Source organism: Paenibacillus terrae (assembly GCF_005217525.1).
GTDB lineage: Bacteria > Bacillota > Bacilli > Paenibacillales > Paenibacillaceae > Paenibacillus > Paenibacillus terrae_C.
Genome location: NZ_PNXQ01000018.1, coordinates 150,595 through 208,265 on the forward strand (window position 1 = coordinate 150,595; position 57,671 = coordinate 208,265).

The 57,671-nt window shown below is 46.3% G+C and carries 51 protein-coding genes (2 of these 51 only partly in view); 10 read left to right on the top strand and 41 right to left on the bottom strand.

Annotated features, from left to right (window positions below):
- Positions 1-306, bottom strand: the 5' portion of a protein-coding gene (gene alaS / locus C1I60_RS24015; RefSeq protein ID WP_137064006.1) for an alanine--tRNA ligase. The gene continues 2,322 nt to the left of window position 1, outside the view; only the first 306 of its 2,628 coding nucleotides appear in the window; the start codon lies at positions 304-306; its stop codon lies off the left edge, out of view.
- Between the two features lie 138 nt (positions 307-444).
- On the opposite strand from alaS, the gene C1I60_RS26245 reads away from it, so the two are divergent.
- On the top strand, positions 445-576 hold the full coding sequence (locus C1I60_RS26245; RefSeq protein ID WP_289306544.1) for a hypothetical protein: 132 nt from the start codon (positions 445-447) through the stop codon (positions 574-576).
- Positions 577-647: 71 nt separating this feature from the next.
- On the opposite strand, the gene C1I60_RS24020 is transcribed toward C1I60_RS26245, so the two are convergent.
- Complete coding sequence (locus tag C1I60_RS24020; protein WP_137064007.1) at positions 648-1,715, bottom strand: AI-2E family transporter; 1,068 nt, start codon at positions 1,713-1,715, stop codon at positions 648-650.
- 209 nt (positions 1,716-1,924) lie between these two features.
- On the opposite strand from C1I60_RS24020, the gene C1I60_RS24025 reads away from it, so the two are divergent.
- Entirely contained in the window at positions 1,925-3,898 is a 1,974-nt protein-coding gene (locus C1I60_RS24025) for a methyl-accepting chemotaxis protein (RefSeq protein WP_137064008.1), read from the top strand.
- A 213-nt stretch (positions 3,899-4,111) separates the two neighbouring features.
- Here the strand turns inward: C1I60_RS24025 and C1I60_RS24030 are convergent, their stop codons facing one another.
- The 4 genes from C1I60_RS24030 to cymR all read right to left on the bottom strand — a co-directional run bounded on the left by C1I60_RS24030 (position 4,112) and on the right by cymR (position 6,572).
- Positions 4,112-4,324: a YrzR-like zinc ribbon domain gene (locus tag C1I60_RS24030; RefSeq protein ID WP_170970892.1), complete on the bottom strand. Its 213-nt coding sequence runs from the start codon at positions 4,322-4,324 to the stop codon at positions 4,112-4,114.
- Positions 4,325-4,334: 10 nt separating this feature from the next.
- Positions 4,335-4,856, bottom strand: coding sequence for a PRC-barrel domain-containing protein (locus tag C1I60_RS24035; RefSeq protein ID WP_137064010.1), 522 nt, complete (start codon positions 4,854-4,856; stop codon positions 4,335-4,337).
- Positions 4,857-4,989: 133 nt separating this feature from the next.
- A complete protein-coding gene (locus C1I60_RS24040) occupies positions 4,990-6,141 on the bottom strand; it encodes a cysteine desulfurase family protein (protein ID WP_137064011.1) in 1,152 nt (383 codons plus the stop codon).
- A gap of 11 nt (positions 6,142-6,152) precedes the next feature.
- Complete coding sequence (cymR, locus tag C1I60_RS24045) at positions 6,153-6,572, bottom strand: cysteine metabolism transcriptional regulator CymR (protein WP_014282941.1); 420 nt, start codon at positions 6,570-6,572, stop codon at positions 6,153-6,155.
- A 305-nt stretch (positions 6,573-6,877) separates the two neighbouring features.
- Between cymR and mnmA the strand changes: the two genes are divergently transcribed.
- Together mnmA and C1I60_RS25035 are read left to right on the top strand one after the other, a co-directional pair.
- Entirely contained in the window at positions 6,878-7,999 is a 1,122-nt protein-coding gene (gene mnmA / locus C1I60_RS24050; protein WP_170970893.1) for a tRNA 2-thiouridine(34) synthase MnmA, read from the top strand.
- Positions 8,000-8,432: 433 nt separating this feature from the next.
- Complete coding sequence (locus C1I60_RS25035; protein ID WP_212734504.1) at positions 8,433-8,573, top strand: hypothetical protein; 141 nt, start codon at positions 8,433-8,435, stop codon at positions 8,571-8,573.
- A 145-nt stretch (positions 8,574-8,718) separates the two neighbouring features.
- Here C1I60_RS25035 and C1I60_RS24055 read toward each other — a convergent pair whose 3' ends face one another.
- Both C1I60_RS24055 and C1I60_RS24060 read right to left on the bottom strand, forming a co-directional pair.
- Positions 8,719-8,940 carry a hypothetical protein gene (locus C1I60_RS24055; protein WP_137064013.1) on the bottom strand — a complete coding sequence of 74 codons (222 nt, stop codon included), beginning with the start codon at positions 8,938-8,940 and terminating at the stop codon, positions 8,719-8,721.
- Positions 8,941-8,951: 11 nt separating this feature from the next.
- Positions 8,952-10,028 (bottom strand): WXG100 family type VII secretion target, encoded by a 1,077-nt coding sequence (locus C1I60_RS24060; protein WP_137064014.1) that lies wholly within the window; start codon positions 10,026-10,028, stop codon positions 8,952-8,954.
- An 818-nt stretch (positions 10,029-10,846) separates the two neighbouring features.
- On the opposite strand from C1I60_RS24060, the gene C1I60_RS24065 reads away from it, so the two are divergent.
- On the top strand, positions 10,847-11,293 hold the full coding sequence (locus tag C1I60_RS24065; protein WP_137064015.1) for a YhfM domain-containing protein: 447 nt from the start codon (positions 10,847-10,849) through the stop codon (positions 11,291-11,293).
- A gap of 124 nt (positions 11,294-11,417) precedes the next feature.
- On the top strand, positions 11,418-12,755 hold the full coding sequence (locus C1I60_RS24070; protein ID WP_137064016.1) for an IS3 family transposase: 1,338 nt from the start codon (positions 11,418-11,420) through the stop codon (positions 12,753-12,755).
- 76 nt (positions 12,756-12,831) lie between these two features.
- Here C1I60_RS24070 and C1I60_RS24075 read toward each other — a convergent pair whose 3' ends face one another.
- Both C1I60_RS24075 and C1I60_RS24080 read right to left on the bottom strand, forming a co-directional pair.
- Positions 12,832-13,452, bottom strand: coding sequence for a hypothetical protein (locus C1I60_RS24075; RefSeq protein WP_137064017.1), 621 nt, complete (start codon positions 13,450-13,452; stop codon positions 12,832-12,834).
- 36 nt (positions 13,453-13,488) lie between these two features.
- On the bottom strand, positions 13,489-14,058 hold the full coding sequence (locus tag C1I60_RS24080; RefSeq protein WP_137064018.1) for a hypothetical protein: 570 nt from the start codon (positions 14,056-14,058) through the stop codon (positions 13,489-13,491).
- A gap of 418 nt (positions 14,059-14,476) precedes the next feature.
- On the opposite strand from C1I60_RS24080, the gene C1I60_RS26090 reads away from it, so the two are divergent.
- Positions 14,477-14,764: a hypothetical protein gene (locus tag C1I60_RS26090; RefSeq protein WP_353505578.1), complete on the top strand. Its 288-nt coding sequence runs from the start codon at positions 14,477-14,479 to the stop codon at positions 14,762-14,764.
- A 102-nt stretch (positions 14,765-14,866) separates the two neighbouring features.
- Positions 14,867-15,697, top strand: a complete 831-nt coding sequence (locus C1I60_RS24090) for a PPK2 family polyphosphate kinase (RefSeq protein WP_137064019.1) — start codon at positions 14,867-14,869, stop codon at positions 15,695-15,697.
- Positions 15,698-15,812: 115 nt separating this feature from the next.
- Here C1I60_RS24090 and crcB (C1I60_RS24095) read toward each other — a convergent pair whose 3' ends face one another.
- The 24 genes from crcB (C1I60_RS24095) to C1I60_RS24205 all read right to left on the bottom strand — a co-directional run bounded on the left by crcB (C1I60_RS24095) (position 15,813) and on the right by C1I60_RS24205 (position 45,445).
- Positions 15,813-16,169: a fluoride efflux transporter CrcB gene (gene crcB / locus C1I60_RS24095; RefSeq protein WP_137064020.1), complete on the bottom strand. Its 357-nt coding sequence runs from the start codon at positions 16,167-16,169 to the stop codon at positions 15,813-15,815.
- Entirely contained in the window at positions 16,166-16,567 is a 402-nt protein-coding gene (gene crcB / locus C1I60_RS24100; RefSeq protein WP_137064021.1) for a fluoride efflux transporter CrcB, read from the bottom strand. The genes crcB (C1I60_RS24095) and crcB (C1I60_RS24100) overlap by 4 nt, the downstream gene beginning before the upstream one ends.
- A gap of 103 nt (positions 16,568-16,670) precedes the next feature.
- Positions 16,671-17,981 carry a replication-associated recombination protein A gene (locus C1I60_RS24105; RefSeq protein WP_137064022.1) on the bottom strand — a complete coding sequence of 437 codons (1,311 nt, stop codon included), beginning with the start codon at positions 17,979-17,981 and terminating at the stop codon, positions 16,671-16,673.
- 344 nt (positions 17,982-18,325) lie between these two features.
- Complete coding sequence (locus C1I60_RS24110; RefSeq protein ID WP_137064023.1) at positions 18,326-20,467, bottom strand: HelD family protein; 2,142 nt, start codon at positions 20,465-20,467, stop codon at positions 18,326-18,328.
- A gap of 359 nt (positions 20,468-20,826) precedes the next feature.
- Positions 20,827-21,714 (bottom strand): triphosphoribosyl-dephospho-CoA synthase CitG, encoded by an 888-nt coding sequence (gene citG / locus C1I60_RS24115; RefSeq protein WP_137064024.1) that lies wholly within the window; start codon positions 21,712-21,714, stop codon positions 20,827-20,829.
- A 47-nt stretch (positions 21,715-21,761) separates the two neighbouring features.
- Positions 21,762-22,304, bottom strand: a complete 543-nt coding sequence (citX, locus tag C1I60_RS24120; RefSeq protein ID WP_137064025.1) for a citrate lyase holo-[acyl-carrier protein] synthase — start codon at positions 22,302-22,304, stop codon at positions 21,762-21,764.
- Between the two features lies 1 nt (position 22,305).
- Positions 22,306-23,337 (bottom strand): [citrate (pro-3S)-lyase] ligase, encoded by a 1,032-nt coding sequence (citC, locus tag C1I60_RS24125; RefSeq protein ID WP_252361863.1) that lies wholly within the window; start codon positions 23,335-23,337, stop codon positions 22,306-22,308.
- A gap of 129 nt (positions 23,338-23,466) precedes the next feature.
- Positions 23,467-24,639, bottom strand: a complete 1,173-nt coding sequence (locus C1I60_RS24130) for an NAD(P)-dependent malic enzyme (RefSeq protein ID WP_137064027.1) — start codon at positions 24,637-24,639, stop codon at positions 23,467-23,469.
- Positions 24,640-24,693: 54 nt separating this feature from the next.
- The gene (citF, locus tag C1I60_RS24135) at positions 24,694-26,253 is read right to left on the bottom strand and encodes a citrate lyase subunit alpha (protein ID WP_137064028.1); all 1,560 of its coding nucleotides are present in this window, start codon (positions 26,251-26,253) and stop codon (positions 24,694-24,696) included.
- A gap of 10 nt (positions 26,254-26,263) precedes the next feature.
- Entirely contained in the window at positions 26,264-27,145 is an 882-nt protein-coding gene (gene citE / locus C1I60_RS24140) for a citrate (pro-3S)-lyase subunit beta (RefSeq protein WP_137064029.1), read from the bottom strand.
- Complete coding sequence (gene citD / locus C1I60_RS24145; protein WP_025682173.1) at positions 27,146-27,439, bottom strand: citrate lyase acyl carrier protein; 294 nt, start codon at positions 27,437-27,439, stop codon at positions 27,146-27,148.
- Positions 27,440-27,484: 45 nt separating this feature from the next.
- Complete coding sequence (locus C1I60_RS24150) at positions 27,485-29,671, bottom strand: ATP-binding protein (protein ID WP_252361864.1); 2,187 nt, start codon at positions 29,669-29,671, stop codon at positions 27,485-27,487.
- 246 nt (positions 29,672-29,917) lie between these two features.
- On the bottom strand, positions 29,918-31,267 hold the full coding sequence (locus C1I60_RS24155) for a 2-hydroxycarboxylate transporter family protein (protein ID WP_137064031.1): 1,350 nt from the start codon (positions 31,265-31,267) through the stop codon (positions 29,918-29,920).
- Positions 31,268-31,939: 672 nt separating this feature from the next.
- The gene (locus tag C1I60_RS24160) at positions 31,940-32,620 is read right to left on the bottom strand and encodes a response regulator transcription factor (protein ID WP_252361865.1); all 681 of its coding nucleotides are present in this window, start codon (positions 32,618-32,620) and stop codon (positions 31,940-31,942) included.
- A gap of 637 nt (positions 32,621-33,257) precedes the next feature.
- On the bottom strand, positions 33,258-35,009 hold the full coding sequence (locus tag C1I60_RS24165) for an ABC transporter ATP-binding protein (protein ID WP_170970896.1): 1,752 nt from the start codon (positions 35,007-35,009) through the stop codon (positions 33,258-33,260).
- Between the two features lie 142 nt (positions 35,010-35,151).
- Positions 35,152-36,450: an NCS2 family permease gene (locus C1I60_RS24170; RefSeq protein WP_044648337.1), complete on the bottom strand. Its 1,299-nt coding sequence runs from the start codon at positions 36,448-36,450 to the stop codon at positions 35,152-35,154.
- A gap of 49 nt (positions 36,451-36,499) precedes the next feature.
- Complete coding sequence (locus tag C1I60_RS24175; RefSeq protein WP_137064034.1) at positions 36,500-37,249, bottom strand: tRNA threonylcarbamoyladenosine dehydratase; 750 nt, start codon at positions 37,247-37,249, stop codon at positions 36,500-36,502.
- Positions 37,250-37,405: 156 nt separating this feature from the next.
- Positions 37,406-39,184: an aspartate--tRNA ligase gene (gene aspS / locus C1I60_RS24180; protein WP_137064035.1), complete on the bottom strand. Its 1,779-nt coding sequence runs from the start codon at positions 39,182-39,184 to the stop codon at positions 37,406-37,408.
- Between the two features lie 154 nt (positions 39,185-39,338).
- A complete protein-coding gene (gene hisS, locus C1I60_RS24185; RefSeq protein WP_137064036.1) occupies positions 39,339-40,583 on the bottom strand; it encodes a histidine--tRNA ligase in 1,245 nt (414 codons plus the stop codon).
- Positions 40,584-41,250: 667 nt separating this feature from the next.
- Positions 41,251-41,703, bottom strand: a complete 453-nt coding sequence (locus tag C1I60_RS24190; RefSeq protein ID WP_137064037.1) for a hypothetical protein — start codon at positions 41,701-41,703, stop codon at positions 41,251-41,253.
- Between the two features lie 50 nt (positions 41,704-41,753).
- Complete coding sequence (locus C1I60_RS24195; RefSeq protein WP_137064038.1) at positions 41,754-42,260, bottom strand: type 1 glutamine amidotransferase domain-containing protein; 507 nt, start codon at positions 42,258-42,260, stop codon at positions 41,754-41,756.
- Positions 42,261-42,419: 159 nt separating this feature from the next.
- Positions 42,420-42,581, bottom strand: a complete 162-nt coding sequence (locus C1I60_RS24630) for a hypothetical protein (protein ID WP_170970894.1) — start codon at positions 42,579-42,581, stop codon at positions 42,420-42,422.
- A gap of 101 nt (positions 42,582-42,682) precedes the next feature.
- Positions 42,683-43,129 (bottom strand): D-aminoacyl-tRNA deacylase, encoded by a 447-nt coding sequence (gene dtd / locus C1I60_RS24200; RefSeq protein WP_137064039.1) that lies wholly within the window; start codon positions 43,127-43,129, stop codon positions 42,683-42,685.
- Positions 43,130-43,267: 138 nt separating this feature from the next.
- Positions 43,268-45,445: a RelA/SpoT family protein gene (locus tag C1I60_RS24205; protein WP_134913061.1), complete on the bottom strand. Its 2,178-nt coding sequence runs from the start codon at positions 45,443-45,445 to the stop codon at positions 43,268-43,270.
- 269 nt (positions 45,446-45,714) lie between these two features.
- Between C1I60_RS24205 and uraA the strand changes: the two genes are divergently transcribed.
- Complete coding sequence (gene uraA, locus C1I60_RS24210) at positions 45,715-47,025, top strand: uracil permease (RefSeq protein ID WP_137064040.1); 1,311 nt, start codon at positions 45,715-45,717, stop codon at positions 47,023-47,025.
- 140 nt (positions 47,026-47,165) lie between these two features.
- Here uraA and C1I60_RS24215 read toward each other — a convergent pair whose 3' ends face one another.
- The 7 genes from C1I60_RS24215 to C1I60_RS24245 all read right to left on the bottom strand — a co-directional run bounded on the left by C1I60_RS24215 (position 47,166) and on the right by C1I60_RS24245 (position 56,058).
- Positions 47,166-49,124 carry a methyl-accepting chemotaxis protein gene (locus tag C1I60_RS24215; protein WP_252361866.1) on the bottom strand — a complete coding sequence of 653 codons (1,959 nt, stop codon included), beginning with the start codon at positions 49,122-49,124 and terminating at the stop codon, positions 47,166-47,168.
- Between the two features lie 320 nt (positions 49,125-49,444).
- Positions 49,445-49,957 carry an adenine phosphoribosyltransferase gene (locus tag C1I60_RS24220; protein ID WP_137064042.1) on the bottom strand — a complete coding sequence of 171 codons (513 nt, stop codon included), beginning with the start codon at positions 49,955-49,957 and terminating at the stop codon, positions 49,445-49,447.
- 69 nt (positions 49,958-50,026) lie between these two features.
- The gene (gene recJ / locus C1I60_RS24225) at positions 50,027-52,423 is read right to left on the bottom strand and encodes a single-stranded-DNA-specific exonuclease RecJ (RefSeq protein ID WP_137064043.1); all 2,397 of its coding nucleotides are present in this window, start codon (positions 52,421-52,423) and stop codon (positions 50,027-50,029) included.
- A gap of 34 nt (positions 52,424-52,457) precedes the next feature.
- Entirely contained in the window at positions 52,458-53,414 is a 957-nt protein-coding gene (locus tag C1I60_RS24230; RefSeq protein WP_137064044.1) for a cation diffusion facilitator family transporter, read from the bottom strand.
- Positions 53,415-53,546: 132 nt separating this feature from the next.
- Positions 53,547-54,464 carry a protein translocase subunit SecF gene (gene secF, locus C1I60_RS24235; protein WP_137064045.1) on the bottom strand — a complete coding sequence of 306 codons (918 nt, stop codon included), beginning with the start codon at positions 54,462-54,464 and terminating at the stop codon, positions 53,547-53,549.
- The gene (gene secD, locus C1I60_RS24240) at positions 54,454-55,710 is read right to left on the bottom strand and encodes a protein translocase subunit SecD (protein ID WP_137064046.1); all 1,257 of its coding nucleotides are present in this window, start codon (positions 55,708-55,710) and stop codon (positions 54,454-54,456) included. Before secD ends, secF begins: the two co-directional genes overlap by 11 nt.
- Before the next feature lie 90 nt (positions 55,711-55,800).
- A complete protein-coding gene (locus C1I60_RS24245; protein WP_013311570.1) occupies positions 55,801-56,058 on the bottom strand; it encodes a post-transcriptional regulator in 258 nt (85 codons plus the stop codon).
- 307 nt (positions 56,059-56,365) lie between these two features.
- Between C1I60_RS24245 and spoVB the strand changes: the two genes are divergently transcribed.
- Positions 56,366-57,671, top strand: the 5' portion of a protein-coding gene (gene spoVB / locus C1I60_RS24250; protein ID WP_137064047.1) for a stage V sporulation protein B. The gene runs 269 nt beyond the window's last position; only the first 1,306 of its 1,575 coding nucleotides appear in the window; the start codon lies at positions 56,366-56,368; its stop codon lies beyond the right edge, outside the window.

Here is a 57,671-nt window from a genome sequence, read left to right on the forward strand (position 1 = left end):
AATAACTTCTTCCTTAAAATAGTCACCAATCGAAAAATTACCGAGCATTTCGAAAAAGGTGTGGTGGCGGCGTGTTTTGCCGACATTTTCAATGTCATTCGTGCGAATACATTTTTGCGAATTGGCAATACGCGGATTTTCAGGCTTCACACGTCCGTCAAAATAAGGCTTAAGCGGTGCCATCCCCGCATTAATCCACAGCAGGGAAGGATCTTTATGTGGAACAAGCGGTGCGCTTGGTTCAATCACATGTCCCTTGCTTTCAAAAAACTCCAGCCATTTGGAGCGGATTTCACTAGCTTTCATATAAGTAGCCTCCTAGTTATGGTGTCACTTGTTCTTGGCACAGGCCATAAAAACAGAAAAACGCCCCTGAACGGATCAGGGACGATTGTATCGCGGTACCACCCTGGTTATCGCCGTCCCCTCTGTACGAAATGCTACATGTGCAAGCTGCACACCCAACATCTGCTTAACGGACGAGCGATCGCCTTGTTTTCACTGGTAACGGGAGCATCCCGGCGGGTTCAGCCCGCACTCCGAAATGAGCTTTCCTTACTGGATAAACACATTTAAACACACTCAATTCAGTATATCCGTGTCATTTAGCCGTGTCAACGCGATTTCAGACGGGGATATGGACGAAATTAGATCGTTTTGCGCTTCACGTAATAAGCAAAAAAATGCTGAAGCGCCACCTTCAAGACAGCCATCACCGGAACCGCTAAAATTAACCCCGTTATTCCCGCTATTTCCCCGCCCACCAGCAGGGCGAAAATGATGGAAATGGGATGCAAATGCAAGGTTCGTCCAACCACCTGGGGAGAAATGACGTTACTTTCCAGCACTTGAATACAGGTGTTGACGACTACGACCATAAGTACCATTTTAAAGGAAACCGTAGAAGCCATAACGACCGCCGGAGCAGCTCCCAAAAACGGGCCTAAATACGGCACGATATTAAATACAGCCACCACTCCTGCCAGCAGCAGCGCATAAGGCATCCCAATCAGCATATAACCGATATAGGACATCACCCCGATAATGACGCACACCAACAGCTGTCCGCGTACATAGTTACCGAGCGCCTGATCAATTTCCTTGAGCACCGTTACAATGGCCTTGCGGCGGGATCGCGGGAGATAAGACACAATAGCCCGTTCGAACACATCGAAATCCTTTAAAATATAAAAAATGAGAAACGGCACAATGAATACATTGAACAACATATTGATCATCCCGCCGATGTTGTCCATAAAAGCAGCAATGCCTGTAGCCATCCGATTTTCGAGTTGGAAAAACCACTGATTCATTCCTGTGCGTACCCCTTGGGGTAAAATACTCCCGTCCATATTGGTCATTAATCCCTGTGCATGCATGGTCAGTTCAGGCAGATGCTCATTCAGTTCATCCAGTTGATCAATAAACATCGGAATCAGGTGCATCAGAATAACGACGAGGCTGCCCAAAAATACAGCATAAATGAGCAGGACGGCTACACTTCGAGGCACCTTGCGTCCACCCAGCATATTGACCACAGGATTAAGCACATAGGAAATAATCATCGCCACCGCAAATGGCGCAATAATCGTTTTTAGAAAATCATACAGATGCAAAAACAAAGGCCGTAGCAGCCAGATAAAATATAGAATGACAAGTCCCAGTAGCGTCCATATTCCGTATCGGAACAGCCTGCTTTTCGTTAATTGCTCCATACCGTGCCCCCTTACCGGACTAGCCTCTTTTAAGTATATGCCTGTACCTTTACTTTAATCCTTCCCATAACTGTAGAGACGCCTTAAATAATGACTATGAAGAAAGAATGAAAACAATTAAAAATGACTAACAAAGTCATTCTATCTGACGATATAAGTACAAAGAACTATTTTAGCTTTCACATTTCTGGATCATCGGGGGTCGTTACATGAACTTAAAAATGAAGCTTATTCTCCTTTTCACCTGTATTGTTATCGTTGCAGCCGGACCTTTGTCCGTCATTAGTATGACAAGCATTAAAAATCAGGCCAACCGTGACATACAAGAGCTTATGAACAGTAAAGCCTCCGAGACCGTCAACCAGCTCGACGGATGGACACGCGGAAACGCCAAAATTATCGAAACACTGGCTGCGGGATTACAATCCAGTGATATTCCCTCAGATGCCAAAATAGCTTCTCTAAAGGCGGCCTTTCAAAACTATAAGGATCAAAGTATCGCTAACATTTATGCAGGATTTGAGGATGGAACCTACTGGGATGGCTCCGGCTGGTCTGATGCGGGCTACGATCCTCGCACACGTCCGTGGTACAAGGATGCCAAAACCAAGGGGGAATTGTATTATTCCTCACCGTACGTTGATGCAGGAAGCCAGGACTTCACCATTTCCATTGCGAAGCCTCTTAAGAACTCCAATGGCTCTATCACTGGGGTGATCAGTGAGGATATTATGTTAAACGACATGACAAAAATTATTAAAAACATGAACCTGAACGGATTAGGCTATGCATTTTTGATTGACCAGAATGGAATCGTGGTCGCGCATCCGGACAGCAAGCTGGCTGGTAAAAATCTCAAGGATACGCCCGAGTTGGGTCCATCAACGGCGACCCTGCTCAGCGCCCCTTCGGGCAAAGCCGACTACAATTACAGTGGCAGTGATCGGCAGCTTTATTTTAAGAAAATGCCCAGCACGGGCTGGATTGTAGGCTTGTCTATTTCAAAGGATATTGCTTTTCAGGAGTATTACTCCATTCGTAATTATTTACTCATTATCGTTGCTATCATCTTTGTCGTTGCTATGGTACTGGCGATCTGGGCGGCGAACAGCTTTATCAAGCCGATTCGGAGGCTTCAAGCGAACGTCAAGCGGGTGGCTGAAGGGGATATGACAACACGTGTGGATATTAAGGGCAAAGATGAAATTGCCAGCTTGGGTACGGATTTTAATATCATGTCAGATAATCTCTCTCACTTGTTGCGCAAAGTGGCAGATACGGCTGGCGAGGTCAGCTCAGCTTCTCATGACATGCACCAGCATGCCAAGGATACCGGGACCATTGCATCACAAATCTCCAGTGCCGTTCAGGAGCTTGCTCAAGGAGCAAGTGATCAGGCCGAAGCTGTATATTCCGGCTCTGAAAAGCTGTCGCATATGACAGGCTCCATCAACCAGATCGGTGAAAGCGTCAAGCGAACCCAAACCGCCGTGCTGGAAACGGACTCTGCCGTGCTGGCTGGGTACGAAACAGCAGAGCGTCAAGCGAAGCTTGCAGCCGAGTCCAGACAAACCACAACCGCTGTAGGTAAAGCTGTAGAATCGCTCACGTTGAAAACACAGGATATTGAGCGGCTGGCCGGAGCCATTCATGATATCGCAGCCCAAACCAATCTGCTCGCGCTGAATGCTTCCATTGAAGCAGCCCGCGCTGGGGAACACGGACGAGGCTTTGCCGTCGTTGCCGGGGAAGTACGCAAGCTGGCTGAGCAAGCAGGAAGCTCCAGTGACAGCATTATGCACAAACTGGAGGAAATCAAGGTTGCGGGATTGCGGAGCGCAGAGGAAATGAAGAAGGCTCTGTCTGTAACAGTAGAACAGGAGCAAGCGGCTACCGCTACGAGAGAGGCGTTCGAGTCCATACGGGGAGCTTCTCAGCATATGCTTACTCAGATTGAGGACGTATCCGCTGCGGCTGATCATCTCCGTACCAACGCCGGACATATTTCAGATGTAATCTCCAGCGTTGTCGCAGTTTCCGAGCAAAGCGCAGCATCTACTGAGGAAGTGGCTTCATCCGTACAAGAACAAGGGCATTCCATGAACAATATTGCCGAGCTTTCCGCCAAACTGGACTCTCACGCAGACATACTGCTGGAAGAGGTTAGACGCTTTAAGCTATAAAGCATATCTGCTAAAAAATAAGTAAATAGCATTCCATCCATCTGGACAGGGATCTATATGAAAAAGAGGGTGACTCCCAGGCTATTATAGCCATCGGGAATCACCCTCTTCGTTACTCATCAAGCATGGTCCAATCAATTGACCGTTCAACTGCTGAACGATATAGTCACATCCCATATAGATTTACAGCCTGTCCTCGATTCAAGTTTAAGCTTAGGAAGAAGCGTGGATCTGCGGCAGGTCCTGCTGTACTATGTCATCTCCAAAGAACAGGTCGTCCAGTGAACTGAGCGTACCGTCCTCTTCCACTTGGTAGACGGACATTTTTTCACCATTCACTTGAAGTTCGATGAAGCATCCCCAACAATAAAATTGATGGGAGCCAATTTTGCCGATATCTTTGGAATTACAATTCGGACATCTCAATAAACTCACCCTATCCATTAAAAGAATATATGGCTTTTTCCAAACGCTGCTCGCTTAACGGGGGCACCATAATGGCATTCTCCCCGATGGACATTTCTTCGGTGCAGGGCAGCCATTTCCGCCCTTCTATAATATCCGATACAAAACCATCGCTGATTTCCAAGCCTATTATGTTATTGCCCATTTCCTGGTCAAAATAAACATCCGAAATGTGTCCGAGCATAAGCCCTTCATCTGTAAGCACGGATAAATCCTTCAGTTTACCGGGTCCAAGCAAATACGTATGTTGAATATCGTTGGCCTCCGTTTTACGGACAGCTTGCTGATTGCGAATCATAATCGCATCTTCGCCATAAGCGACAATGTCATCCCAAGCTACCATTTTCACTTGAGATGAAAAAAGGCCTTTGCCCTCCAACTCGATCCCTGTAATTTTCCAATCAGCCGTCACCATAAAATCTTGTATTTTACCAATCTGCTTCCCGTCCTCTACGTCGAAAACGGCAAGTCCGATCATATCCTGAAGCTTCATAATAGGGTACCTCCTCATTCTGCAATCCGAACGGAGGTGCGGTCCTTTCCTTCATGCGTGTCAGACCTTGGTTCCGTTCATGCAATGAAATGGAAAACCGCCCCTCCCTTCTTATTAAAGTGCGGAGAAAACCCTAGTACCTAGTACGTAGCCGCTTCCATATGGTTTCAATTTTCTTGGCTGTGTATTCCATTTCCTCCGTAGTATTACCCAAACCGAAGCTAAAGCGAATCGCTGAATTCAAAACATCTTCAGAAAGATCCATCGCCTGCAACACATGCGACAATTCCAAAGACCCGGAAGTACAAGCTGAACCGCTGGCCGCTGCAATTCCTTCCATATCCAGATTCATCAGCATGGTCTCCGTACCGATAGCCGGGAAGCTAATATTTAGCACATTCGGTAAAAAATGCTCAGGGTCGCCGTTGATTACAAAAGCGTCTGTACCCAAAGCGTTTTCCAGCTCTTTCAGCAGAGTTTGCCGAAGAGTCATATCGTGCGCCCAACGTTCCTCTATAGAGGTGCTGGCCAGAGTTGCTGCTTTAGCCAAACCTGCAATCCCGGCAATGTTTTCCGTACCGGCACGGCGTTTCTTCTCCTGAAGCCCCCCGTGCATCAAAGGTTGGATACGTATACCCTGACGGATATACAAAGCTCCAATACCTTGCGGGCCGTTAATCTTATGACCGGATACACTGAGTAAATCAACTGGAAGGCTCTGGCAGTCTATCTGTGTATGACCGTAAGCTTGTACCGCATCTACATGGAATACGATGCCATGTTCTCTCGCAAGCTGCCCCACCTCATGGATCGGCTGAATTACTCCTACCTCATTGTTGACATACATCATACTGATCAAAAAAGTATTCGGCCGAATCGCGGCCTCTATATCCGCTGGATTGACGCACCCAAAGCTATTGACTGGCACATAGGTCACTTCGTAACCCGCTTTTTCGAGTTCAGTGCAAGCATGAAGCACCGCATGATGCTCAATGGCCGTCGTAATGATATGGCCGGAAGTGCGGCCATCTGCCGTAGCCGTCCCGAACAGGGCCAGATTATCGCTTTCTGTCCCTCCGCTTGTAAATATGATTTCTTCGGGCTTGCAGCCCAAAGAGGCCGCAACGGCATCCCGCGCAGCGCTGACGGTGCGCTTGGCATCCCGGCCAAAGGCATGAACGCTTGAAGCGTTACCGAATTGGCCGGTCATGATGTCCATCATAGTCTGCGCAACCTCAGGATGCATAGGAGTCGATGCGGCATGATCCAGATAAATTCTGTTCATGTCGTTTCACCTCAAATGTAAAACATGTAGTTATCCAATTCATCATGTTCCTGGTATGTGATCAAGTCCTTGAGTGTAGTGGAATCCAGTACTTCTGCAATACTGTCACGAATCCGCAGCCATAGCTGACGCTTCGCCGGATCATCCTCTTCAGTGAAATCTACTGGAGAAATCGGACCCTCCAAAACACGAATAATGTCTCCTGCCGTTACCCCTGCCGGTTCACCCGCCAGAATATAACCGCCGTAAGCACCACGGATACTTTTTACCAAACCTGCATTGCGCAAAGGCGCAATAAGCTGCTCCAGATAATGCTCGGAGAGCTGATTTTTCTCGGCTATACTTTTCAAAGACGTCGGACCTTCGCCAAACCTGGCTGCAAGTTCCATCATAATCGTCAGGCCGTAGCGGCCTTTTGTTGATATTTTCAATTGTGCCACCTCACTTATAGTAACAATTCCGTTAAACACGCGGAATAACTGGTGCTATAAACCTCTCTATTCCGATCTTAACCCTCAGCTTATGTTAACATATTAGGGCAGGTAAAGGGAAATATTACGGTAACAATCTTTAAAAAAAGTTGTTTTCAGGCGATTTGGAACGGCTTTGGCCCATTTTATAGAACTTTCTCCCATCGTTCTCCGTGTCGTTGGATCGTCCAGCCATCGTAACTTATTATCGTTTATGTTACAATAGGAGGGTTCTACAACAATATTGAAAGAATTGGGTGATGACCATGGCTAAAGCCAATCATGAAACCCGTGTCGTCGTCGGCATGTCCGGGGGCGTCGACTCATCCGTTACCGCGCTGCTGCTAAAGGAGCAGGGCTATGACGTAATCGGCATCTTCATGAAAAACTGGGATGACACGGATGAATTTGGCCGTTGTACGGCTGAGGAGGATGCGGAGGATGTACGCCGTGTCTGTGAGCAGATCGACATTCCTTACTATACCGTCAATTTTGAAAAAGAATACTTTGATAAAGTATTCTCGTATTTTCTTGATGAATATAAGGCTGGACGTACTCCAAACCCGGATGTCATGTGCAACCGTGAAATTAAATTTGGCGAATTTCTTAATAAAGCGCTGGATTTGGGCGCGGATTATGTTGCTACAGGACATTACGCCCGGGTTGTAGAAGAAGACGGCCGTTTTACCTTGTTGCGGGGCGTGGACAGCAACAAGGATCAGACCTATTTCCTGAATGCATTGAGCCAAAAGCAGTTGTCACGGGCTATGTTCCCTATCGGTCATTTGCCGAAACCGGAAGTCCGCAAAATTGCGGAAGCCGCAGGATTGTATACGGCCAAGAAGAAGGACAGCACAGGCGTATGCTTCATCGGCGAGCGTAATTTCAAGGAGTTTTTGAGCGGGTATCTGCCTGCTAAAGGCGGAGACATGGTCGATATCGCTACAGGTGAAGTCAAAGGGCGCCACGATGGTCTGATGTACTATACACTCGGCCAACGGCAAGGCTTGGGTATTGGCGGCTCCGGTTCAGGCGAACCATGGTTCGTAGCCGACAAGGATCTGGAGCGGAACATTTTGTATGTGGTACAGGGTGACCGTCACCATAGCTTGTATTCCACCAGCCTGATCGCAACCGATGTGAACTGGATAGCAGGCACGGAAACACGTCCTTTCGGCGAATTCCGTTGTACAGCCAAGTTCCGTTATCGCCAGCCTGATCAGCAAGTGACTTTACAATGGCTTGGGGATGGAACCGTACATGTCGTATTCGACGTACATCAAAAGGCCATTACCCCCGGACAAGCTGTCGTATTTTACGATGGTGAACGTTGCCTGGGTGGCGGAACCATTGACAAGGTTGAAAAGCTCCAGCCTGAAACGGTTTAAATCAATATACGTTTGACCTGGCATAAATGCTTAAATAAAGGGCGTCCCTCCTAATTATGGAGAGGCGCCTTTTTTATGAAAAAATGCTCTTTTTTCCATTTGGGCATATTATGTAGACAAGAATTTTATGAAACTTTTATATCATCCATTAAGTTTTGAATCCTTCGTACTGTGCTGCATCTATTTCTATATCCATTCGCTCAAGCATGTTTTTCAAACCAATATGGATGACAAAATATAAATACATACAAAAATACACTACGCAAAAGAAAATGGACTATTTGCGTAGTGTCCCAGCGATAACTAAAAATCAATTACGAAAGTATTTCGTTCCTTGACTAGATTCCTTTCACGAAAACATCATAGTTGGTATATTGCCCATTAGAAAATACAGTAATTGTAGCTTGTCCTGGTTTTAATCCTTTAACAGTCGATGGAAGTGTTACAGCGATTGGACTCTGTGCGTTTCTTGGGCAAATGGTCTCATTTTGGTCCTATATTTATTGTTGATATTTGGGGTAATATGTCTGAACAGGAGAAAGAAGTTGAACATGCAAATGTGGTTAGAGAGTAAAACATAAGGAAATTTTTTAAATTGGACGCATCTTCGTTTGAAGCAAGGTATGCAAATCTCATCCCTCTTTATTCAGATAGGCTAACTATGTAAAAAAAGCCCACTCCCGTTTTTATTGTTAAGGAGTAAGCTTAAATTGTACTTTTCAAATCTCTATACTATCCCACAACTCTAAAATAGTCTTATCATCAATCTTCCCATTAACAAACAGCTCTCTTGCTGATTCAAACGATTGCGAAAAACTGTCTCTTTCACGAGTAAGGAAGTACTCTTCTTCATTCTGGCTAATCCAATAGCTATCGTTTTTATAGTAGAACTGAAACTCTTCCCCCATTTCAAAACGTTCCACCAATTCATTGTATTCCAAAACAATCCCTCCTACTTCTTGTTAACTCTTTTAAATGTCCCATCTTCTTTCCATTCAAAAACATGTTCATGAGGCCACTCTGGATGCTGCTTTGAATTTCCATGATTGGTATAGTCTACATCGCGTGTAGCTCTTCCATTTTCATCATAATATCTTCTTGTTTTTATCTCACCTGTATTTTTATCCAGAATATCAATAGATGAGTTAGGTTCACCTTTAGCCGGATGTGGATTCGTTGTCGTACTTGTATGATTAGATGAAGGAGTAACATCTATCGACTTTCCCTTGTTGGAAGTAAGTGTTTGTTTAGATGAACCCCCACCTTCTCCTTTTGTCATCTGCCACAATTCCGCTGAGCTTTTTCCGATCCCACTAGCTCCTTTGAATGCGGTTGTACCTCCATGTGCCGCTAAAGCTGCTGATCCAATCAATCCCGGTACGCCAACGATGCTCCCTACGCCTGAAGCTGAAACAACGGCTGATAATGTTTCTCCACCTGCTCCAACCACCACCTCAGCAACACCCTGTAATGTAGTAGCTACATGACCTAGAATTTCACCTGCTTTAGCTGCCATGGGATGGTCATAGTCACGATCTTTATCGGGCAACATTCCCAAGGTTAAATCCTCCTGAATCGCACCTTTTGCTCCCTGAGCAGTATCCCATAAAATTTCACCTTGCAACTTGCTAGCTTCCATCTGAGCTTCAGCCTTGGTGATCTCAGCCTGTCCGATCTGTTCAAAAATTTTATGTAGCCAACCTTCACTGCTGGATGCCGTTTTAATAGGTACACCATTTCCCGGCACATCCAGTACGACTTCCTCACCATCTACCTGTGTGAAACTTTTTGAAATAAAAATGAGTTCCTGCGCTACCGTCGATAATCGTTCAAGCGTCACACTCATGGATTGTTGTGATCTTTGAAAGTCTTGGAAGAATCGCTGACTTGTCAAGCCTTCCCATCCACCTTGGACGAACATCATTTGCCGATTCAGTTGATCACACATGTGTCCCATTTGCTGTTTGCCTTGCAAAAATTGGTCAGCCACTTGCATCAGTTTGTCAGGTGGAACCAATATTCTACCCATTTGATCACGTCCATTTTAATTTAGATGGAAATAATCTTATCAGAAGGAGATGTTTAGGGACATCCAACTATCATCCTGAAATTCCCTTTTAAATTATATGACAAATGGACTGATATAAATAGATTTACTATGTCTAAAGTAGTGTGTATCGCTGTTAGATGATGCCTAAGTTAGGATATAGCAGTCGTCGCTTTCAAATCTTGTTCTTCAAGCATATGCTGTAATTCAGGAATGAGTATTAGGAGTTTTTTATAGCTTCTAAGTTGCTGAGTATTAATATTCAACTTTTGGGGAATACTGCTACTGCTAATATGGGTCACGTAGACATGACAAAGAAACCTAGACAGGATTTATTTAGGCTGCATACATATACATGTGCATTATTTTATCCTACTTGTTTCTGCTGTTCTCATTCTTTAACTCTACGATAGAATGTCCTGTTTTTCATGACTAGTTCCTCCATTGCCTCCACAGCCTTGATTACTCCAGATTTCCATTTGTCATATACCATAGCAAAGTCAGGCGTGATCTACTGCATAGGACGACCAAATTTCACCCCTGCTGCTTTGACTACCTCTATTCCTTCAGCGACTATCAAACAAAGGTTTCATTATCCAAAATCACCCTCACGAATCATTAACCGTATTGCCTGATAGCGAGGTAGGTCAAAATTCTTCCCACTTAACTTGATATTTCATGAAACAAAACACATTATTATCTATTTTTATACATTAAAACAAAATTATTCTTCAAACTGAAACATTCCACCAATTCGGGTCGTCTATAGAGTAAATTTCAGAAAGGGGATTTGTTCTATTATGCGGAAGAATGGAATTTTGTTTTTGATGATCGTGTTGTTGTTAATAACAGCTTGTAGCTCTAACGCTGAAAAAATAGTTATTTCTCAAAGTGGGAAGGGGCAGGAGAAAATAATAGTCTACAAACTACAGAAGGACGCCACACTGCAACAACAAACAAAAAAAGATGTAATTGCTACATTTAATGATACTTCGGACACTATGATATTTATCAATGCAATTAAGGAATCAGAAAAGATATCAGGTATAGCTAATACGGATTCTCCAAATTACGAAGTTACATTCCAAAAAGATGGAACAAAAGATTCTTATTATTTATGGATTAACAATAACGATCCAACCAGCAATGCTATGTATGTGAATAAGGACGATACTCATACTGCGTATAAGATATCAGTCAACTCCACAAATTCGATAAATAAATTACTTGAGAGAATTAAAGATTAACTAAAAAGGTCTGTTCTTTTGTTTATGAACTGTGACCTGTAAGATAGACACTTTGAAAAAAGTGCCCTCTTACGGGTCTTTTGTGTTTTAATCAGATTAGAAAAAGTTTGCGAGGGTGCAGATCATGGGGAAAATTAGAAGGTCTTTTACAGAACAAGAGATTCAAGTTTTAGAGTCGAATCCATCCGTACTTCGTGTCTCGGAGAAAAATATCACCTATTCATCTGCCTTTAAAATGGATGCTGTACGAGCGAATCAAGCTGGGGCGACACCCATTGAGATTTTCTCTTTAGCGGGATTCGACATGGGACTGATTGGGCAGGAGACACCAAAGAAATGTTTGCAACGCTGGCGTAAAATACACGCTTCGTTAGGTGAAACCGGATTATTGGAAGAACGCAGAGGGAAAGGAAGTTCAGGAAGACCTAACAGTAGCGAGCGATCCGCTGAAGAGAGGCTCCGACTCGCCGAAGCCCGTATCAAGCTCCTTGAGGCCGAGAATGAACTCTTAAAAAAGCTAGAAGCGCTCGAAAGGCAACATCCCAACGATAATAGACTACCGTCTTCCGAGCGCTTTCAACTGATTAATCAGGTCGTTCGCAAACACGGATTGAGACGCCTAACCCGATATCTTTGCAAGCTTGCTGAGGTGAGTACAAGCGGTTATTACCGGTGGTGCACTGCGGAGGAAAAACGCCAGCTTCGTGAGTTTGCTGATGAAAGAGATGGCGTACTCATTAAGGCGCATTATGATGCACTCCAAGGAAAAGTAGGCGCCCTCGTTATAAAAATGCGGCTAGAACGTCTAAACGGAATCATCATGAATCACAAAAAAATTCGACGCCTCATGCGTAAATTCAGGCTGAGTGCTGTTATTCGTCAAGCCAATCCATACCGTAAAATGGCTAAAGCTACTCAAGAGCACCGAACATGCCCGAATCTCCTGAAGCGCCAGTTTGACTGCGGAGAACCTGAAAAGGTCTTGCTTACCGATATCACTTATTTGCGTTATGGAAACGGTCAATGGGCTTATTTGTCCTGCGTAAAGGACGGAGCAACAAGAGAAATCTTAGCCCACTACCTATCTTCAACCTTGGAAGTGTCACTTGTTAAACGAACACTACAACGTTTGCTTGATCGTCTGGAGGGGAGTGTTCATCCTGAGGCTGTAATCCATTCAGATCAAGGTTTTCACTACACACACTTACAGGTGCGCTCCATGATTGCTGAATCAGGGTTCAAACAATCCATGTCACGGAAAGGAAACTGTTGGGATAATGCCTCAATGGAGACGTTTTTCGGACATATGAAAGATGAACTAGAATACAAAGAGTGCACATCTCTGCATGAGCTGAGAGTTCGCGTCAATGAATACATCACCTACTACAACACCGAACGGTACCAATGGACATTAAAAAAGATGACTCCTGATGAATACAGAAGCCATCTGATTGCCGCTTGAGAACGAAGGTCCTTTTTAAAAGTGGCCACAAACAGGGTCACAGTTCATTAAATAAAGAACAGACCTTTTTTTGATTTTATTTCAAATCATATTTTCCCAATACTGATTCTCGGAATTGTTCTTTTGAATCTTGTTTTTCCCCCGAAATACTAGGGGATTGAGAAGAAGGTGCAATAGCAAACTTTCCGAGATCCATATTGATTACGCTATACTGTCCTTGTGTATTTTTCTTGAGAAAAATAATACTTTTTTCATTTTGCTTCAATTCAGTATAATCCTCATAAGCTATTTTTTTCTTGCCTTCGGCATCATCAATATAAGAAATCGGCTCCACGATAGACAATGGCTCTTCTACGTTTAATGATGCCCCTTCGGGTGATTTAATCACTTTATCAATTTTTATATTCGTAAGTGTATAAAAGTCTTGTATCGTACCATCATCAAAGCTTGTAACGATATGTTGTCGATCATCAAACTCCTGCAAAGGAGTCCCTATCACAATAAGCTCTGCATTGGAGTCCAATTCGCTTACAGTTTTATAATCAATATAAGAAGCTTCTAACGAAATTTTTGGAGTATTTAATTCTGAAAATTTTGGAGAAGCATTTGTGGATGTAAAAAAAAGACTCCCTGAAGCAATCAGTCCCCCTACCGCTAATACAGAAATACCCATCTTTATTTTTTTATTAAAAGTCATAATAGTGCCCCTTCCTTAAATTAGTTATTATGCTAATTAGTTTCCCCACTTAGCAATTAAGGATTGCTTGTCATATGCTTGAACACCGATAGACTGAATACCTTGTTTCATAACAGAGCTACTAGAAGTTGATGGATGCGCTTGAGATAACGTATGGCCAACCTCATGGGTTGCGTTGGAGGTTTTTTGTGCGGAATTCATACCGAAAGCCTGCATCTGGTTATGATAAATCACCACCGTGGCATATGCCCAGCTATCACTTACACCTGCTACACCACCAGATGTTTTATACGGAGTTGTCAATCCCAATAAACCAGATGTAGCTGTAGAACCGACATAATATCTGTCTGGAGTCCCACTCGTCGATGTCGTTTTACCAATGTTTACTGATCCAGACGCAGCGCTCCAATCAGAACGTGCGGTATCATAGGCACTGGTATAGCCATTCGTAGAAACAGAGGAATCATAATATGCATTAAAATTGGCTGAGCTTCTCCCTCCGGTAAAGCTAGTTGCAAAAGAAGTGGAACTAATAGAAATCACGGCAATAGATAATATTCCGACCATGGAAAAAAGTTTTTTCTTGGAAGCTAATAGTTTTTTCAAGGTTAGCACCCCTTTTAGGAAATTTGGAAATCTTATTATCATTCCTGACGTAACAGAAAGCCACTACAACTAGAGTCATTGAGATGTTATTTTGTTTTCAACTCAATCCTCCTTTTTTATTTGGACATTTCCACTATTAATATACAGTCTACCTTTACAACAATCTACCATTTAAACAAAATATTTCATAATTCGACATCAATTTGATTCTTTTTTCCTACTTGAAATGTAAGTTTATAGCTCTGCTTCAGGCTCAATATACTGGATCGGCTACACTCTTCTAGACAGAAAAATTGTGGTCTAATATAGAAAGAAAGTCCAATAGACATTACATCGTCTATTTCTTGGCAATACACACAGGGATGAGACAAGGGGAGGAATGTTGACTACAGGAATAAATGCATAATGGTTACTCGAAATGGATGTAAATATTGATTTAGTCTGTTGCATAAATATTGGAAAGCAAGTTTTCCCAAACACAATTACAAGGCTGATGAAAAGAAAGGTTGTTTCCGAAAGATTGGGACATCGTAGTGTAACTATAACTTTGGATACTTATTCACATTTATTGAAAAAAATGCAGTCAGATGCAGCAGTCAGATTGAGTAATTTACTGAGTAAAAAAGAAGGATCTGGTCCACTAGAAATTGAAGAAAAATTCTGTGACCAAAAGCGTGAACAGAATGTCGAAAATGTAGCCGTTTAAACCAAGAAAAGCAAGATACATAAGGAAATTTTGATAACACCCCCATTTGGGTATATGATGTAGACAAGATATCTTACTTCAATTGAAAAGGAGCGTGCCTTTATGTCTGATTCATTAGGAATGCTGACACCGGGTAAAAAAGTTTCTTTAAAAGAGTGGAACCCCAAGGATACTCAGGATATTAAAAATAAAGAAGAAATTCAGCAGGAAACCGATCAATTGAAGGAACGCTTCGCGGAATTACAAAGCAAATTATTTACGGAGAAAAAACAAGCCGTTTTGTTTGTATTTCAAGGTATGGATTGCAGCGGAAAAGATGGCGTCATCAAGCAGGTATTTTCCAACCTCAATCCGGCGGGGGTGACTGTCCACAGTTTTAAATCGCCTACAGCCGAAGAATTAAGTCACGATTTCCTGTGGCGTGCCCACAGCGTAACCCCGGCACGTGGATATATCGCGGCATTCAATCGCTCTTATTATGAGGATGTACTGATTACACGTGTTCACGGTCAGGTATCCGACAAGCAGGCCAAACGAAATATTAAACACATCAAACATTTTGAACAACTGCTGCTGGATAGCAGTGTAAAGGTCGTCAAAATCTTTTTACATATTTCAAAGCAATTCCAGTTGGAGAAGCTGATCGACCGGATTGAAAAGCCGCATAAAAACTGGAAACTTGATCCGAGTGATTTGCAGGAACGTAAATATTGGAAGCAATATACTCAATACTATGAGGACGTGCTGGAGCTAAGCGCAACCAAGCAGGCTCCGTGGTATGTCGTTCCTGCGGATAACCGATGGTACAGGGATTATACCGTACTGCGCATTGCCGTCCAAACGCTGGAGGAAATGAAGCTGTCCGATCCTGAACCAAGACCGGAACTGGAATCCCTTTTGCCTGAGCTGTATAAAGAACGGGATAAAAAATAGCTTCGCAGGCGCAAGTACTCTATCATGTGTTTGTTAACACACCCAATAAAAAAAGCTTTCAAAGCCTTACTCATGGCTGAAAATGCCACGCGAGGGATTTGGAGGCTTTATTGCGTCAACTAACCCCAAATCCAACAGCAGTCGCTGCTGCTCCTACCACCACGGAAGACAGCACATACCCAGCCATACGCCGATATTCCTTGCGCTCCATCAATTGGAGAGATTCATACCCGAATGTTGAAAAGGTGGTATAGCCACCACAAAAGCCTGTTCCTAACAGCATCCAAAGTGCAAGAGACAGATTATGCTGCGTAAATTCGCCGTACAGCCAGCCGAGTAGAAAGGAACCGCTGATGTTAATGATCCATGTTCCCCAAGGAAATGCGGTGCCGAACCTTTTTCCGGCCCACATGCCAAACCCGTATCTCGCCAATGTACCGACCATTCCACCTGCCGCCGCCCACCAGATCATAAGCTATCCTCCTTAGGGGCAGCTTGCGTCATTTTCGTGCCCAGACGAATACCTGTCCATGTCAAAAACAGACCTCCACATACACTGAACAACAGATACAACACAGCCGTAAGCGCACGATCATGAACCGTCAGGCGCACAGCATCCACTGCAAAGGTGGAAAAAGTGGTAAAGCCTCCTGTAAAGCCTGTTCCGATGGCAAGTCGCCAGCGAGGCTTGATTCGCCATGACCGTAAGGTTACGGTGAAAAACCAGCCGAGAAACAGACAGCCGATCCAATTGATTAACAGCACACCAAGTGGAAAATCAGCCCCTGCCGCAGGCAGCAATGTTTGCACGCCGTAACGGGCAGAGGTTCCGAGCGCTCCTCCCGCCCCGACGAATAGCACGTCCTTCATCTTTATGTCCCCTTCTTCACTTTTGCAATATTCATGGTGCAACCATAACGGTGGCTATACCTCTGATCTTATTCACTACATATATCCGTCTGCTACATATATTCTACGACTGTGAATCCCGCCATTGCTGGTTTTGTCTGATTTTCGACTCATTCCCCTGCTCTGTAGCTTGATAAAAGGTTCGGTCTGCTATCGAATCGGGCAAATATTGCTGTTTCACATAATGATTCGGATAATTATGCGGATACTGATAGCCAACATGCCCCAGCTTCTCCGAGCCTTTGTAATGTGCATCACGCAAATGCAGCGGAACCTCAGCGGATGTGATGTCGTCCATAGCCGACATGGCCCGTGAAATCGCCGTATATACAGCATTCGATTTTGGGCTCTCCACGGCGAACAAAATAGCCTGCGCGATGTTCAGCTTGGCCTCCGGCCAGCCGTTATTGCGATAAGCTTCAAGCGCACTCACTGCCTGCACCATCGCCTGCGGATTTGCCAGGCCAATATCCTCGCTGCTCGCCGCGATGAGGCGGCGGAGAAAGGTCATCGGGTCCATGCCGAGCTTCTCTACGGCGTAGAGAAACCAGAACAGCGCCGCGTCGCTGGAGCCGCGAATGCTTTTGTGAAAGGCGGACAGCACGTCATACTGCGTGGACTCGTCTGCCTTGACAATCGGGCGGCGAATGGATTCCTCCGCAACTTCCAGCGTCACGTGAATCGTGCCGTCTGCCAGCGGAGGCGTCGTGAGCGCCGCCAGTTCCAGCGCGTTCAGGGCGCGACGGATATCGCCGTTCGCCATGGACGCGATGTGATCCAGCGCAGCTTCGTCCACCTGAAGCTGCATATAACCGAGCCCCTTGTCCGCATCACCCAAGGCGCGGCGCATGGCTGCCAGCGAATGCTCCTGCGTCAACGATTGGAGCTGAAACAACGTAGAACGGCTTAGCAAGGCGCCGTTTACGTAGTGAAAGGGGTTTTCGGTTGTGGCGCCGATAAACACGATCGTACCCTTTTCCACCGCTGGCAGCAATGCATCTTGACGCGAGCTGTTGAAACGATGTACCTCATCGAGAAACAGGATGGTTTTTTTGCCGTACATCGATTTATTCGTTTGTGCGCGGTCAATGACTTCCCTCACGTCCTTCACTGACGCTTCTACTGCATTCAGGCGGACAAATTCGCCTTGCGTGTGTTGTGAAATGATATGCGCCAGCGTCGTCTTGCCACATCCCGGCGGCCCGTACAGGAGGATGGAAGAAACCTGATCTGCCTCTATAGCTCTTCGCAGCAGCTTGCCCGGACCGACGACATGCTCCTGTCCAATATATTCGTCCAGCGAAGTCGGACGCAGCCGGTCAGCAAGCAACCGATTGCTTGGCATCGACTCTTGGGAATATGAAAATAAGTCCATTTCATTCACTTCCTTATGGTGATATGAGGGAACACTCTACCCCTGCGGGGTCCATATACATCGCGTTCGCTCATGCGGTTGAAACCTTGAAATTTCTATCCTAAAAACGGTATGAACCGCCTTTTATTCTACCATACCCGCAGACAAGTTGCAGATAGCACGGTCACGGCATGACTATATATTTACATATCTGTAATCCTGTAAGCAAAAGAAAGAACAGCCGAACGAAAGAGAATTTCGTGGCTGTTCTGATTGCTGATATGACTCCCATGATGTTCACCATTATGGTAGCTTAAGCAGTTACTTAAACATCAACTCAGGCGCTAATTTAAAATACCCTTTCCTTACTTCACCTGCTCCTGTACATAATTCGGAAGCGCACCCTCATGTAACAGCCACAGCTCATGCAGCGCACGGGTACAGCCCACATACAGCAGCTTGGCATCCCATGCCAGCTCTCCATAATGTTTTTGGTCGGCATCCGCCACAATGACTGCGTCGAACTCCAGCCCTTTGGACAGGTACACAGGCAGAACGGACAAGCCGCCTTCGTATTGCTTTTTACCGCCGTCAATCAGATTTACATCTAACCCTGCATTCGTAAAAGCCTCATGCAGTTCCACAGCCTCCTTCAAGGTACGCGTCAGCACAGATACAGTGCGGTATTCCTTGGAAGAAAGCTCTTGCAGAGCGGTCAGCAAACTCTGTTCACGCCCTGATGTACCGTATGGCAGTGTACACACCGGATCGCCGCTACGGAATACCGGAACGGCCGTAATCCCGCCGCGAACCCCCTGCTCCAAAATCGTATTTGCAAACTCTATAATTTCCAGCGTTGATCTGTAGCTGCGGGTAAGTGCAAAATATCCCGTATGTTCTGGCGCAAAAAGAGAGCTCATTTCCTCCCACGCATGTACGCCACGGTATTCGTGAATCCCCTGTGACAGATCACCCAATATCGTGAAGGAATGCCCTTTAACAAACAAATCCAGCAATGCAATATGAAAAGGTGAGAAATCCTGCGCTTCATCAATGACCACATGGTCAAAGCGTTGAGACGATTCTACCTCATGAATCAGCACATGCAGATATACCAAGGCAGTAAGGTCCTCTTCGCGGATAACCTGTTTACGCAGGTCCGACTGTGTGGTCTTAAAAATAGCAGCAGGCAAAAAAGCCTTCAGCTCCGCAGCCGTGTCTGCGGGTAATCCTTTAGCTGCCTGAAAAAGCTGCTTGTAAAGCGTCAGCGCGTCGTATTGGGGCCATTTTTTAGCATATGCCTTTTCCCGGGACCCCGCTTTTTTCTTGCGTTCCTTGAGCGCAGCCGTCGAGGGCGATTTTTTCAGCTCCATTTCAATCCAACGATGGACTCTTGCAAGCACACGCTCCTTCCGCTTCGCAAGCGGATAAGGCTTGTATTCCTCATTGAACCAGTTCAAAATCTCCGCTCGCGGAAGCACTGCTCCATCCCATGGTGAAAAATCTCCCTCCGGCACCGAAACAGGCTCCAGCCGTTCCACAAAAGCTTGAAGAAGCTTCATGAAGTGAATCGAACCTTTGAAGCGTCCTGGCGCCTCATCCATTGATTCCGTTCTCAGGCTACCGCTCTCAAACCAATAAGCCAACGTTTCAGCAGGATCAGCTATAGGTAAATCCAGCCCCAACAGGTTAAGCGCCCAGTCCGCAAATGTACTCTGCTGAATATTTCCAACCCCCAGCTCTGGAAGTACATCTGAAATATAATCAAGAAACATATGGTTCGGTGCGAAAATAACCATCCTGTCCGCAGTTACCTGCTCCTTGTATTGATACAATAAAAATGCGAGACGATGCAGCGCTACCGTCGTCTTGCCACTACCCGCTACCCCCTGAATGACAAGGGCTGTATTTTTAGCCGCACGGATGATCTGATCCTGCTCGGCCTGAATCGTAGATACGATATCCCGCAATCGGTTATCCTTGTTCTCTCCCAGACGATAGACGAGAAATTCATCGGAAACCGCAGGCTCGTCGCTTTCACGGTTGTACGTATCGGCTACCCGTTCCAGTATTCTTTTTCGAATGACAACGTTGCGCTTTAGATACACCAAGCCCTCAATCGTTCCCTCAGGAGCCTCGTAGGACGCGGTTTCTTCACCGCCTGTAAAAGAATAAAACAAGCTGGCAATCGGCGCGCGCCAATCAATCACAAGCGGATACGCAGACGCTTCCTCGCGCTCCACTCCGATTTTGCCGATGTAGAGCGGCTTACGCTGTCCCCTGCCACGTTCGTCAAAATCCATGCGTCCAAAATAAGGCTCCTGCGCACTTTTTGCCAAAGACTGGCGTTTTTCCTCCCGCCCGGATTCCAGCACCTGCTCCGTAAAATCATGTCCCGTGTACACCGGCGTATTGCGAAGCCGTTCCAATCTGCGATCAATTTCCTCCATAGCAAGCGACAGCCTGTGCTGTTCTTCTTGATAGGCACTTTGAAACCCGTTCTCCATTTCAGTTACCTCCTAAGAATATCAAGTCTCGATTTCTGCATCCCATTCACTTGCTCCGACACAAAAAAAGGAAAGTAAGCGTAACACATTAACCCCAAAAAATCCAATCTTATTTCCTAGTACGCCCATTTCCATATACGAAAGACCTCTTATTAAACACGCAAATTAATGGATTACACTAATCCTCTAAAAAACCAAGGCTCACTTCTACACAGCTTCATTCACAATTATTTCTTTTCATAAAAAATCCCCTTACAGCAGTAGGTTTTACGAATTAACCTGTCTGTTGTAAGGGGAACATATCACTTTGGGGACAGCTCTTTTTCATTAAAATGGATCGGCTATGAACCGCATTGCTGTTATATTGCAGGTGGTGACAGACATAAATTTTCCAGCATAATTGTGACTGCCAGTAAATCAGCAGAGCCACCAGGACTAACATTCTTTTGCACAAAATCATCGTTCATTTGATGAATCATGGCGACACCTCTCTCTGACAAGATACCACCCGCCTCTAGCACCTGCTTGGCATATTGCTGGACATAGGTTAGCATCTCCCTATCGTGTCTACCAACGACATTTGTATCTTCGTTGACAACCATCAGTTGTAACAGGGTTTGAACACAGATATCATTCACATGGTATCGTTGCGATGACTTCAACTCACGATAGACGGGCAGAGCGTACTCTCGCACGGTTGGAAAGCCTGCTTCCACCTCACCACGTATACCCGTCATGCCCCACTCTTTGTACAACCGTTCGCCGACCGTTAAGTCTGTTGATTTTTCCAGGAATACAAGTTCACTCTCACATAAACCTTTGGTCATCTGAGCAATGGTCTCACAAATGATTTGTTCATCCAGCCTGCTAGCAGTTGCTCGTGTCGTACAACAATACGCAGCAGCAGCACAAATAATTCCTAGCGAAAAAATAAGGCCTTTATGTGTGTTCACCCCGCCTGTTGCGGCAAACATAGCCTTTTCGGCTTCCTGCCCCAAGGGACGTAGATTCGTAAATAGTATGCGAAGATCCTTTTCATGAAAGGAATCTCCTGCCTTTGTACATCTTTCAAAATAGCTGGAAAGTGCGACCGCACTAGACATAAACGTAAAGAAGTCCATATCCTTATGAGCACCACGATTAAACCGATCTACCAGTCCCGGCTTTGGGCTGGCGGAGACTTCTGTTAGCAACGCAAGGACAGCTTGTTGACCAAGGCTTTCACTTAATAGGTTTGTTGCAATCATACATACTAACAACCTTCTTCTCTGGATTTTTTAATGATGATGAACGATCATGCTCGTTTGGCTACTTGATGCTTTCGCGTATAACTGTCCACCAGTGCTTTGATAGCTTCCAGCAATTCGGGAAGTGCATGTGCTCTACTCCGTCCACATATATGCGCAGCCTGCTCACACATGAGACATTTTCGCTTGCCCAAGCCAAGTTCATCTCTGGAGATTGCCCTTCCATTGGGTCCAATCACATCCAGATCCAGTAATCTTCCTAGAGGATGCCCATCTTCAATCGCAATAACCAACTTCTTCAATATTCGCGCGTCTGCCTGAACGGCAACATATGCTCCTGGGCCTGTTAGCAGATCATACGCTTCATTGTGCAGCGATGTCATTTGGTTCACCGCCAGCTGACTCATCAAGATACGATAGCCTTCATGAAAAACGTATGTACTAGTTGGAGAGGACTTCTGTGGTCCTGGGATATTGATCGTCATGCTGATCAGAGCTACCGCGTACCTGCTGATCAATTGTCTTTGTCTATCTGCCCGGTTTTCGCGTGCCTGTAGCATTTCTTCAAGGGTAACCTCATACGAATACATGTTATGACATCTCCCTGATACGCCTGATGATTTCTCCAGCTTCCACTGACAATAAAAACTGATAGGTCGTGTCCGGTACAAGCTGCTTCACTTTATCCATTTGGCCCAGACGGATATACTTGCGGACCGCAGAGGCGCTGATTGCGTCCCCTTCCCATAGCAGTCGTGGTATTTCCTCTACTTCGATTCCAACGGAAGGCAGCATTTTTTTCATGATCGTGTTGTACCTGCGGGTCAAGACACAGCTTGGCTCCTGACCGATATACCGTTTTTGAATATTTAGCAACGGAGCTATATACTGGCTAAATATTTTTAAATCTAGTGATATATGCGTACTTGCTGCCTTTTCATCATTTTTGAGGAAGTAAGAAGGAAACGTTGCACCCGAGATGATATAGTCTTTGCCCTTGTGCAAGACCACATTGGCCAAATGTCTCACGCCTTCTTCCACTAGTCTGTATCTGGCATCTGATGGAAAAATGGATCGGTCCTCCCAGACTACAAAAAGATGTACCTTTCCCCAAACCGCCGCTGCATGCTCGATTAAGTGCAGATGTCCAAGTGTGAATGGATTACAGTTCATAACAATCGCAGCCGAAGGCACGAGATCGCCCGATTCCTGCAAAAGCTCTTGCTGATACTGTCGCACACCATCCCATCGGTTTTCCAACAAGACAGCCATGGAGGATTCCTCCATGATTGGATAAAAGCCGAGATCCTTGAAAATTTGTTTGTTTACTGGTTTTGTATAAATAAACAGGTGAGTCCTTCCCCGCCTGTATTCTTCATTTACTAAATGGCTAACGATTTGTGCTGATAGCCCCTGGTCTTTATAAGCTTCATCCACAGCAATGCACTTCAGTACACTGCCTGAAAAAGAACCCGTAGCGGCAATGTCGCTGCCATCTACAATTTCCATCGTATATTCAATTTGACGGTCTATTCTAAGACCTTGGCGCTTGAGGAAATCGCGAAGCTTTCTTTGAGCGTCTTCAGAAGCTGGATTTAAAATCTCTTCACGCAAATGTTCCATCCACATAGCCATAATTTATCACCGTTTTTCTGCATGGAAGTCAGAATAAGTAGAATGACGCATCCCACACTCTGCAAGCGAAAGGATAGGATGCGCATCCTATTTATTTGTTCTGAAAAGACAATGTCTTTATTTTCTTACAACACCGCTTTGTTCTGCGACGATTTTTACTGCTTTACTAACTGCTGCACTTACTCTTTTGTCAATCGCATCTGGAACGATGTAGGTATCATCAAGCTCCTCGTCTGTTACCAGATCTGCGATGCTTCTGGCTGCCGCTAATTTCATTTCCATCGTGATGTCCGTGGCTTTGGCATCAAACGCGCCTCTAAAAATACCGGGGAATGCCAGCAGGTTATTGATTTGGTTGTGAAAATCCGATCTGCCGGTCGCAACAATTCTTGCTCCGCCTTTGTGTGCTTCCTCCGGCAAAATTTCTGGAATTGGATTGGCAAGGGCAAAAATGATGCTTTCATTGCTCATGGTTTGCACCATTTCTTTTGTCATCACATCTGCAACCGATAAGCCGATAAAGATATCCTTGCCTTTGATGACTTCTGCAAGGCTGCCTGTTTCTTTATCACGATTCGTCAGCTTGGCGATTTGCTGCTGAGGTTCATTGAGAGAGGTGTCGCCTTCGACCAAGGCACCATTAATATCGCAGAGAACTATACGCTTCGCTCCTGCAGCAAGCAATAGCTTGGCGGTGGCAATACCCGAAGCTCCTGCTCCATTGATGAGGATGCGCACATCCTCCATTTTTTTCCCCACCAGTTTCAAGGCATTACATAACCCTGCAAGCACAGCAACTGCCGTTCCATGCTGATCATCATGATAAACCGGAATATTCAGCTTTTCTTTTAATTTGTCTTCAATATAGAAGCATTCTGGCGCTTTGATGTCTTCAAGATGAATGCCTCCAAAACCTGGGGCGATCACTTCAACCGTGCGCACAAACTCGTCTGGATCAGTGCTGTCGATACAGATAGGGTACGCATTCACCCCACCAAATTCTTTGAGCAACAAGGCCTTGCCCTCAATGACAGGCAGCCCTGCCTCAGGGCCAATATCCCCCAGACCCAGCACGGCTGTCCCATTCGTCAGAATCGCCACGGTGCTCCCTTTAATCGTGTATTCATAGGCTTTGCTCTTATCTTTAGCGATTTCCTTGCATGGCTCGGCAACGCCAGGTGTATAAGCTATCGCTAAATCCTCTTTACTTACGACCGGTACTGTCCCTGTAATCTCCAGCTTACCGTTTCTTACGCGGTGTGCCTGTAAGGCGGCTTCTTTTATACTCATAATTTTGTTTGTACTGAGCAGTTGCTCAATACTTCCTCCTCTTGGTTTATAATTTTAGCGTCCTTGTTTCACTTGACGAATTACATCAATTACGGAACCATCACGATATTTGATAACACCGACAATTTTATCTTCCCATTGAATCGGCTCTGGTTTGCCGACAATCCGCGTAGCCTTTTCTTGCAACTCTTCGATCGTGAAGACAGGGAGTTTGGCGACTTTGAAGCTAGCCAGGAGATCTTGGCGGAGAGGGTTCACAGCGATGCCCTGATCGGTAACCAGTACGTCAACCGTATGACCTGGTGTGATAATGGTATTTACACGATCAAGAATGGCAGGCATTCTTCCGCGAATCAGCGGAGCGACGATGATGGATACTGCAGCGCCTGCGGCAGTGTCGCAGTGTCCACCGGAAGCTCCACGGATGACCCCATCGGACCCGGTAATTACGTTCACATTAAAATTCAGATCAATCTCCAGCGCACTCAGCACAACAACATCCAGTTGGTGAGCAGCGCAGCCTATATTTTCAGGACTTGCGTAATATTCCGCACAAATTTGTTGATGGAATTTGTTCTTTCTCAGCGATTCTACAGCACGCAGGTCGAAGCTCTGCACGTCCAATAGCTTTTCAATCAATCCTTCTTCATGCAGGTCAACGATTTGTTGGGTAATACCCCCCAGCGCAAAGCTTGCTTTGATATTGGCGGCAAGCATTTTTTTTCGCAGAAATCTGGTAGTTGCAAGCGCAGCACCCCCGGAGCCGGTTTGCAATGAGAATCCATCCACGAAATATCCGGATGCTTCAATTACATCTGCCGCGTTTTTGGCAATTAACAGCTCCTTCGGATTCTTCGTGTAACGGGTAGCCCCTGAGACAATCCCCTTCTGATCACCGATGCGATCCACGACGACCACATAATCCACCTGGGTTTCAGGAATGGCGAATGGAGTGTTCGGATAGGAGACCAAATGGTCAGTGATCATCACAACATTGCGCGCATACTGGGCATCTACCATGGCATAACCCAGGGAGCCGCATGCCGATGGAGTTTCGTTTACGCTGGAAGTTCCGTTTGCATTGCCATATGCATCGCAAGAAGGAGCACCTAAAAAGGCTACGTCAATCGGGCATTCCCCTGATGCAATCGCTCTTGCACGACCACCGTGAGAGTTAATCGTCACCGGAATATCAAACCATCCGTAGGAATATGCCTGAGCCAGCTCGCCTCTAAGGCCACTGGTCTCGATTCTGCGGATGACGCCGTTTCGCACATGCTCTACCAACGGCGCATGAATATCCGTCAAGGAGCTGGCTGCCAGCACAAGATCACGAATACCCATTTTGGCAATTTTATCCATAACCATATTCACGATAAAGTCCCCGTTGCGGAAATGGTGGTGGAACGAGATCGTCATCCCATTACGCAAGCCTGTAGCTTCAATGGCTTTCTCCATTGAATCAATGATTTTGTTTTTGGCAGGATTTTGCTGGCGGTCTTTTAACCGCTCTGTATTTTTAAATTGCCCGTAAGTCGATTTGCGATCAAAGGGAGTTATCGCATCAAGTCCCTCAATAGCTAGAGGAATTTCTCTCCCAGCACCGTTTAGCATAACATTCACCTTACTCTACGTTTATTTTTGCCGCTTCCGCCAGGTCAAGTACTCTACGTGCACGTTCTACAATCGGACGGTCAATCATTTTACCGTCGAGACTGATCACACCTGAGCCTTTTGCCTCCGCTTCGAGACTGGCCTCAATGATCCGCTTTGATTTTTTGATCTCTGCTTCTGTTGGCGTATAGATGCGGTTTACAATCTCGATCTGACGTGGATTAATAATGGATTTGCCATCAAAGCCTAGCTGTTTGATCAGCTTCACCTCGTTGGCAAAGCCTTCCTCATTATTTACATCCGAGTAGACTGTATCGACAGCAGCAATGCCAGCAGCTCTTGCAGCAAATAATATAAGGCTTCGTGCTGTCAATAGCTCAATGCCTTCTGGCGAGCGCGTTGTCTTCAGGTCTGTGACAAAATCCTCCGCTCCAATGGCGATGCCGATAAGCCGTTTACTGGCAACCACAATTTGCGCCGCATTCAATACGCCCTTGCCACTCTCAACCGCTGCAAAAAGCTTGATTGTCCCATGCTCCATGCCGATCTTTTGTTCAATTTTGGTAATCAATTCATCCGCCTCAATCACGTCATCGGCGGTCTCCGTTTTCGGCAATCGAATGGCAGTTGGCTTCGCTCGTACAATCGCTTCAAAATCGTCTCTGCCATACGGCGTATTGAGTGGGTTTACCCTGACCAGCACCTCGGTGCCCCCGAAATCAAAGGTTCTCAAAGCTTGGTGAGCCAGCAAACGTGCCGCATCTTTTTCGTATAGGGAAACGGAATCCTCAAGGTCGATCATAATCGAATCGGCCCCATAGATATGGGCGTCCCGGATCATCCCTGGGTTATTCCCTGGAACATACAACATGGTCCTTCTCAGTTTCTGCATCTATTCCGCCTCCCATGGTCGGCAGTCGCCCTCGACCACTCTGCTTACGGCTGTCATTACTCTAGCCTTAATGGCGCAATCCAGTGCGCCTTTATCATTCGCGCGGACATATGCATGTTCAATGCCCATTCCTTGTAATGTTTCGAGAATCACTTTGCGAATCTGGTTCCCGAACTGGTTCTCTACGGTACTTTTCAACTCGATTTCAATACCTTTCGTCCCGTTCGGCTCGATGGAAATCGTAATATCGCTTGATTCCAATGTACCGGCCATGCCTACTTGCTGAATAATCAATGTCTACACCTCTTTTGCCAATTGGATGGTAGATACTCTCCATCTTCAGGATTGCAGAACCTTATAAATCATTTGTGCCATATCTGAACCTGCTACAGGCTTACACATGTATTCATCAATGATCAATCTCTCCTTGTATGCCACCACGTGATCCTCGACATAACCGGTAATCAGGATGATCTTCATACTTGAATTGATTACCTTGATACGTTCAGCCAATTCCGTACCAGTCAGATAAGGCATTGCCTGATCCGTAATGACCAGATCGTAATGGTTTGGAGATTTTTCAAACCGCTGTAATGCTTCCACACTGTCTGGTTCTGTCTCAACGTGGAAACCATATGATTCCAGTCCTCTTCTCATCGCTTTCAATACGCGCTGTTTATCATCGACCAAAAGAATGCGCTTTTGTTCCGAAAACACAGGGTTCATATTTATCTCTGTCTCTTTTGCTACAAACTCCGTTTTCGGCAGATATACCGTAAACGTACTACCCCTGCCAAGCACCGAATCCACGGTAATAAATCCTTGATGTTTTTCGAGAATGCTTTGGACGATATACAATCCAAGCCCCGTACCCTCTCCTGCCGGTTTGGTTGTGAAAAAAGGATCAAAGATTTTCTGCAAGGTGTCGTCACTCATACCTCTCCCCGTATCCGAGACAGATAAAGTAACGTAATCGCTGACTTCCAAGACGTTCTCGCGGATTTTTTTTACCTCTTGCAAGGGAATGGCATCCAATATGATTTTTAATTCGCCGCCGGCTGTTTTCATTGCTTGATAGGCATTGTTGCACAGGTTCATAATGACTTGATGAATCTGTACTTTATTTGCAAAAATAACGGCTGAATCTACCCGTTTTTTGAACACAGCATTCACTTTGGGCGAGAGAAAGGATTTTATGAGTCCCAGTGCCTCTTCGACCTGCTCTTCAACTTTGACCGGAGCATTTTTCTTGACCTTTCCACTCTCCAGCCGGCTCAATAGCAGGATTTCCTCAATTATCAATCTTGCTTTCTCGGAAGCATCATAAATCTCACTGACGTAATCATAAATTTCTTCAGTAGGTTCTATACTGCTAAGCATGATTTCTGCATAGCCTCTGATGGGAGTTAGAAAATTATTGAAATCGTGGGCAATTTCCCCTGATAGCGTGCCGATCAACTGCAGCTTCTGCGAGTGCTGCAATTGTAGATCCTTTTTTCTCAACAGCTCGTTTTTGTTATTCAGTTCCCGCAAATACCTCGTCTCGTATTCCAGAGCCTCTTTATTTTTCTTCGTCCTCATGATGATATAAACAACACAAGCCAACGTCAGGACGATCATTGAAAAAATCTCAATGGTTTTAATTCGATTTTGTGCAATCGGTTCTCTCACATCATCGTAGTTCATGGCGGCGGCAACCACCCAAAACGAGTCCCCGAGATGAACACGGGAAAATGCCTCGATCTTTTTCGTCTTGGTATAGAATTCGTCACCCCACCAGTACGAATGGTAGAAAGCTGAGCCTTGTTCCTGGGTAAGCTGCATTTTGAACAGTTGCTCCAGGTCGCGGTAATCAAGCCCCGGGTATTTGACCTTAATCGCTGATAGCGATAACCCGATATTTTCTTCGCTCGGGTGCATGAGATAGTAGCCTTGCTGATCCTTGACATGGATATAACCCTTGGTCCCCACGCGAATCGGCTTCAACAACTTCTCATACACAGCGTTTAGATTTACCACACTGATGAGCGCACCCTGAAATTTCCCATCGAGATAAACAGGCTGGAACAGATGCACAATATAGTGGCCTTGCTTCTCCAGCTTGGCACTTGCGATGAACGGCTTTTTTTCTCGCAGCCCCCTTTGAATATCATCCTTGATTAATTCATAGGCTTTCATCGCATCCGTACGATTGCGCTTAGGAAAAGTGTGTACCACTCTCCCTTCCAGGTTCACCTGGCTAATCCGATAGATGCTATCTTTTTTGGCGATATAATAAGCAGATAGGTTTTCGTCAATCGCAGCGTCATTCTTATTTGCTATGGCGAGCGACATCTGACGGTTGCCTGCCAATATTTGCAGCGTGTGCATTTGTTCGTCGAAAAAGGATTCAATAGACGTGCTGTTTAACTTGGCAATCGTTAGCAATTGCTGCTGCTGCTGTTCAATTACGGTACGTTCTCCGTCCATATACGAGCCGTAGGCCATCCACAGCAGAACTAGAAAAGAAATCGGAAGCGCTAGCATAATAATGAATGAAAAATGGCTTCGATAATGAAATAGTATCTCTCGTTGGAATCTCATCCTGTTTTACCATCTCCATCGAGCTCGTAGCCCATCATTCCCTAGCCCTAGTACTAGGGCTAGTTCGCTTCCGATTATATCAGTCATTCACGTTTGTCTACTAAATGGTGTCTCAAGACAACTTCATTGTAATGGCAAGATCTTAAAGTATCCTGTCAAATTATTAATTTTTTTTAAGATTTCTCTACCTTAGTGTGTAAGGTATCGCAACAGGAAAATAGCAAGTGTTACCGTTGCTGCACCACCGAGACGTGTAGATACTTGGGCAAATGGCATGAGTACCATTCTATCGGCTGCAGAAAGAATCGCAACATCCCCTGTTCCACCTTGGCTGCATCGAGTAGAAGTAATAATCGCAGCTTCAACCGGATACATTTTCATCCACTTACCAGCAAAATATCCACTCCCAACCACGGTTAATACAGTTACAAAAATGGTGATAAAATAAGCAGGGCTAATTACAGAAATCAATGCCTCCCATGGTGTTTTAGCAACACCTACCGCAAGCAGGAGCGGGTACGTTACGGCGATAACAAAGAAACGTTGCATCTGTTGCGCTCCGTCTTCAAGGAATTTTGGCAACCAACCAAAATATTTGGCCAGAAATGCCGCAAAGAGCATTACGATCGGACCAGGCAGACCAACTAACTCAGCAGCTAAGGTACCTACCATGAAGAATCCGATAGCTAAAATTGCTCCGGCAGCCATTTGGTAAAGATCAAGCGGTTTTTTGTTTTTATCCTCTGCAAGTCCCAAAACATCGCTATCCCCTGTTTTGAGTAGCGTGCCGTTACCGGTAAGTTTTGGTTTTCTATCCCCCAATTTTTTCAACAAGCCGGACAGGATAATAGCACACAAGCTACCCAACATGACCGCAGGAATAACCATGGCAAATTGTTCACCTTGGGTCGAACCTAAAATTTGGGCGTAGCCGATAGAGAGTGGAATCGCACCTTCACCAACGCCTCCCGCCATGATAGGAACAAGGATGTAAAACAAGGTATCATACGCAGGGATTCCCAAAGCCACACCTGTAAGCAAACCGACGCCTGTTCCGAGAATGGATCCGATCGTCAAAGGGACAGCCAATCTAACGACCGCTTTTATCATGAGTTCCCGGTTCATACCAAGGATGCTACCAGCGATAACAATTGCGATGTACACATACAGGAAATTGGTATTATCCATAAAGACAGTAACGGAATCAATTGCTGACTGCGGGAGAAGATGAGCATACACCATGTAAGAAGGAACAAACGTTGCCATAATTGCAGCGCCGCCGATATCCTTCAGAATAGGGATGCGCTTTCCAATCTCCGCCAGAATAAAACCATACAATACCATGACAGATACGGCCCCAGGCATATCATTACCGAGCTTTCCGGAGTTCATCAGCATGTAGACAACAGCCATAAACGGGATGTAAAGGCCTACAGGAATGACCCCTCCAATCTTGTAATTCAATACCTTTTTCCATTTGGACTCTGTTCGTGGCTGTAGCTTAAGCTCTGCGGCTTCTTGTAGATTATTAGTGACCACTTGATCGCCTCCTAGATGATCAATCTGCGTTTTATCCTCGAATCGATCACTAGCCTAGGTTTTCACAAGACTTTGTTGTAAAACGCTTTTACTCATTGGATGATTCGAGATAACTAAATTGTAAAAAGCAAATCTTAAAGTATTCTGAGTAATCCTTAAATGTTTTTAAGAACCATGTGACAAAAATATGTCAGCGTTTTCAAGAAAAAAAACTACGGTTGACTCATTTACTAACACAGCTTGTTCAGCATTTTGCATAACTCGATTCCCAACGCTCGTAAGACCAATATATAGACGAACTAAAGCGTTTTGATCTATATATTGCTGATTTGAAAACTCTCTTGGGATTTATGCAAAATGCTCTGTTTTCAACGTGTTTGAGGTAGGCTAAAGGATCTCGACGAGCACGACAAACTCACCGCAGCGGAGAATATGTTCATTCCCGCTGCGGTGTCCCTTGGTTCGTCGGTGCATCGTCCTGGTTTGACTAAAAAACGCTCATAGTCATTATTCGTGTGAGGGATTTTGTGTTCGGTTCATGGTTATGTATTCCCTTTTATTACTAAATTAAGGATGACCAGAGAAATAATCAGCCGTAGAAAAAAAGCCCCCCGGGTCCATCGGCGTGCTTTCAAGAGAACGTATACAATTGGATAGAAGTATATAGTTAATCTATCTTTCAACGGAAAAACGATACCCGATTCCCCAGACGGTTTTGATATATTTCGGATGAGTGGGATTTTCCTCAATTTTGGTCCGCAGGTGTCTGATATAAACCATAATCGTATTATTATCGACAACCGTATCTTTCCAGATATTTTGATATAGCTGTTCTTTCGAGAAGACCTGATTGGGGTGCTCCATAAAAAATTTCATGAGTTGTAATTCTTTTGATGACAACGCGATTTCCTGATTATTTTTTTGAAACGTATAGGTATGATGATTGAATAGAAATGGTCCCAACGCAATGTGTAAGGCTTGTTGTTTTGATTCCTGAAGCTGGCGATATCTTTTAATCTGGCTCTTTACCTGAGCACAAAGCACAAGAGGACTAAATGGCTTGGTAGTATAGGCATCTGCCCCAAGTCCAAGTCCAATAATCTGATCTGTATCTTCTTTTTTCCCGCTCAGAAAAATGATTGGCGTATGGATGCCCATATTACGCGTTTGACCAAGCACATCATAGCCATCAACATTCTCCATCATAATGTCCAGGAGGACGAGATCGAATGGCTCCTCGCTAATCATCCGCATGGCTTCCATACCGTTTTCAGCCTGAAGCACAACCATTCCATCGCCTTCAAGAACCGTTTTAATCAATTTTCTGACAGCGTTTTCATCATCAACAACCAATACTCTCGGTTTGCTCATTCTTGACCCCATTCCTTTCTAAAAGTCCTCTTACGAAAACCCTTTTTAACAATACAAAAAACAAAACGCACCCTATGGGTCGAAACGCTTATGGTACTTCAAGTATAGCCATTGTGAGCAGACTCAATCAAGACACACACCTTGGCTACAGTTGCTACGACTCGTCGGGTAGCGCACTTTATAATCCGTAGGAAGCATGTGGGTGAGGGAAGAAAAATGGTTTTCGGCAATCCCACGATACAGCGTGCTTGCGAAAATGCCCAGCTCTCTCACCACTTGGGCGACAGCTTTCCCTTCCTCCTATTCTCGCTTCTCGGTGTCCACTTTTTAGTCTAGCATCATTTTAGACAACTCTATATGTTGTATGTCATACAGCTTCAAGAAACTCCCTGATTCCTTGTTGAATATCTTTATAAAACCTTTTCGTCAATATTTTGGAAAAACTAACTCCGCCCACTTTGCTGTTGTGAGTGTAACATCTCTAGTGCAGTGAAGTGCACTCATGGTGTTGATCTCATGTTTTTGAACTTTGCCCTTGACCTTCCCGGCCCTTTCACAAAAGTATGGACCCTTGCGGCACCAGCGAAGCGGCCTCAAACGCGCTCCATACTCCTCTCCCTCACACTTCCACAAACTGCTTCTGAGCCAGCTCGCGGTATACCTGATGGGACTCTATTAACTCGGCATGAGTTCCTGCCCCGGTTACCTTACCCTTGTCCAACACAATAATTTGATCGGAATGAACCACAGTAGACAAACGGTGAGCGATAACAATCGTCGTACGACCTTCCATCAGATTCGCCAGTGCTTTCTGCACCTCATGCTCGGAAGAGCTGTCCAGACTGGATGTAGCCTCGTCCAGCATAAGAATGTCCGGGCTGCGAAGAAGCGCACGCGCAATAGCAATCCGTTGACGCTGTCCGCCGGAGAGCTTCATCCCCCGCTCACCCACCTCAGTCTCATAGCCCTGCGGTAAATCCATAATAAATGTATCCGCATATGCCATCGTGGCTGCCTGTCTCACTTCCTCCAGATCAGCTTCCCGTCCCAAGCCATACGTGATATTATCTCTGACCGTTCCGGTCATCATCGAGCTTTCCTGGGACACATAGCCGATTTTGGAGCGCCAGGAGGATAATGTATACAATGATATCGGCTCGTCTCCATAACGAATCTCTCCTGTATCTGGTACATAAAAACGCTCCAGCAACGAAAACAGAGTAGACTTGCCGCTCCCGCTCGGTCCGACAAATGCAGTTGTCCGGTTAGCCGGAATGACCAAGCTGGCATGATGAAGAACCTCTTCACCTTCAGTATAGGAAAAGACAACATCACGCAGCACGATATCTCTGCTCTCTTTTGTCGCCTCCTGCTTCAATTCCAGCGGCTCCTCTTCATGATCCAAAATCGTCTGAATTCGTTCCGTTGCTCCTACCACCTTTTGCAGACGCGAATATAAAGTTGTGAACTGGGCCATCGGTGTAATGACCTGAAACAGCAGCAAAATAAAAGCTACCAAATCCCCGGCAGTCAGCACGCCCGATGCGACGCGAACACCACCAACACCCAAAATAATAACCAGCACGGCGGTCAGCAAGAAAGTAGAGATAGGACCAACAAGGGCCAAAATACGGGATTCCTGCAAGCCAAAGCGGAACATCCGGTAAATACGATCCTCCCCGGCCTGTGCTTCCCTGCTTTCTGTCCCGTACGCCTTTACCAGCCTGATTTCTCCGATTACCTGACTCAGTACCGAGGTCAGATCAGCCATCTCATCCTGCTGCTTTTTGGATATACGGTACATTTTCCTGCCCACCGGAAATAAAATCAGCGCTGTTAACGGCACGATAGCCATGATAATAAGTGTCATAACCCAATCCAGATAAAACAACAAAGCGATACCGCCAATAATGGCAATCACGTTAGAAATCAGATTCACAAGATACTCCGTAATCAGGTTCATAATCAGACTTGTATCATTGGTGACACGACTCATCGTATCCCCGGAACGATTCCGATCAAAATACGGAATGGGAAGAGACAAAATTTTATGCCATAAGCGTTTGCGCAAATTAGCGACAATTTTGTGTCCGGCATAGTTCAACATATAAATGGAAACCGCTGAAGCCACTGCCTGAAGCACAAAGGCCCCCAGCAGGCCAAAAATGACTATACGGTTCAATGAAGAAAAGGTTAAACCGTCGATCAGTCCTTTGGTCATCAGCGGTACAATTAAACCGGCAATCGTCTGGATCAAGGTCAGAATCAGGGCGATCACGAGAATGGCCTTGGGAGGATGTGCGCTTGCAATCAATTTGACAAATCGGCCCATGCCAGCCTTATCGGGTTTTTTATCCGGCTTTTCCTTCATTAGGTCCTGCTGTTCATCCCGCTGTAGATGATGTTCCTTTTCCATAAACCATGTACCTCGCTTCCTGTCTAACCATTCTTGTCCAAACAACAACACCCGCGCTGTGCGCGGGTATGAACAGTACAGCCTAAATTTGAGTTTACTACACCAGAGAATGAAGCACAAAGTTAGCCACAAACAATACTGAAATGATATACAATGCGACAGGCACTTCCTTGCCACGCCCTGCTGCCAGTTTGGCTACGGGGTAAGCAATAAAGCCAAATGCCATTCCGTCTACAATGCTATACGTAAAGGGCATCATCACCATGACCAGAAATGCAGGAAACGCCTCGGTAAAATCACTAAAATCCATTTCACGGACATTTTGTACCATCAGACCGCCAATGATGATGAGCACGGGCGCAATGGCACTATCCGGAATGTAAGCAAGTAACGGAATGAAAAAGAAGGTTGCCCCGAATAAAATGGCAGTGACCAGCGGCGTCGCTCCTGATCGACCTCCTGCTGCAATACCAGCCGTCGATTCCGCAGCCGCTACCGCCGGACTGCTCCCTAAAATACCGGCAAAAATATTGGTTACCGCCAACACTCGCAAGCTGTTCTTGAACGTATCCGGTCTTCCGATCATGTTGGTCTGTGCAGCAATCATCCCAATGTTTTCGAACAGAACAATGAGCAGTAGCAGAAAAACGGCGATCCAGAAGGCTACTGAAACGATGCCTGAAAAGGATAGCTCGCCAAACAATTGCCCATACTGCCGCACTGTTTCAGAGGTTCGTACCCCGCTTGTTGGTTCTACAGCTCCCAGCACGTAAGCAAGTCCTGTTCCTGCCAAAATACTAATCAGCAGTCCTCCCTGAACGTTGCGCACAAACAGCACAATAGCGAGCAGCAATGTTACACAAGCCGTGATTACCTTTGGATCATTAAAATGGCCGATCGCGACAAAAGTCGTTTGGTGAGCAATCACGATGCCGCTTTTTTGCAATCCAATAAAGGTCAGAAACAAGCCAATTCCTACCGTAATTCCGTGCTGTAAATTATGGGGAATTGCCTGGCTAATCAGCTTGTACAAGGACGTAAATGCAACAACGGCGAATAAAATGCCTGTAATGGTGACCACCATCAATGCTTCCTGCCAGCTCAGCTTCATAGAGTGTACGAGCGTATAAGTAAAAAAGGCATTAATCCCCATCCCTGGTACAACAACCATTGGGGACTTTCCGCCAAAGGCCATAAGCAAGCAGCCAATAATCGACGTGAGCAGTGTACCCAGCATAGCTCCTTGTAATGGAATCCCGGCATCTGCCAAAATGGTCGCATTGACCATTACAATATATACAACGGAAAAATAGGAAATGGCACCAGCGGCCACTTCCTTTTTCCAATGATGCTCGGGTTTGAAACCGAGACTTCTGGACCATAGTCCACCCTTCATACCAAAACCCTCCAGCAAGTTGTTCGATCTGTACCTACTAATTTCAGACTTACACGCCAGCGTTGTTTAACAAATCCTTGACAGCCACACTGACCATGATCAATCCTGCCACGGGAGGTACAAAAGCATTACTCGCAGGCGGCTGCTTCGCCTTCCGGATCTCAGGTGCGTTCGCAGGTACGATTTTTTTCGTAATCTCTTCACGCGGCTTCATCGGTTCCTCATCCGAAAATACGACCTTGACGCCTTTTTTAATGCCTTCCTTACGCAGCTTGGTGCGGATTACACGGGCAATCGGATCCATTTTCGTTTGGGAGATATCCGCCACTTGAAAACGGCTTGGGTCCATTTTATTGGCCGCGCCCATACTGGAGATCATCGGTATACCCCGCTTCAAACATTCCTTGATCAAATGGATTTTGTAAATAATCGTATCCGAGGCATCCAGCACATAATCCAGATCGTACTTGAACAGCTCCTCATACGTTTCTTCCGTATAAAACATGTTCAGTGCAATCGCTTCACATTCAGGATTAATCAGCTTTACACGCTCTACCATCAGATCGGCTTTTTTTTGGCCTACCGTTGTCGTCAGCGCATGAATTTGGCGGTTAATATTGGTAATATCTACGACGTCTTTATCAATCAAAATGATTCGACCGACACCAGTCCGCGCCAGCGCTTCTACAGCAATGGAGCCGACACCGCCGATACCCAGCACGGCTACCGTGCTATTTTTCATAACCTCCAGACCCTCAGTTCCGATGGCCAGCTCTGTTCGTGAAAATTGATGCAGCATATGGTATATGCCCTCCCTCACTGATTTTAACTCTATACTTCAACTTTATGCATACAAACCACGAACCCATTATCCATAAGAGGGTAACGGGTTCATGGCATTTTTCTTAGCTATTCACAGGCCCCTATAAGGTACTTGTAAAATCAAACATTCATCTTACGCTTTAGGAGCAACCGGCTTCGGAGCAAGACGGATATGAAGCTGCTCCAATTGAGCTTGATCCACTTCGGACGGTGCATCCATCAACAGGTCAGTCGCATTGGCTGTTTTCGGGAATGCAATCGTTTCACGCAGGTTTGTACGACCCGCAAGCAGCATCACCAGACGGTCAAAGCCGAAGGCAATACCGCCATGTGGAGGCGTACCATATTCGAACGCATCCAACAGGTAGCCAAATTTTTCTTTAGCTACTTCTGGCGATAGGCCGAGAGCATTGAACATTTTCTCCTGAACATCGCGTTTGTAAATCCGCATCGAGCCGCCGCCCACTTCGTAGCCATTCAGCACGATATCGTAGGCTTGGGCACGAACTTGACCCGGGTCTGTGTCCAAGACGGCAAGGTCTTCGTCCTTCGGACGAGTGAACGGATGGTGCTCTGCTACATAACGTTTTTGTTCTTCATCGTAGCCGAGCAGCGGGAAGTCTACAACCCATGCAAATTTGTATACGTTGTCGTCGATCAGACCCAGTTGACGGCCAATTTTCAGACGAAGCGCGCCCAATACATCAGCGACTACTTTTTTGTTATCCGCAGAGAAGAGCAGCAAGTCGCCTTCTTCGGCTCCCGTACGCTCTCTCAAAGCTTCGATTTCTTCCGGTGTAAAGAATTTAACGATAGGCCCCTTGAATTCGCCTTCTTTTACTTGAATCCAAGCCAGACCTTTGGCACCATAACGTGCAGCATAAGGACCCAGATCGTCAATTTCCTTGCGGCTCCATGTGCCACAGCCCTTAGCATTGAGAACTTTAACCTCGCCGCCTTTTTCAATTACAGAAGCAAATACCTTCACGCCGCTGCTTGCCACGATATCATTGACATGAATCAGCTCAAGGCCAAAACGCAGATCCGGCTTGTCTGAGCCGTATTTGTCCATCGCATCGGCATGAGTAATCCGTTGGAACGGCGTTTCCAGTTCTACTCCAACCGTCTCTCTGAACAGCTTCACCATCAGTTGCTCCATCATTGGCAGCAAGTCATCCTGTTGCATAAAGGAGGTCTCAATATCGACCTGTGTAAATTCAGGCTGGCGGTCAGCACGCAAATCTTCATCACGGAAACAACGTGCAATTTGGTAGTAGCGTTCTACCCCACCCACCATCAGCAATTGCTTGTAAAGCTGTGGCGATTGCGGCAAGGCGAAAAACTCACCATCATGCACACGGCTTGGCACCAGATAGTCACGTGCACCCTCTGGAGAGCTTTTTGTCAAAATCGGTGTTTCCACCTCGATGAAATCTTCACCGTCCAGGAAGTCACGGAATACTTTTGCTGCTTTGGAACGCAATTTCAACGTCTGGTGCATTTCCGGACGACGCAGGTCCAGATAGCGGTATTTCAAACGCAGCGACTCATCCACTTCCACGCCATCTTCAATGAAGAATGGAGGTGTTTTAGCTGCATTCAATACTTCGATTTCCGTAATACGTACTTCAATTTCACCTGTAGGCAGGTTCGCGTTAATGGTTTCTGCATCACGCTTGACCACTGTACCCGTAACCTCCAGAACGTATTCACTACGAACACGGTCCGCAATTTGCAGCGCGTCACCAGAATATGCCGGGTTAAACACGATTTGTACAATCCCGCTGCGATCACGCAGGTCGATAAAAAGTACGCCTCCCAGGTCACGACGGGTTTGTACCCAACCATTCAATGTAACTGTTTCTCCGATATGTGCATGGGTTAATGCCCCACATTGATGACTCCTTTTCATAATACACACTCCTGTTTATATTTTAGTGGTTGATAATATCTGATCAGCCGAAGGAAGTTCCACCCGACTGAATGTTGCTCGAACTTCGATACATATCTGTTCTGTTTGTTTCGTGCTACTGCATCACAGGTGATAATTAAAGATGATCTGAGTTTTAACCCAGCTCTTCCACCAGTTGATTCAGCTTGACGGTACGCTGCTCGCCAGTTTCCATATTTTTCAGTGCAATTTCACCACGTACCAGCTCATCCTCGCCCAAAATCGCAGTATACCGCGCTTTAAAACGATCTGCTGATTTCATCTGTGCCTTCATTTTGCGACCCAGATAATCTCGCTCAGCGGAAAATCCGGCTTGGCGCAGCTTGAACAACTGTCTGGTTACTTCCGTTTCTGCCGCTTCACCCAACGCCACCATATATACATCCAGCGGCTTGGCTTCGTTCAGTTGGACACCCTGATGCTCCAGGATTAGCTGAATCCGCTCCAGTCCGATACCGAAGCCAATACCCGGCTGATCCGGTCCGCCCAGATCGCCAACCAATCCGTTGTAGCGTCCGCCTCCACCGATGGTGTCAATAGCTCCAATCCCTTCGGCTTTGAATTCAAACGCGGTCAGCGTATAGTAATCCAGCCCCCGTACCAAGCGCGGGTTGACTGTATATTCCACACCCATAGCGTCCAAATTTTGCTTCACCTTCTCAAAATGGTTGCTTGATTCCTCGTCCAAGCTATCCAAAATGGAAGGCGCACCGCCAAATTTGTCCTGGTCATCCTTGCTATCCAGCACGCGCAACGGGTTACGCTCAATACGCGCTTGGCTCTCTTTGGTCAATGTATCCTTGATCGGCAACAGGAAATCCACCAGATGCTGACGGTAAGCTGCACGACTAGCTGCATTGCCGACTGAGTTAATTTCTACCTCTACCCCTTTCAAGCCCAGCTCACGGCAGAACTGATACCCGAAAGCGATAACCTCTGCGTCCAGTGCAGGATCTACTGCACCTAAAGCTTCGATACCAAATTGGTGGAACTGGCGCTGACGTCCAGCCTGTGGACGCTCATAGCGGAACATTGGACCGATATAATACAGCTTCGTTACATCCGGCTCCCCGTACAGCTTGTTCTCCACGTAGGAGCGAACCACGCCTGCTGTCCCTTCCGGACGCAGAGTCATACTGCGTTTTCCCTTATCCTCAAAGGTGTACATTTCCTTTTCCACCACATCCGTTGTTTCACCCACACCCCGAACGAACAAATTCGTTTGCTCGAACATTGGTGTACGGATTTCACGATAATTAAAGCGGCGGCTAATTTCGCGGGCTTTTTCCTCGACAACTTGCCATCTTTCTACATTGCCCGGCAGCAAATCCTGCGTTCCCGTTGGTTTTTGAAAGGCCATTAACATATCCCCCCGTCTGTGTATTTCTTGTTTCAATATAAAACAAAAAATCCCTCGCCCTGTTAAATTAACAGGGACGAGAGATTGTCGTTTACGAATCACCCGTGGTACCACCCACATTCCGGAGTTTGCCTGGACAACCAGCGTAAAAACCGCTCAGTGCCCGTCAGCATTGCGCTGACTCCGCTCATACGTATAACGCCCGTAACGCGCAGTACGGCTATTATGCAGGATCATCGGCTATTTGGTACAATTACCATGTACTCTAAGCGTATATTCCTCAATTGTTCGCCGTCTGTTCTCGGGGAAGTCATTCGTCCGCTCATCAAGGGAATTTTTACAGCCTGGAAATTCCTCTCTGCACTTGTGGGTTCGGAGTACTTGGTCCCGTCATCAAATCATTTTTCATTATTTTATGATTTTAAAGAACCGCTTCGACAAAGTCAAGACATTCCCTTCACAATAAGACAAATAAGTCCTATAAAAAGAAAATAACCTGCGGAAACGGTCCGCAGGTTCAAAAGATATATCAAAAGGGGGTCATGCTGTTATTATAAACAACGAATATTAAGGAATGATGTTTCGAATGTTACATTTGTATTACAGCCGTTTCTATAACAACTGAATTCCTCATTTTGTCGACAAACCTGTGACGATTTTTTCAGCTTTAATCCAGCCGTGCTACATAACCGCGATTTGAACGAAGCTTATAAATGACCTCATCGTAATCTGCATCATTCACCTTCGCGGACAATACATACCGCAACTCATCCTGATCACCGTTAATGTAGACGTCTGTCGCATGAAGTAGGCCTGTGTCGTGATCCGTCGTTCCGCTGCGGTCTTCGTTCAAATCCCTGCGTGCAGTGTCACGGTCAGCCTCGCCATTCTCCGCCTCTGGAATAATGTTCTCACCATAAGCCCCAGCGACAGGTATCGCCGTGCCAGCAGTGCCAGTGTTGTTATAGGGTAACATTGGGATTAATACCCGCGCGTCCCTGCCGAGCGCATCATCCAGCGCACCTACCTCCAAATGCTCCGTTCTATAGGCTTGCAGCGAGGCTCTGGCGCCCTCAGCTTCGTCCTCAGTGCGAAAATAAGCCTGAATTTGCTTTGCCATACCAAATCCTCCTCAAAATGGGATTGTACAGGCATGAATTCCAGTGGAATTTACAGTACCTTCAACAGCTCACGCACAAAAGCAGGCTCATCTTTAGGTGTACGAGACGTAATAAAGTTTCCGTCCACAACCGCCTCGCGATCCTCAAAATGCGCACCCGCATTAATCAAGTCATCCTTCAAAGGAGGATAAGCTGTAATCGTCCGTCCCTGTAACAAATCAGCGCTCGCCAAAATTTGCGGACCGTGGCAAATCGCGCCGATCGTTTTCTTTGCTTCATTAATTTCAGTCACAAATTTTAGAACATACGCATCCAGACGCAGATTTTCCGGGGATGATCCGCCGGGAATAACGACAGCATCATAGTCACTTGACTCCACATCCGCAATGGCCTTTTCGATGGTGTAGCTTGCTTTTCCCTGCTTGCCGTTCACCTTTTCGCCTTGTTTTAGCCCGATAATATCCGCCTCATGTCCGGCTTTCTTTAACTCATCGTAGGGCACTTGCATTTCGGAATCCTCAAATTGGTCGGCCAACAAAAACGCAATTTTACTCATAATCGTTCAGATCTCCTTTCCGATTATCCTCAAGACGAGTTGTAAGTTAAGTTTGTAACAATTTTCATTTGTCTACCACGCTTTGTTATTACCCGCTTGATCTATTTTTATAACAATTCGAAGCAGTGAAAAAGAAAAAGGAGCCTCTCGGCTCCTTCCCTACCTGCGTGGCAAAGCGCCACGTCCCGGCTTGTCCATAGCTGATGCAACATGCTGCAATAACGTATCACTCTCACGAGCGAGGCTGGTTGCCTCCTGAATGCTACCGGGAAAAAAAAGTGCAGCAGTTCGATAACCGTCCATTTTCGGGGTTTGACGCATAGTTTCGTCTCTCCTGTCACCCTTAAAGCTATCCATCTGGCTAAACACCAGCGGAGATGACATTATCCTCCCCTTGAACGGTCATTTTATACTGCTCCAGGTTACGAACGTTCGCTATCCAGAATCAGCGTTACCGGACCCCAGTTGGTCAATGACACATCCATCATGGCCCCGAAAATTCCCGTCTCGACCTCCAAGCCTTTTGCTCTTAGCTGACTGTTGAAAAAATCATACAGCTTCTCTGCTTCCTCAGGCTTGGCCGCCCCCATGAAGTTCGGTCTTCTGCCCTTACGGCAGTCACCATACAGCGTAAACTGAGAGACGGACAAAATAGCTCCGCCAACATCCAGCACACTGTCGTTCATTTTGCCTTCAGTATCCTCAAATATACGTAATCCCGCTGTTTTGTCCGCTAAATAAACGGCATCGGCCGCCGTATCTCCCTGACCAATACCAACCAGCAGCATCAATCCGGTTCCGATCTTGCCGACCACCTTTTGATTAACCGCTACCTGAGCGTCTTTACAGCGTTGAATAATAATCTTCATCGCCTGTCCGATGTCTCCTTTATCCTTGCCCTTTAAAAGCCTCCTACAGGCACGCCACGTCTCTTTTAGCAACATAACGTGGTCTCTATACCAAAATGCGTTACAAAGGCTGTAAACCTATTTTCATACCCACATGGTCTATTGCATAATCCGGTGAACAGTGTACACATCTTTCACCCGTTTGATTCGTTCAACAACAGAGTGCAAATGATCCGTATTGCGGATGAGAATCGTAATGTGAATCATCGCCATTTTATTTTTGTCTGTACGGCCTGTAACGGCTGAGAAGCTGGTTTTATTTTCTGAAATAGCCTGAAGCACCTCGTTCAACAAGCCGTTACGATCATGTCCCGTAATCTCAATATCGACGCTGTAATTCACTTCTGCGGCTTCTTCCCACTCAACCTCGATCACACGCGCCTGATCTTCGCCTGTACCCGAAGGAATATTAGGACAATCCGTGCGGTGAACAGATACCCCGCGTCCACGTGTTACATAACCGATGATGTCGTCTCCAGGCACGGGATTACAACATCGTGCAAAACGTACGAGCAAATTGTCGACGCCTCTGACACTGACACCATTGGTCGGTGTTTTTTTCCGTTCGCCCTGCGGCTTATATTCCTTGACCTCAGACGTCAACTCAATCAGTCGTGCCTCTTCTTGCTCCCGGCGCAGCTTCTCGGTTAGACGTGTACAGACCTGCGCTGCTGTAATCCCGCCAAAACCGATGGCAGACAGCATATCCTCGATATCGTTAAAAGAAAACTTTTGCGCAACTTCCTGAAGCTTGTCGTCGCTCATCCACACCGAAGGCTCTATATCGCGTTTTCTCAGCTCGCGTTCCAGATTCTCACGGCCTTTTTCGACATTCTCCTCACGCTTTTCCTTCTTGAACCACTGCTTGATTTTACTGCGCGCGTGAGAGGACTGAGCAATTTTGAGCCAGTCCTGACTAGGTCCATAGGAATGCTTGGACGTCATAATTTCGACGATATCGCCGGTTTTAAGCCGATAGTCCAGCGGCACAATTCTTCCGTTTACCTTGGAGCCAATTGTGCGGTTCCCGACTTCGGTATGGATCCGGAAAGCAAAGTCCAGCGGAACCGATCCGGCTGGCAGCTCAATAACCTCTCCTTTTGGCGTAAATACAAAAACAAGGTCGGAGAAAAAGTCCATTTTGAGCGATTCCACAAATTCCGACGCGTCCTTCGCCTCATTTTGCAACTCCAGAATTTCGCGAAAAAAGGTGATTTTATCCTCAAAATTGGTGTTATTCGATCCATTTCCTTCTTTGTAGGCCCAGTGAGCCGCGATACCGAACTCAGCAGTACGGTGCATATCCACCGTGCGAATCTGTACCTCGGTTGGTTCGCCATTCGGACCTACTACTGTCGTATGAAGGGACTGATACATGTTGGCCTTAGGCATGGCAATATAATCTTTAAACCGCCCCGGCATCGGCTTCCACAATGTATGGATAATGCCCAGTGTGGCATAGCAGTCCTTAATGTTATCCACAATGATCCGAATCGCCAGCAAATCATATATTTCATTGAATTGCTTGTTTTTCGTCGTCATTTTTTTAAACACACTGTAAATATGCTTGGGACGCCCGGATAGATCGGCCTGAATGCCCATCTCTTCCAGCTTCTCAGCGATGCGTTCTATAACGTTATCAATAAACTGCTCTCGCTCTGCCCGCTTCTTATGCATCAAATTGGCGATGCGATAATATTGCTGAGGATTCAGATAGCGCAAAGCAATATCTTCCATTTCCCATTTAATCGCTGAAATACCCAGTCGGTTCGCAACCGGACAGAAAATTTCCAACGTTTCATAAGCGATCCGGCGCTGGCTTTCCTCAGACTGGTATTTCAAGGTGCGCATGTTATGCAGACGATCTGCCAACTTGATGACAATGACGCGAATGTCCTGTGCCATGGCAATAAACATTTTTCGATAATTTTCGTTCTGTTGTTCTTCCTTGGAACGGAACTGGATACGCTCCAGCTTCGTCAGACCATCGACAAGCATCGCACATGTATCGCCAAAATGCTCGCGAATCTGCGCCAAAGACACCGTCGTATCCTCCACAACGTCATGTAAAAGAGCGGCGATAATGGAGATGGTATCCATCTGCATATTAACGACGATATCAGCAACCGCAAGCGGATGCAGAATATAAGGTTCACCGGACTTGCGAGTCTGGCCTGAATGGGCCTGCTCGGCAAAATCGTAGGCTTCCCTGATGCGGATAAGATCTGCTTCTCTGGTATAGGCCCCGGCCTTTTTAAGTAATTGCTCTATCCCCATTCTGCTCTATTCCGTGTCCTTTCTATGCAAAATGGAACCCGCCGATCAATGTCGCGCAAAGGTTCCCTTTTAAAAGTGATTTCCTACAATTATGACGGTTACCACGTCACACGTCAACTGTTACAGGTTTGGTATTGTCGTGTCATTCCGACACATATAGGTCAATGAAATCAGGATTGTTGGCGAAATGAAACGAATTATATTGAAAAAAATACGAAAAGTAATTAATGTATATAAGAATAATTGAAAGAACTAAGGAGTGAACTGCGTTGCAACGCGAAATTCAAGTTAATGAAAAGCTTCCGGCAGGACCCGGGTTCCTGCTCAGCGTACAGCATTTGTTTGCCATGTTTGGCAGTACCGTGCTGGTACCGAATATCTTCGGTGTCGATCCCGGCATGATTTTGCTAATGAACGGAATTGGCACCTTGCTGTACATCTGGATCTGCCGTGGCAAAATTCCCGCCTATCTCGGCTCCAGCTTCGCTTTTATCGCTCCAGTTAGTCTCGTGCTTAAAAATAACCCTGGTGGCAATGGTTATGCCATGGCCCTCGGCGCTTTCATTGTTACAGGTATTATTTTCTGCCTTGTTGCGCTGGTGATCAAATATGCCGGAACCCGGTGGCTGGACGTTGTATTCCCACCGGCTGTCATGGGCTCCATCGTAGCCCTGATTGGTCTGGAGCTGGTTCCGGTTGCAGCAGGTATGGCAGGCATTATCAATGCCGATCCCACCAAAGCCTGGACCCCGGATCCCAAAACCATTACCCTTTCCCTTGTTACACTAGGTGTCACTGTTCTGGGAGCCGTGCTGTTTCGCGGGTTTGCCAAAATCATTCATATTCTGATTGGTATCGTGGTGGGGTATGTCCTCGCTTATTTTATGGGTATGGTAAATACGCAAGCAATTGCGGATGCTCCTTTTTTCGGACACCCTGCAATTACCACTCCAGTATTTAACACCTCGGCTATGCTGACGATTCTTCCAGTCGCTCTGGTCGTTATCGTGGAGCATATCGGGCATTTGCTTGTGACTAGCAATATTGTCGGACGCGAGCTGTCCAAAGATCCCGGCCTGCATCGTTCGCTGCTGGGTAACGGTATCTCCACAATCTTTTCTGGTTTTGTTGGCTCAACGCCCAATACTACCTATGGTGAAAATATCGGTGTCATGGCTTTAACGAAAGTGTACTCTGTATGGGTCATTGGAGGGGCCGCTGTCATTGCCATCCTATTGTCCTTCTCAGGCACCTTCTCGGCGATTGTTTCCAATATCCCGGCTCCGGTCATGGGCGGCGTATCCTTGCTGTTGTTCGGTGTCATCGCTGCTTCCGGTCTGAGAATCTTTGTGGAGCAAAAAGTTGATTTCGCCAAGCCGACTAACATGCTGCTTGCTACGATCGTACTGGTCGTCGGAATCAGTGGTGCTACACTCACTTGGGGCGCTGTTACCCTCAAAGGTATGGCGTTGGCTACAATCATCGGGATTCTCCTTAGCTTGTTCTTCAAGCTGATTGACGTACTCGGCTGGTCCAATGATAAAACTCAGGAACCCTTGACAGAAAAAACACCGGATTGATGACTGTCCCATCACATTAAAAATCGCCGACTCCATGGGCTGCGAATGAACACCACCTGCCAAAACGGCAAAGCGTGTTGAGCCACAGCCCATGGAGAACGGCGATTTTTTTATTGCAGCGCCTGTATTTTCAAACAACATCACACACGAAAATGGGATACCACCTGATTGAGCGTGTCAGAAACACCTGTAAGCGACTTCGCTGAGCTATCCAGACTTTCCAACGCTTTCAGTTGCCGTTCAGATCGTTCGGAGGCTTGCCCAGCACGTTCAGCAGAAGCTTTTGCAATATCGGCAAGGTAACTAATAGATGCCGCAACCTCCTCTGAGCCTGCTGACATTTGCTCCGAAGCCGATGAAACCTCCTGCACTTCAATCGCCACCTGCTGGATATCCTGATTCATCGCAGCAAAGCGATGCTCGACCTCCTGCAAAATTGCCACCCCTTCATCCATCTCCAGAGTGCCCTGCTGCATCCCTTCCATTGCTAATTTCGTTTCTTCCTGCATGGATCGAATTCGACTCGTAATTTGCTCCGCAGACTGACTGACATTTACAGCAAGCTTGCCAATTTCTGAAGCCACAACAGCGAACCCTCGGCCATGCTCACCCGCACGTGCTGCCTCAATAGAGGCATTCAGCGACAGCAGCTTGGTCTGCCCGCTAATTTCCTGAATGATTCCGATAATGCTGCCGATCTGGGCCGACCGTTCATTCAACGAACCTACTACCTTGCCTGCTTCATCCATAGATACCTTCGCTTTGTGCATTCCTCGGGTGACCTCGGTCAAACGTTCATTTCCTTGATGAGCCTTATGTTCAATGCCTGTGGTAGCTTCAGATACCTGCTGTATGGATTCGGCAATACGTTGAACGCCAACAGCCATTTCCTCCATCGCAGTCGCACTCTCTGCCGCAGCAGCCAACTGTAGTTCTGCGCCTTCTTTTACCTGAGCCAGCTCGTCAGCATTGTGCTTCGCATCCTCAGCTGCGCCAGAAATATCCCGGGAAATAGTTGAGGATACCATCGTAATCACGCCGGATTCTTCGCTCAAGCGACTTACCATCCCCCTTGTAGCAGCAATCACCTCATTGATTCCCTCTGCCATTTGACCAAACTCATCTTTACGATGATGAGATACTTCAACTGTATAATCTCCAACGGCCATGCGATTCGTCATCTGCATTATTTTTTTAATCTCTCTGACCATCCCCAAATTGCTAACCAGCAAGGCCCCCATGATCAGCAGGATTCCGATAGCACTAACAATAAGGAGCAGCTTAAGCATTTCGTTCGCAGGACGATTCAACTCCGAATCCGGCAGCAGCACCCCAATTTTCCAACCAGTTTGCGGTATTGTATCGTACAATATCCGATAATCCTCATTCCCGATGGACGCGGATATCTGTCCGGAAGCACCGTTTTGGATAGCTTGTGCCGCCTCCGCAGTCAACACCTTTGTTAGCGGCTCACCTTCTTTGATCGATTGTAGCCCCGATGACAGGATCGCTCCATTCTTGTCCATCAAAACCGCTCTTCCTTGAGCACCGAATTTCATCCGTTCAATATAGGCTTGAATACTCGCCATACTTAAGTCACCCGTAATGACACCCATCAGCTTACCTGTTCGGTCATAAAATGCTTTTCCGGCAGTAATCATATTTACTTTCAGTTTGGAATCGTAAAATGGCTCCGTAAAGTTTATATCTTTACCTCGCTCAACAGCCCCTGTATACCACAACTTTGCTAAATAGTTATATTGGGGATCATCATATTCAGTCGTTTGCTTCATCTGTTTACCATTTCTATACACATAATTGGATCGATATGTCGTATCAGGCTCATACGCATCCTTGGCGAAAAAAACACCCAGACCATAGGTCATATCATTCAATTCCAACTCTTGTTCATACAAATGTCCATAATCTTCAATTTTCGTTCCTGTCCCCAGCTGTTCTGCACTCTTGGCCAGCATGGAGACAAGTAAAGCATGCCGATCCACATTAGCTGCAATATCTGCTTTAACTCCCGACAGAGAGTGGGTAGCATTCTGGCTAATTTCCGCGTCCAACTTTTGCTTGGCGAAAAAGTAAGACAAAAAACTGATTAAAATCAAAGTCAGAAGCACAAGGGGAACCAAGGTAGAGAATGTTCGTGCTTGTAAGCTTTTAAATTGAAATGTACGCAATATGACCACCCCTGCCCCTTTTTATTGTTTATCGACAATTCGTTCAATTTTTTTATAACGATTTTCGTAAATGAATTGAAAGTTTATGTTAATTACATTTCTAACCAAAAACACATACCTAAACAAAAATAGCCCGATGGAGCAACTCTTTTAGAAAAGAGATGTTCCATCGAGCTATTTAGGTTATTCATGCTCAAATATTTCCCGGGAAACCCCCAGGCTTTAGAGCCTTAGTACGTAATCAGCGTAAATACATCTACGTCAGGCAATTTCGCTCGTCCATTCAGATCAGACAGCTCAATAAGAAAAGCAGTCCCTACCACATTTCCACCAAGCTGACGTACCAAATTCACTGATGTAGCGATGGTTCCGCCTGTAGCAAGCAGATCATCCGCAATCAAAACATTTTGTCCAGGCTCAATTGCATCCTTATGCATAGCCAGCATGTCCTTGCCGTATTCCAAACCGTATGCTTCCTCGATAGTCTCACCAGGTAGCTTGCCACTTTTACGGATGGGAATAAAACCAACACCAAGCGCATAAGCCAAAGGCGCACCTACAACGAATCCCCGTGCTTCGGGACCTGCAATCAGATCAATTTTCAAATCCGATACCAGTTCCTTCATATCATTGATTGCCTTGCGGTACAGTTCTCCATTTTTCATCAGGGTCGTAATATCCTTAAAACTAATCCCTGGTTGTGGAAAATCGGGAATCACCCGAATATATTCTTTGTAGTCCAACTTAGTTCCTCCTACTGTAAACTTCTAATTAGTATGTCCAGCCTACAACATTGACTTTGAGGGTACGCCTCAAGACGCGCCCTTCATAAGCGACATAATCCAGCTTGTCATCTGGGTTGTATCCGCATCCAGCAAATAACGCTCCATTTCAGCCATATCATGCAATTCCTGATAACGTGGAGAAGCCGTTAAATCTCGCTTGGGTGGATTGGAAACAAAACAGAATCGCCCTTTTGTACGGGTTATAAACTCAAGCTCCTCGAAAATATCCAGCACTTTAGATAGCATTCGTACTGAACAGGAGCATTGACGGCTAAGAGCAGGCAGCATTGCTTTTTCATCCACAGGCTGCGTCCCTACTTGGGAAAGCACAACGTAAATACGCTTGAACAGCTCCCTGTCCGGGCTGACGAGTCGACCGCCTCGTTCACTGATCGAATGAAGAAGAAACACATTCTCCACATCTTCAAACGTAGACCACAATGCCTGCAACTGCTCTGGCGTATCCGGTGGCTCCAACACGAACAGTGACTTTACAGAGTGTTGCGTATCCCTTCGATCATCACCGGGAGTAACGCCGCCCTCCTTATCATATACCCATATGGATTCGGCGTTCACTGGACGAGACGGACGAAGCCTGGACGATGGATGCATCACAACAGCAACGTCATTTTTCCGTTCTTCTATACGAGGATGAAAAATCTTAAGCCCCCGCTCCAGCTCAGCAAAAGGGTCCGATACACCCCGATAATCAAAAATTTGCGGAGCCTGTACACGGATATCCTGCATCATCAGTTGGAGGGAGCGTTTGCCGTTCCATTCGTTAATAGATAGCTCGCCCATCAGATCAAGCTCTGTTTGCTGCTGCAAAAAATCAGCCAATTCACCACGCCGGAAGGCAATCGCATCCAGCGATAATCCGTTCTGCTCCAGCAACAGCTTTACATGATTTTTCTCACGCCCCATTTTACGGGCCTCACGCAATTGAAGCCCCTGTAACACGAAACGTGGAGAAGGGTTCCCCATACCAAAGGGCTGGAGTAACTCCAGTTCTTCAACCACCTGTATAGATACCTCGTCCAGACGACAGACCATATCTGCCTCGGCTACAGGAACGAGATTGTCTGGCGTCAAAATGGAAGCGGCATAGTGATTTAACCGTTCCTCAAATGATGCCAGATTGTCGCGAGACAGCGTCATACCCGCAGCCGAAGGATGACCACCAAAGTGCTCCATCAGGTCATGACTGTCTGTCAGAGCACTATAAATATCCAGGGCCGGAATAGAACGGGCAGACCCTTTGCACATTCCTGTCTCTGCATCTATGCCCAGAATAATGGTTGGACGATAATAGCGATCCAGCAACTTGGATGCCACAATCCCCACGACACCCACGTTCCAGCCTTCACCAGCCAATACGATGACAGACGGCAGAATGCCTCCATTCAGCTTGGCTGCCAGTTGCTGCTCGGCTTGCTCCACAATACGTTCAACTACTTGCTGACGCTCCCGATTAAGTAGATCCAGCGCATGCGCGAGCTGATCAGCTTCTTCCTCCTGCTCTGTCGTCAAAAGGGAGACCGCCCGTCCTGCATGATCCAGACGTCCGCTGGCATTAATCCGGGGAGCCAAAGCAAATGCAATGTTGACAGAGGTCACTGTAGACATATCCACACCCGCTACCCCAAGCAACGCCCGAATGCCCGGAAACGCAGAGCTTCTCATAGACTGAATCCCTCTACGTACCATCGACCGGTTCTCACCATGTAACGGCATCAGATCAGCTACCGTACCGATAGCAGCAATTTCAAACCATTCCTCGGGTACTTCACCCAGCAGCGCCTGTGCCAGCTTTAGAGCGACACCTACACCAGCAAGACCCTTGAATGGATAGGGACAGCCGGGTAGCTTAGGATTGATCAGAGCATATGCTTCAGGAAGCACAGCAGGAGGCTCGTGATGGTCTGTAACAATAACATCTATACCCAAGGTTGCCGCATAATCGATTTGCTCTAATGCACTAATTCCCGTATCCACTGTAATGACGAGCGTAACCCCCTGCTGGTTAGCCCAATCAAGGGCATGATTGTGCAGTCCATATCCCTCATTGGAGCGGTGCGGAATATAAATATCATACGAAGCTTTCAGGAAGCGCATAAGCTGAATCATCAACGACGTACTGGATACCCCGTCCGCATCATAATCACCATAAATTAATATGTGTTCGCCACGTTCTAGCGCCTGACGGATCCTCGGCACTGCCTCTTTCATGCCCAGGAGCAGAAAAGGGTTGTGTATGTCGTCTGCACTCCCGTACAAAAAACGGTTTGCTTCCCCGGCCGTAGTGACACCCCGATTCACTAAAAGCTGGGACAACAATGGTGAAATCCCCAGCTCTTCCGTCAACGGCTGAGCCGCTTCCAGGCTAACCTCCGGGGTCTTCCATCGGTACTGCGAATGAAGCAATCCTATTCACCTTTCTTTCATAGTCGCCCTGCTATTATTGCAGCAAGGACGACACATCATTATCCGGTAGTTCATGATTAGACTTGTAAGGATACCCGGCTTGATAAGAAACGAACTGCATCTGTACATGGGTCACCTGTGGAAAACGTGCCAGTAGCAGATTTTTTGCCCGATCAGCAATTTCCTGCGCTTCTTGCACAGTAATCCGTGGGTTCACGCTAATGGTTACATCCACAGTTATAAAATGACCTGCTTCCTGTGCATGCAGATGCTCAACTGTTACGATACCATGCACCCGCTGTATCGTCTCCATAAAGCGTTGTGAGTCTTCCTCACGCAGAGGTTGTGCAGGAGCCGGATAGGCGGTATTCAGTACCATCAGATATCCTTTACGCAACACCAGACAGGCTACCAGCAACGCAGCAGTCGGGTCAAGATATAATAATGCAGGCCACTCCATCGCTTCGCCTGTCATTGCCCCAATCATGCCGATCAAAGCAATCAGCGATGCATAAAGCGAATACCGTTCATGATTAGCGTACAAATCTGCTTCAGCCTTATGACCGTGTTTAATGGAGTAACGGTATTGAAACTGAAACAGCGACTCTCTCAGTACCAAAGCAGTGAAAGCGGTAATTAGTGCATACAGACCTGGAGCCTGCGGATCTGGACTGCTTAAAGTACGAACAGCCGATATGCCCAACTGAAGACCACTCATTAGCACCAATATAGCCAGCACTACCGATATGACAGTCCGGACTTTTTCACCGTTTCGCAACCGTGCCAGTATACCATGCTCTGCTGCACCTTTGGAAAACAAAAGCTCTTGCAAACGGGAAGCACTATCCGTAGCCGTATGCAGCGCATCACCCATCAACGCCTTACTGTTTGCCGCATAACCGACGGTTCCCTTTAGAACAGCCAGTGCAAGATTACCCACAATCCCGCTCCACGCCGCAGTTTCCAATGATCGGCTGCGTTCGCTATTCACAACGTCTCCCCCTCAATCCTGAACTGACAATTTCCCGGTAATGCTCCATTTCAAATTCTCCAAACCTTAGAAAACCGCGCCCATGCAGACGCGGCTTTCTCTTTCATTCATACTGCTGATGTTAAACATAATTTAAGACTTTGCAGTCTTGGCGGCACCACCGCCTGCTGCCGGAGACTTTTGTTTTCCTTTCAAAGCTACCCACAACGGGCTGGCAATGAAGATAGAAGAATAAGCACCGAACAACAAACCAATAACCATTGCAAGCGAGAACATCCGAATCGACTCGCCGCCAAAAATGAACAAGCACAAGGAGGCAATAAACACAGTAAACACCGTTGCAAGTGAACGAGTCATCGTCTGTGCAATACTGTGATCGACCACCTGTTCCAAGTCGTCCCTGGACTTCTTCTTTGCAAATCGTAAATTTTCCCGAATACGGTCAAAAATAACGACGGTGTCATTGATGGAGAAGCCGACAATCGTCAGAATTGCCGTAATAAAGGTCAAATCCACCTCAAGTCGGAAGATGGAGAAAATACTGATAACGAGAAAGGCATCATGCAACAGCGAAACAATGGCTGCGATGGCAAACCGCCATTCAAACCGGATCGAGATATAAGCAGCAATGGCTACACAGGCTAACAAAATCGCCCATATTGCATTTCGCTCCAGCTCTTGCGCCATTTCCGTATCTACCGTATTAACCTCAAAGGAAGCCTTCGGATCAAGCTCTTTATTGAAAGATGTTTTAAAATCATTCACTTGCTGATCCGTCAATACCTGCGAAAAGCGAATACCAAAGCGCTCTTTACCCGGCGTATAATCCACCTCTTTGCCGATACCCTTCTTGTCCAGCAAAGTTTGAATCTGTTCCTGTGTAACTGCTTTGGTCAAATTGACATCCACATTGGAACCGGAACGGAAATCAACACCATAATTCAAACCGAAAATCGACAAGCTCAAAATACCAAGCAGCGTGATAATAATCGAGAACGTGTAAAACCACTTGCTCATCTTGATATATTTAAAGTCCCATTTAAAGCGCACTGATATCACTCTCCTTCACACCAAAATACTTGGGCTTCTTCACAGCATCCGCTTTAACCAGCAGATTGAGCAAGAAACGGGAGAAGAAGATATTCGTCAAAATACTGGTGACAATATCAACGATGAGCACCAGAGCGAAACCTCTAACCGAGCCTGTTCCCAGACCGAACATAACAGCAGCCGCTATAATTGTCGTAATATTGGCATCCATTACGGTACGGAACGAGGCCTTACTACCTGCGATAACAGAAGAACGAATCGTTTTCCCTGTCTTGATTTCTTCTTTAATCCGCTCATACGTAATGATATTGGCATCGACCGCCATCCCGATCCCCAGCACGAACGCTGCGATACCCGGAAGCGTGAGTACAAACCCGCCTAAGTAGAAGATGGCAAGCACCAGCCAGGTATGAACGATGAGACAGAAGCTGGCAACCAGTCCCGGTACACGGAACATAAAAATCATAAATACCAGAATAATGATCGAACCGATCAAACCGGCATGGATCGTTTGATTGAGTGACAATTGACCCAGTGTAGCGCCTACACTCTGAGAATATTTTTCCGTCAGTTTGAGCGGAAGCGCACCTAGGTTAATCGTATCGGCCAGCTTGTTCGCTTCATCACGAGTGTAGTTTCCTGTGATCGACGCACTGCCATCCGTCAGTTCTCCACGTACCGTAGGTGCAGAAAGTAATTCCTGATCCAGGAAAATAGCCAACTCTTTGTTCAGAAGTCGTTTTGTAATTTCAGCAAACTTGGCTTTGTCTTTCACTTTGATACTAATTTCAGGTTGGTTCAGTTGGTCAAAGCCGACAACAGCGCCGTTCTCCACAAAATCATTACCGCGAAGCTCAACTTTGCTGTATTGGCCCGGCTTTTTAGCATCCGCTGCCGTTGCACTGCGGAACGTCAGCTCGGCAGGCTTTTTCAGCATGGAGCGGACTTCTGCCTCATTAGATACACCAGCAAGCCGCACACGAATACGGTTGGTGCCCTCCGTTGTTACTTCCGGCTCAGTCGTACCGAGCGCATTAATCCGTCTCTCCAGACTTTGAGCTGTTTGTATGAGAGACTGTCTGGTTACACTCTGCCCGGCTTCCAAAGGCTGGGCTTCATATAAAATTTCAAAGCCTCCCTTTAAATCGAGGCCTAGTTTTAAACTGTTCAGCAGGCCCGGGCTTGTCCCGACCATAACACCAGTGGTTATGAGCACGACCACGATGAAACTTAGAATTCTCTTCATTCCGTCCCATGTTCCCCTTTCATTCTCAATATTCCTATTATAGCTACCCCTCAAAAAGCAGTCAATTTGAACGCAAAAAAAGACCCCCTTCTATTCGAAAGTGGAGCCCCGTAATGCGGACATTGTCAAATAGTTCATAAAGCTCGTCGCTTTAAGGGAAAGTATATCGTTAACGAGCTTGTGCAGCGGAGGAATACCCTCCTTTTCATATTTATGGCTGACACAATTCCAGACGTCCTTGCTTGTGACATGCTCATAGCCTACGAGAATCAACTCGTCCGCCTTGCTTTGACACAGCATCTCAATTGCGTCATCCCAATCCTGCTCATCCAGCTCTTCCATACCCACGATGGCCGTTCCTCCTCCCAGCGACTCCGGTTCCGCAGATCAGCAATTAGCGGGGTTATTGACTGCTTTATAGAACATTTCTGCCCTGATCCTGGAAAACCCTTCTTTTTCGTCGAAAATAGCCGTAAACCAACAATATATGCATTCATTTCGATCGTCAATAGCAGAATTCACCACTCCTTCTCTTGTTGTCCTGATCCCTCTGCTTTCAGTCGGAAAAGCTTGTCATGAACATGGACAGGTCCAGCATATCTTTTACAGTAACACATAAACGCGGAATTCATTTTTGGGGAAGAGGGAGTTGCGATTGAAAAAGCAGACATTCATCCATGGAGCAGTTATTTTATTAGCAGCTGGAATTATCAATCGGCTGCTGGGTTTTATTCCGCGAATCGCGCTCCCGCGTATTATCGGTCCCGAAGGAGTCGGCTTGTACCAACAGGGTTATCCCTTTTTTATCGTGCTGGTAACCCTTATTACCGGGGGCATACCGCTTGCCGTAGCCAAGCTAGTAGCCGAGTCTGAAACTGCGGGTCAACCCGAAATGTCACGGCGTATTTTGCACACCAGCCTGCGCTTCACTGTTACACTTAGCCTGCTGGCCATGGTGCTCTGTCTTCTCTTTGCCCCCTGGATTACAAGCCACCTGCTGACAGACAGCCGTGTTTATTATACATTTGTCAGTATGAGTCCGATGATTGTCATTGTTGCTGTTTCCTCTGCCTACAGAGGCTATTTTCAGGGAAAACAAAATATGATTCCGTCCGCAAGCTCCTCCATTGTCGAGACTGTCATACGCATTTTTTGCGTCATCTGGTTTGCTTACCTGCTCCTTCCACATGGCGTGGCCTATGCTGCTGCAGGGGCGATGCTCGGCGCGCTGGCGGGTGAACTCATTGGCATGATTGTTCTTCTATGGCAATACAAATGGAACCAGCAAAAAGGTCATATACCCCTACAACCGGAAGTTCCTCCATCTTCAGGTGCTCATTCCGAACAACCGTCTGTTTTGTCACGACTTCTGTCTATATCGGTTCCCGTAACAGCCGGAAGACTTGTGGGATCGTTGTCCTATTTGCTCGAATCTATTCTATGTATGCGTAGCCTGGCCGTAGCAGGTATTGCCACCGGAGTGGCAACCGCCCAATACGGGGCCATGCAGGGTATGGTCATTCCAGTGTTATTACTGCCCGGTGTTCTCACCAGTTCACTGGCTGTTTCCCTTGTACCTTCTTTATCCGAAGCTGCTGCCAAGGGACAAATGACAGCCATTCATAAGCGATTGCATCAATCCCTTCGGCTTGCTTTAGTTGCAGGAGCCCCATTTGCTGTCATTATGTACGTATTGGCAGAGCCTCTGTGCCTGCTGCTCTACAACAATGGCGACATTGCGGGCATGCTTAAGCTCATGGCTCCTTTTGCTCTTTTTATGTACATTCAGGCCCCGCTTCAGGCAACACTTCAGGCTCTGGATCGTCCCGGAAGCGCCTTATTCAATACCTTTGTCGGAGCCGTTATCAAAATCGCGCTTATTGTCTGGCTTGCTTCCCAGCCTCAATACGGTATCTATGGAGCAGTCATTGCCATTTGTATCAACAGCGCCATAGTCACCC

Excerpts from the sequence above, each read along its gene's own strand:
- C1I60_RS26245 (WP_289306544.1), top strand. The coding sequence starts at position 445 with ATGTGCAAGCTGCACACCCAACATCTGCTTAACGGACGAGCGATCGCC.
- C1I60_RS24020 (WP_137064007.1), bottom strand. The coding sequence starts at position 1,715 with ATGGAGCAATTAACGAAAAGCAGGCTGTTCCGATACGGAATATGGACG.
- C1I60_RS24025 (WP_137064008.1), top strand. The coding sequence starts at position 1,925 with ATGAACTTAAAAATGAAGCTTATTCTCCTTTTCACCTGTATTGTTATC.
- C1I60_RS24035 (WP_137064010.1), bottom strand. The coding sequence starts at position 4,856 with ATGAAGCTTCAGGATATGATCGGACTTGCCGTTTTCGACGTAGAGGAC.
- C1I60_RS24040 (WP_137064011.1), bottom strand. The coding sequence starts at position 6,141 with ATGAACAGAATTTATCTGGATCATGCCGCATCGACTCCTATGCATCCT.
- mnmA (WP_170970893.1), top strand. The coding sequence starts at position 6,878 with ATGGCTAAAGCCAATCATGAAACCCGTGTCGTCGTCGGCATGTCCGGG.
- C1I60_RS25035 (WP_212734504.1), top strand. The coding sequence starts at position 8,433 with ATGGAAGTGTTACAGCGATTGGACTCTGTGCGTTTCTTGGGCAAATGG.
- C1I60_RS24060 (WP_137064014.1), bottom strand. The coding sequence starts at position 10,028 with ATGGGTAGAATATTGGTTCCACCTGACAAACTGATGCAAGTGGCTGAC.
- C1I60_RS24065 (WP_137064015.1), top strand. The coding sequence starts at position 10,847 with ATGCGGAAGAATGGAATTTTGTTTTTGATGATCGTGTTGTTGTTAATA.
- C1I60_RS24070 (WP_137064016.1), top strand. The coding sequence starts at position 11,418 with ATGGGGAAAATTAGAAGGTCTTTTACAGAACAAGAGATTCAAGTTTTA.
- C1I60_RS24075 (WP_137064017.1), bottom strand. The coding sequence starts at position 13,452 with ATGACTTTTAATAAAAAAATAAAGATGGGTATTTCTGTATTAGCGGTA.
- C1I60_RS26090 (WP_353505578.1), top strand. The coding sequence starts at position 14,477 with ATGGATGTAAATATTGATTTAGTCTGTTGCATAAATATTGGAAAGCAA.
- C1I60_RS24090 (WP_137064019.1), top strand. The coding sequence starts at position 14,867 with ATGTCTGATTCATTAGGAATGCTGACACCGGGTAAAAAAGTTTCTTTA.
- crcB (WP_137064020.1), bottom strand. The coding sequence starts at position 16,169 with ATGATCTGGTGGGCGGCGGCAGGTGGAATGGTCGGTACATTGGCGAGA.
- crcB (WP_137064021.1), bottom strand. The coding sequence starts at position 16,567 with ATGAAGGACGTGCTATTCGTCGGGGCGGGAGGAGCGCTCGGAACCTCT.
- C1I60_RS24105 (WP_137064022.1), bottom strand. The coding sequence starts at position 17,981 with ATGGACTTATTTTCATATTCCCAAGAGTCGATGCCAAGCAATCGGTTG.
- C1I60_RS24110 (WP_137064023.1), bottom strand. The coding sequence starts at position 20,467 with ATGGAGAACGGGTTTCAAAGTGCCTATCAAGAAGAACAGCACAGGCTG.
- citG (WP_137064024.1), bottom strand. The coding sequence starts at position 21,714 with ATGATTGCAACAAACCTATTAAGTGAAAGCCTTGGTCAACAAGCTGTC.
- citX (WP_137064025.1), bottom strand. The coding sequence starts at position 22,304 with ATGTATTCGTATGAGGTTACCCTTGAAGAAATGCTACAGGCACGCGAA.
- citC (WP_252361863.1), bottom strand. The coding sequence starts at position 23,337 with ATGGAACATTTGCGTGAAGAGATTTTAAATCCAGCTTCTGAAGACGCT.
- C1I60_RS24130 (WP_137064027.1), bottom strand. The coding sequence starts at position 24,639 with ATGAGTATAAAAGAAGCCGCCTTACAGGCACACCGCGTAAGAAACGGT.
- citF (WP_137064028.1), bottom strand. The coding sequence starts at position 26,253 with ATGCTAAACGGTGCTGGGAGAGAAATTCCTCTAGCTATTGAGGGACTT.
- citE (WP_137064029.1), bottom strand. The coding sequence starts at position 27,145 with ATGCAGAAACTGAGAAGGACCATGTTGTATGTTCCAGGGAATAACCCA.
- C1I60_RS24150 (WP_252361864.1), bottom strand. The coding sequence starts at position 29,671 with ATGCTAGCGCTTCCGATTTCTTTTCTAGTTCTGCTGTGGATGGCCTAC.
- C1I60_RS24165 (WP_170970896.1), bottom strand. The coding sequence starts at position 35,009 with ATGAAGGAAAAGCCGGATAAAAAACCCGATAAGGCTGGCATGGGCCGA.
- C1I60_RS24170 (WP_044648337.1), bottom strand. The coding sequence starts at position 36,450 with ATGAAGGGTGGACTATGGTCCAGAAGTCTCGGTTTCAAACCCGAGCAT.
- C1I60_RS24175 (WP_137064034.1), bottom strand. The coding sequence starts at position 37,249 with ATGCTGCATCAATTTTCACGAACAGAGCTGGCCATCGGAACTGAGGGT.
- aspS (WP_137064035.1), bottom strand. The coding sequence starts at position 39,184 with ATGAAAAGGAGTCATCAATGTGGGGCATTAACCCATGCACATATCGGA.
- hisS (WP_137064036.1), bottom strand. The coding sequence starts at position 40,583 with ATGGCCTTTCAAAAACCAACGGGAACGCAGGATTTGCTGCCGGGCAAT.
- C1I60_RS24190 (WP_137064037.1), bottom strand. The coding sequence starts at position 41,703 with ATGGCAAAGCAAATTCAGGCTTATTTTCGCACTGAGGACGAAGCTGAG.
- C1I60_RS24195 (WP_137064038.1), bottom strand. The coding sequence starts at position 42,260 with ATGAGTAAAATTGCGTTTTTGTTGGCCGACCAATTTGAGGATTCCGAA.
- C1I60_RS24630 (WP_170970894.1), bottom strand. The coding sequence starts at position 42,581 with ATGCGTCAAACCCCGAAAATGGACGGTTATCGAACTGCTGCACTTTTT.
- dtd (WP_137064039.1), bottom strand. The coding sequence starts at position 43,129 with ATGAAGATTATTATTCAACGCTGTAAAGACGCTCAGGTAGCGGTTAAT.
- C1I60_RS24205 (WP_134913061.1), bottom strand. The coding sequence starts at position 45,445 with ATGGGGATAGAGCAATTACTTAAAAAGGCCGGGGCCTATACCAGAGAA.
- secD (WP_137064046.1), bottom strand. The coding sequence starts at position 55,710 with ATGAAGAGAATTCTAAGTTTCATCGTGGTCGTGCTCATAACCACTGGT.